The organism is Citrobacter sp. wls716, assembly GCF_005280975.1.
GTDB classification, from domain to species: domain Bacteria; phylum Pseudomonadota; class Gammaproteobacteria; order Enterobacterales; family Enterobacteriaceae; genus Citrobacter; species Citrobacter youngae.
The window spans coordinates 1-57,671 of sequence record NZ_SZWX01000018.1 but is presented as its reverse complement, the minus strand read 5'-3'; the positions used below and the strand labels follow the sequence as shown (position 1 = coordinate 57,671).

The 57,671-nt window shown below is 52.4% G+C and carries 52 protein-coding genes and 1 pseudogene (1 of these 53 running past the window's edge); 30 read left to right on the top strand and 23 right to left on the bottom strand.

The genetic code is table 11. The annotated features are described in order from the left end of the window. Positions 1-1,541, top strand: the 3' portion of a protein-coding gene (locus FDX24_RS02395; RefSeq protein WP_040233921.1) for an aspartate:alanine antiporter. Its footprint begins 145 nt before the window's first position; only the last 1,541 of its 1,686 coding nucleotides appear in the window; its start codon lies beyond the left edge, outside the window; the stop codon is at positions 1,539-1,541. A gap of 266 nt (positions 1,542-1,807) precedes the next feature. After that, positions 1,808-2,605, top strand: coding sequence for an SDR family NAD(P)-dependent oxidoreductase (locus FDX24_RS02390; RefSeq protein ID WP_137363770.1), 798 nt, complete (start codon positions 1,808-1,810; stop codon positions 2,603-2,605). 13 nt (positions 2,606-2,618) lie between these two features. Here FDX24_RS02390 and FDX24_RS02385 read toward each other — a convergent pair whose 3' ends face one another. Beyond that, the gene (locus tag FDX24_RS02385) at positions 2,619-3,533 is read right to left on the bottom strand and encodes a DMT family transporter (protein ID WP_137363769.1); all 915 of its coding nucleotides are present in this window, start codon (positions 3,531-3,533) and stop codon (positions 2,619-2,621) included. Positions 3,534-3,635: 102 nt separating this feature from the next. Here FDX24_RS02385 and FDX24_RS02380 point away from each other — a divergent pair, with 102 nt between their 5' ends. Continuing rightward, positions 3,636-4,550, top strand: coding sequence for a LysR family transcriptional regulator (locus FDX24_RS02380; protein WP_137363768.1), 915 nt, complete (start codon positions 3,636-3,638; stop codon positions 4,548-4,550). Positions 4,551-4,555: 5 nt separating this feature from the next. On the opposite strand, the gene FDX24_RS02375 is transcribed toward FDX24_RS02380, so the two are convergent. Next, positions 4,556-5,104 carry a TetR/AcrR family transcriptional regulator gene (locus FDX24_RS02375; RefSeq protein WP_137363767.1) on the bottom strand — a complete coding sequence of 183 codons (549 nt, stop codon included), beginning with the start codon at positions 5,102-5,104 and terminating at the stop codon, positions 4,556-4,558. An 85-nt stretch (positions 5,105-5,189) separates the two neighbouring features. Here FDX24_RS02375 and FDX24_RS02370 point away from each other — a divergent pair, with 85 nt between their 5' ends. The 3 genes from FDX24_RS02370 to FDX24_RS02360 all read left to right on the top strand — a co-directional run bounded on the left by FDX24_RS02370 (position 5,190) and on the right by FDX24_RS02360 (position 7,602). Further along, on the top strand, positions 5,190-6,398 hold the full coding sequence (locus tag FDX24_RS02370; protein ID WP_048212164.1) for an MFS transporter: 1,209 nt from the start codon (positions 5,190-5,192) through the stop codon (positions 6,396-6,398). Further along, complete coding sequence (locus FDX24_RS02365) at positions 6,398-7,213, top strand: Cof-type HAD-IIB family hydrolase (protein WP_048212165.1); 816 nt, start codon at positions 6,398-6,400, stop codon at positions 7,211-7,213. Before FDX24_RS02370 ends, FDX24_RS02365 begins: the two co-directional genes overlap by 1 nt. A 107-nt stretch (positions 7,214-7,320) precedes the next feature. Further along, complete coding sequence (locus FDX24_RS02360) at positions 7,321-7,602, top strand: hypothetical protein (protein ID WP_048212166.1); 282 nt, start codon at positions 7,321-7,323, stop codon at positions 7,600-7,602. Positions 7,603-7,628: 26 nt separating this feature from the next. Here FDX24_RS02360 and FDX24_RS02355 read toward each other — a convergent pair whose 3' ends face one another. Beyond that, positions 7,629-8,861 carry an MFS transporter gene (locus FDX24_RS02355; protein WP_048212167.1) on the bottom strand — a complete coding sequence of 411 codons (1,233 nt, stop codon included), beginning with the start codon at positions 8,859-8,861 and terminating at the stop codon, positions 7,629-7,631. 296 nt (positions 8,862-9,157) lie between these two features. Between FDX24_RS02355 and ybjG the strand changes: the two genes are divergently transcribed. Both ybjG and deoR read left to right on the top strand, forming a co-directional pair. Continuing rightward, positions 9,158-9,766 carry an undecaprenyl-diphosphate phosphatase gene (gene ybjG, locus FDX24_RS02350; RefSeq protein ID WP_048212168.1) on the top strand — a complete coding sequence of 203 codons (609 nt, stop codon included), beginning with the start codon at positions 9,158-9,160 and terminating at the stop codon, positions 9,764-9,766. Between the two features lie 64 nt (positions 9,767-9,830). Next, positions 9,831-10,589 carry a DNA-binding transcriptional repressor DeoR gene (gene deoR, locus FDX24_RS02345; RefSeq protein WP_048212169.1) on the top strand — a complete coding sequence of 253 codons (759 nt, stop codon included), beginning with the start codon at positions 9,831-9,833 and terminating at the stop codon, positions 10,587-10,589. A 48-nt stretch (positions 10,590-10,637) separates the two neighbouring features. On the opposite strand, the gene dacC is transcribed toward deoR, so the two are convergent. Continuing rightward, entirely contained in the window at positions 10,638-11,840 is a 1,203-nt protein-coding gene (gene dacC / locus FDX24_RS02340) for a serine-type D-Ala-D-Ala carboxypeptidase (RefSeq protein WP_048212608.1), read from the bottom strand. A 327-nt stretch (positions 11,841-12,167) separates the two neighbouring features. On the opposite strand from dacC, the gene FDX24_RS02335 reads away from it, so the two are divergent. Next, positions 12,168-12,794, top strand: a complete 627-nt coding sequence (locus FDX24_RS02335; protein ID WP_137363766.1) for a glutathione S-transferase family protein — start codon at positions 12,168-12,170, stop codon at positions 12,792-12,794. 5 nt (positions 12,795-12,799) lie between these two features. Here the strand turns inward: FDX24_RS02335 and FDX24_RS02330 are convergent, their stop codons facing one another. Next, positions 12,800-13,897 (bottom strand): PQQ-dependent sugar dehydrogenase, encoded by a 1,098-nt coding sequence (locus FDX24_RS02330; protein WP_116361023.1) that lies wholly within the window; start codon positions 13,895-13,897, stop codon positions 12,800-12,802. A 102-nt stretch (positions 13,898-13,999) separates the two neighbouring features. Continuing rightward, positions 14,000-14,383 (bottom strand): biofilm formation regulator BssR, encoded by a 384-nt coding sequence (gene bssR / locus FDX24_RS02325; protein ID WP_048212172.1) that lies wholly within the window; start codon positions 14,381-14,383, stop codon positions 14,000-14,002. Between the two features lie 229 nt (positions 14,384-14,612). On the opposite strand from bssR, the gene rimO reads away from it, so the two are divergent. Continuing rightward, positions 14,613-15,938, top strand: a complete 1,326-nt coding sequence (gene rimO, locus FDX24_RS02320) for a 30S ribosomal protein S12 methylthiotransferase RimO (protein WP_137363765.1) — start codon at positions 14,613-14,615, stop codon at positions 15,936-15,938. Between the two features lie 91 nt (positions 15,939-16,029). Here rimO and gsiD read toward each other — a convergent pair whose 3' ends face one another. The 6 genes from gsiD to FDX24_RS02290 form a co-directional block, all read right to left on the bottom strand. Next, positions 16,030-16,941: a glutathione ABC transporter permease GsiD gene (gene gsiD / locus FDX24_RS02315; RefSeq protein ID WP_048212174.1), complete on the bottom strand. Its 912-nt coding sequence runs from the start codon at positions 16,939-16,941 to the stop codon at positions 16,030-16,032. A gap of 2 nt (positions 16,942-16,943) precedes the next feature. Continuing rightward, the gene (gsiC, locus tag FDX24_RS02310; protein ID WP_048212175.1) at positions 16,944-17,864 is read right to left on the bottom strand and encodes a glutathione ABC transporter permease GsiC; all 921 of its coding nucleotides are present in this window, start codon (positions 17,862-17,864) and stop codon (positions 16,944-16,946) included. Positions 17,865-17,910: 46 nt separating this feature from the next. Continuing rightward, positions 17,911-19,449, bottom strand: coding sequence for a glutathione ABC transporter substrate-binding protein GsiB (gsiB, locus tag FDX24_RS02305; protein ID WP_048212176.1), 1,539 nt, complete (start codon positions 19,447-19,449; stop codon positions 17,911-17,913). 28 nt (positions 19,450-19,477) lie between these two features. Continuing rightward, positions 19,478-21,349, bottom strand: coding sequence for a glutathione ABC transporter ATP-binding protein GsiA (gene gsiA, locus FDX24_RS02300; protein WP_137363764.1), 1,872 nt, complete (start codon positions 21,347-21,349; stop codon positions 19,478-19,480). Further along, the gene (iaaA, locus tag FDX24_RS02295) at positions 21,336-22,301 is read right to left on the bottom strand and encodes a beta-aspartyl-peptidase (protein ID WP_061067598.1); all 966 of its coding nucleotides are present in this window, start codon (positions 22,299-22,301) and stop codon (positions 21,336-21,338) included. The genes gsiA and iaaA overlap by 14 nt, the downstream gene beginning before the upstream one ends. Before the next feature lie 192 nt (positions 22,302-22,493). Then, positions 22,494-23,282 (bottom strand): aminoglycoside adenylyltransferase family protein, encoded by a 789-nt coding sequence (locus FDX24_RS02290; protein ID WP_101741845.1) that lies wholly within the window; start codon positions 23,280-23,282, stop codon positions 22,494-22,496. A gap of 175 nt (positions 23,283-23,457) precedes the next feature. Between FDX24_RS02290 and moeA the strand changes: the two genes are divergently transcribed. Both moeA and moeB read left to right on the top strand, forming a co-directional pair. Then, on the top strand, positions 23,458-24,693 hold the full coding sequence (gene moeA, locus FDX24_RS02285; RefSeq protein ID WP_061067596.1) for a molybdopterin molybdotransferase MoeA: 1,236 nt from the start codon (positions 23,458-23,460) through the stop codon (positions 24,691-24,693). Continuing rightward, positions 24,693-25,442: a molybdopterin-synthase adenylyltransferase MoeB gene (gene moeB, locus FDX24_RS02280; protein WP_061067595.1), complete on the top strand. Its 750-nt coding sequence runs from the start codon at positions 24,693-24,695 to the stop codon at positions 25,440-25,442. The genes moeA and moeB overlap by 1 nt, the downstream gene beginning before the upstream one ends. Positions 25,443-25,527: 85 nt before the next feature. Here moeB and fsa read toward each other — a convergent pair whose 3' ends face one another. Then, positions 25,528-26,190: a fructose-6-phosphate aldolase gene (gene fsa / locus FDX24_RS02275; RefSeq protein ID WP_048212182.1), complete on the bottom strand. Its 663-nt coding sequence runs from the start codon at positions 26,188-26,190 to the stop codon at positions 25,528-25,530. A gap of 132 nt (positions 26,191-26,322) precedes the next feature. Here fsa and FDX24_RS02270 point away from each other — a divergent pair, with 132 nt between their 5' ends. The 4 genes from FDX24_RS02270 (at position 26,323) to FDX24_RS02255 (ending at position 32,056) form a co-directional block, all read left to right on the top strand. Further along, a complete protein-coding gene (locus FDX24_RS02270; RefSeq protein WP_137363763.1) occupies positions 26,323-27,222 on the top strand; it encodes a glycyl-radical enzyme activating protein in 900 nt (299 codons plus the stop codon). Positions 27,223-27,227: 5 nt separating this feature from the next. After that, positions 27,228-29,660: a glycyl radical protein gene (locus FDX24_RS02265; RefSeq protein WP_137363762.1), complete on the top strand. Its 2,433-nt coding sequence runs from the start codon at positions 27,228-27,230 to the stop codon at positions 29,658-29,660. 169 nt (positions 29,661-29,829) lie between these two features. Further along, the gene (locus tag FDX24_RS02260) at positions 29,830-30,645 is read left to right on the top strand and encodes a Cof-type HAD-IIB family hydrolase (protein ID WP_048212185.1); all 816 of its coding nucleotides are present in this window, start codon (positions 29,830-29,832) and stop codon (positions 30,643-30,645) included. A gap of 148 nt (positions 30,646-30,793) precedes the next feature. Beyond that, positions 30,794-32,056 carry a DUF1479 domain-containing protein gene (locus tag FDX24_RS02255; protein ID WP_137363761.1) on the top strand — a complete coding sequence of 421 codons (1,263 nt, stop codon included), beginning with the start codon at positions 30,794-30,796 and terminating at the stop codon, positions 32,054-32,056. A gap of 69 nt (positions 32,057-32,125) precedes the next feature. Here the strand turns inward: FDX24_RS02255 and FDX24_RS02250 are convergent, their stop codons facing one another. Then, positions 32,126-32,980, bottom strand: a complete 855-nt coding sequence (locus FDX24_RS02250) for a hypothetical protein (RefSeq protein WP_252362801.1) — start codon at positions 32,978-32,980, stop codon at positions 32,126-32,128. A gap of 101 nt (positions 32,981-33,081) precedes the next feature. Beyond that, complete coding sequence (locus FDX24_RS02245) at positions 33,082-34,674, bottom strand: ABC-F family ATPase (protein ID WP_008784214.1); 1,593 nt, start codon at positions 34,672-34,674, stop codon at positions 33,082-33,084. A gap of 233 nt (positions 34,675-34,907) precedes the next feature. Here FDX24_RS02245 and ldtB point away from each other — a divergent pair, with 233 nt between their 5' ends. Next, positions 34,908-35,828: a L,D-transpeptidase gene (gene ldtB, locus FDX24_RS02240; protein ID WP_003035268.1), complete on the top strand. Its 921-nt coding sequence runs from the start codon at positions 34,908-34,910 to the stop codon at positions 35,826-35,828. A gap of 94 nt (positions 35,829-35,922) precedes the next feature. On the opposite strand, the gene FDX24_RS02235 is transcribed toward ldtB, so the two are convergent. Next, entirely contained in the window at positions 35,923-37,032 is a 1,110-nt protein-coding gene (locus FDX24_RS02235) for an anion transporter (protein WP_048212188.1), read from the bottom strand. Continuing rightward, positions 37,029-37,502, bottom strand: coding sequence for a manganese-binding transcriptional regulator MntR (gene mntR, locus FDX24_RS02230; RefSeq protein ID WP_003831586.1), 474 nt, complete (start codon positions 37,500-37,502; stop codon positions 37,029-37,031). Before mntR ends, FDX24_RS02235 begins: the two co-directional genes overlap by 4 nt. A gap of 186 nt (positions 37,503-37,688) precedes the next feature. Between mntR and mntS the strand changes: the two genes are divergently transcribed. Both mntS and FDX24_RS02220 read left to right on the top strand, forming a co-directional pair. Continuing rightward, entirely contained in the window at positions 37,689-37,817 is a 129-nt protein-coding gene (gene mntS, locus FDX24_RS02225) for a manganase accumulation protein MntS (protein ID WP_061067589.1), read from the top strand. Positions 37,818-38,092: 275 nt separating this feature from the next. Next, positions 38,093-39,679 (top strand): phosphoethanolamine transferase, encoded by a 1,587-nt coding sequence (locus tag FDX24_RS02220; RefSeq protein ID WP_061067588.1) that lies wholly within the window; start codon positions 38,093-38,095, stop codon positions 39,677-39,679. Positions 39,680-39,744: 65 nt separating this feature from the next. Here FDX24_RS02220 and ompX read toward each other — a convergent pair whose 3' ends face one another. Continuing rightward, entirely contained in the window at positions 39,745-40,260 is a 516-nt protein-coding gene (gene ompX / locus FDX24_RS02215; RefSeq protein ID WP_048212190.1) for an outer membrane protein OmpX, read from the bottom strand. 411 nt (positions 40,261-40,671) lie between these two features. Between ompX and rhtA the strand changes: the two genes are divergently transcribed. From rhtA to ybiO, 6 genes are all read left to right on the top strand, one after another. After that, on the top strand, positions 40,672-41,559 hold the full coding sequence (gene rhtA / locus FDX24_RS02210) for a threonine/homoserine exporter RhtA (protein WP_048212191.1): 888 nt from the start codon (positions 40,672-40,674) through the stop codon (positions 41,557-41,559). Positions 41,560-41,862: 303 nt separating this feature from the next. Beyond that, positions 41,863-42,366, top strand: coding sequence for a DNA starvation/stationary phase protection protein Dps (dps, locus tag FDX24_RS02205; protein ID WP_005123679.1), 504 nt, complete (start codon positions 41,863-41,865; stop codon positions 42,364-42,366). A gap of 364 nt (positions 42,367-42,730) precedes the next feature. Next, positions 42,731-43,477: a glutamine ABC transporter substrate-binding protein GlnH gene (glnH, locus tag FDX24_RS02200; protein ID WP_048212192.1), complete on the top strand. Its 747-nt coding sequence runs from the start codon at positions 42,731-42,733 to the stop codon at positions 43,475-43,477. 133 nt (positions 43,478-43,610) lie between these two features. Then, a complete protein-coding gene (gene glnP / locus FDX24_RS02195; RefSeq protein ID WP_005123684.1) occupies positions 43,611-44,270 on the top strand; it encodes a glutamine ABC transporter permease GlnP in 660 nt (219 codons plus the stop codon). Next, positions 44,267-44,989, top strand: coding sequence for a glutamine ABC transporter ATP-binding protein GlnQ (gene glnQ, locus FDX24_RS02190; RefSeq protein ID WP_042309588.1), 723 nt, complete (start codon positions 44,267-44,269; stop codon positions 44,987-44,989). Before glnP ends, glnQ begins: the two co-directional genes overlap by 4 nt. Before the next feature lie 118 nt (positions 44,990-45,107). Further along, entirely contained in the window at positions 45,108-47,345 is a 2,238-nt protein-coding gene (gene ybiO / locus FDX24_RS02185) for a mechanosensitive channel protein (protein ID WP_048212193.1), read from the top strand. On the opposite strand, the gene rlmF is transcribed toward ybiO, so the two are convergent. After that, positions 47,342-48,268, bottom strand: coding sequence for a 23S rRNA (adenine(1618)-N(6))-methyltransferase RlmF (gene rlmF / locus FDX24_RS02180; protein ID WP_137363760.1), 927 nt, complete (start codon positions 48,266-48,268; stop codon positions 47,342-47,344). The genes ybiO and rlmF overlap by 4 nt on opposite strands. 200 nt (positions 48,269-48,468) lie before the next feature. On the opposite strand from rlmF, the gene mcbA reads away from it, so the two are divergent. From mcbA to ybiJ, 5 genes are all read left to right on the top strand, one after another. Beyond that, a complete protein-coding gene (gene mcbA, locus FDX24_RS02175) occupies positions 48,469-48,729 on the top strand; it encodes a DUF1471 family periplasmic protein McbA (protein ID WP_048212195.1) in 261 nt (86 codons plus the stop codon). Between the two features lie 291 nt (positions 48,730-49,020). Continuing rightward, positions 49,021-51,306, top strand: coding sequence for a catecholate siderophore receptor Fiu (locus tag FDX24_RS02170; protein WP_137363759.1), 2,286 nt, complete (start codon positions 49,021-49,023; stop codon positions 51,304-51,306). Between the two features lie 43 nt (positions 51,307-51,349). Further along, on the top strand, positions 51,350-52,027 hold the full coding sequence (ybiX, locus tag FDX24_RS02165; protein WP_137363758.1) for a PKHD-type hydroxylase YbiX: 678 nt from the start codon (positions 51,350-51,352) through the stop codon (positions 52,025-52,027). Positions 52,028-52,102: 75 nt separating this feature from the next. Beyond that, entirely contained in the window at positions 52,103-52,369 is a 267-nt protein-coding gene (locus FDX24_RS02160; RefSeq protein ID WP_048212198.1) for a DksA/TraR family C4-type zinc finger protein, read from the top strand. Between the two features lie 301 nt (positions 52,370-52,670). Beyond that, positions 52,671-52,931, top strand: a complete 261-nt coding sequence (ybiJ, locus tag FDX24_RS02155; RefSeq protein WP_048212199.1) for a DUF1471 family protein YbiJ — start codon at positions 52,671-52,673, stop codon at positions 52,929-52,931. 97 nt (positions 52,932-53,028) lie between these two features. Here the strand turns inward: ybiJ and FDX24_RS02150 are convergent, their stop codons facing one another. From FDX24_RS02150 to FDX24_RS23785, 4 genes and pseudogenes are all read right to left on the bottom strand, one after another. Next, positions 53,029-54,114 (bottom strand): malate/lactate/ureidoglycolate dehydrogenase, encoded by a 1,086-nt coding sequence (locus FDX24_RS02150; protein WP_061067581.1) that lies wholly within the window; start codon positions 54,112-54,114, stop codon positions 53,029-53,031. 171 nt (positions 54,115-54,285) lie between these two features. After that, positions 54,286-55,254: a DNA-binding protein YbiB gene (ybiB, locus tag FDX24_RS02145; RefSeq protein ID WP_048212201.1), complete on the bottom strand. Its 969-nt coding sequence runs from the start codon at positions 55,252-55,254 to the stop codon at positions 54,286-54,288. A 29-nt stretch (positions 55,255-55,283) separates the two neighbouring features. Continuing rightward, on the bottom strand, positions 55,284-57,434 hold the full coding sequence (dinG, locus tag FDX24_RS02140) for an ATP-dependent DNA helicase DinG (RefSeq protein WP_048212202.1): 2,151 nt from the start codon (positions 57,432-57,434) through the stop codon (positions 55,284-55,286). Positions 57,435-57,530: 96 nt separating this feature from the next. Then, positions 57,531-57,671, bottom strand: a pseudogene (locus FDX24_RS23785) (ATP-dependent RNA helicase RhlE); the annotation flags it as partial.

Sequence of the window (57,671 nt, the reverse complement as noted above, 5' to 3'; positions counted from 1 at the left end):
TATTAGGTCAGCAGCACTTTAGTATTAACACTGACGCATTAAATCTTGGCTTTATGCTGTTTATTTTTTGTGTCGGGGTGGAAGCCGGTCCCAACTTTTTTTCGATTTTTTTTCGGGATGGGAAAAATTACCTGATGCTTGCACTGGTGATGGTCGGTAGCGCGCTGCTGATCGCCCTGGGACTGGGTAAGCTATTTGGCTGGGATATTGGCCTGACGGCAGGCATGTTGGCTGGTTCAATGACGTCTACGCCCGTTCTGGTCGGCGCGGGCGATACGTTGCGCCATTCAGGGATGGAAGGTACACAGCTATCCACCGCCCTTGATAACCTGAGTCTGGGTTACGCCCTCACCTATTTAATTGGGTTGGTCAGTCTGATTGTGGGTGCGCGCTATCTGCCAAAACTGCAGCATCAGGATCTGCAAACCAGCGCCCAACAAATTGCGCGTGAGCGCGGGCTGGACACTGACGCCAACCGTAAGGTTTATCTACCGGTGATCCGCGCCTACCGTGTCGGTCCAGAGCTGGTTGCATGGGCTGACGGGAAAAATCTGCGCGAGCTGGGCATCTACCGCCAGACCGGTTGTTATATTGAACGTATCCGCCGCAACGGTATTCTGGCCAACCCGGACGGTGATGCAGTGCTGCAAATGGGCGATGAAATTGCCTTAGTGGGCTATCCGGATGCACATGCTCGCCTCGACCCCAGCTTCCGTAACGGTAAAGAGGTGTTCGATCGCGATCTGCTCGATATGCGTATCGTCACCGAAGAGATTGTGGTGAAAAACCACAATGCCGTAGGTCGTCGTCTGGCCCAGTTGAAGCTGACTGACCATGGCTGCTTCCTGAACCGCGTGATCCGCAGCCAGATCGAAATGCCCATTGACGACAACGTCGTACTTAATAAAGGCGATGTATTACAGGTCAGTGGCGATGCGCGCCGTGTGAAAACCATTGCCGATCGTATCGGCTTTATTTCCATTCACAGCCAGGTCACCGATCTGCTTGCTTTCTGCGCATTCTTTATCATCGGCCTGATGATCGGGATGATCACTTTCCAGTTCAGTAATTTCAGCTTTGGCATTGGAAATGCGGCTGGACTGTTGTTCGCCGGGATCATGCTGGGCTTCCTGCGTGCTAACCATCCAACGTTTGGCTACATTCCTCAAGGTGCGCTGAACATGGTCAAAGAGTTTGGCCTGATGGTCTTTATGGCTGGTGTCGGTTTAAGCGCAGGTAGCGGCATTGGTAATGGCCTCGGCGCAGTGGGTGGCCAGATGCTGATTTCGGGTCTGATTGTCAGCCTGGTTCCAGTGATCATCTGTTTCTTGTTTGGAGCTTATGTATTGCGCATGAACCGGGCCCTGCTGTTTGGGGCGATGATGGGGGCGCGTACCTGTGCGCCAGCAATGGAAATCATCAGCGATACCGCGCGCAGCAACATTCCTGCTTTAGGCTATGCGGGCACATATGCGATTGCTAACGTTCTGTTGACGCTGGCGGGGACACTCATCGTCATCATCTGGCCTGGCATCGGTTAGAGCTGTTTTTTGCTTTTAATGAAAATTTTTTGCAGGTAAGCAGAACTTTTCTTAAAGGCGTCAGTCATAACTATTGCCACTGCTTTTCTTTGATGTCCCCAATTTGTGGAGCCCATCAACCCCGCCGTTTTGGTTCAAGGTTGATGGGTTTTTTGTTGCCTGGATTTTAACTCCCTCCCTCCTCCCCCGAAATTCCTCCCCAAATTTGCAGCATGCCGGTTATGGCACATACTTTTACTCGGTGCTAAATGGTGATGGGGGTTGCTATGTTACTCGCAGGCAAAGTCGCGGTGATCTTCGGCGGCAGCGGGGCTATTGGTAGTGCGGTTGCGCAGACCATGGCGCGCGAAGGTGCCCATGTGTACCTGGGCGCACGCCGTCAGGAAAAGCTTGATTGGGCAGCCAGTCGCCTGCGAATGGCGGGTGGCACTGTCGATACGTTTATCACCGATGTGCTCGACGAGCACGACACCTCAACACAAGTTACCCGCCTGGTACAGCGAATCGGTGGAATTGATGTGGTGGTTAACGCGACCGGCTTTATGCATGAACAGGGCAAGCGCATCGAGGCATTAGCCCTCTCTGAGTTTATGAGCGGTATCACTCCTTTCCTCTCGGCACAGTTCAATATCGCAAAATCCGTAACGCCGCACATGGGCGGCAATCGAGCGGGCGTCATTCTCACCGTTGTCGCGCCCGCGGCCCCGATGGCAATGCCTGGGCATTTGGGGCACATCGTCGGCTGTGCGGGAACAGAGGCTTTTATTAAAGCGCTAGCCAGCGAACTGGGGCCGGCAAATGTTCGAGTCGTCGGCGTGCGCTCACATGCGATTGTGGACGCGGTAGCGACCGGTTCCTATACCGGGGAGATTTTCACCGCTAAAGCGCAATCAATGGGTTTAACCGTCGATCAATGGTTAGCGGGCGCGGCGCAAGGCACCATGCTCGGACGCCTGCCTACGCTTGCACAAATCGCTGAGGTTACAGCCTTTCTGGCTTCAGACCATGCCGGAGCAATGACCGCTACGGTGGTAAATATTACCGGGGGCGCAACCGTAAGCTAATTTACCCGCTCTTTCACGCCGTGCGCTGCTGCGAGCCTTTTTTTGCACTCGTGCGGGAACACAATACTATGCCGCACATAATAACCAACGCGCTCACCAGATGATATGAATGCAGAGTGACGTGCATAAACATCACGCTAAATAATCCGCCACTCAGTGGAATCAAGTGTGAATAGATCTCTCCGCGCGTTGCGCCAATGGCGCTAATCCCTTTGTTCCATAACAGATATGACAGCCAGGAAGGAAAAATAACAAGGTATGCCAGCCCAGTAATAACGCCTGTATTTGCATAGCTATTCCAGCCCGGCATACCATTGCGTATCAACGCCAGAGCCAGTACCGGAATAAGTACAATCGCACCTAACAACGCGCTCACGGCAACAAATGCGTTTCCCTTCACCTCACACGGTTTAACGCGTAGAAAGGCACAATAAACAGCCCAACTCAGCGCTGACCCCATGGTCCAGACATCGCCCCGATTGAGATGTTCCAATACCTGTGCGTGCATCAACCCGCCTTGCGACACCAGCCAGATAACACCAACGGTACTCAGGAGCACACCTGCTATATTTCGCGCAGAGATCCGCTCTTTAAAAAAGAACTTATTGATTAACAGAACGAGTGCCGGTGTGGTGGACATATAAATCGCGGCATTGAGCGAGGTTGTATATTGCAGGCCGATATATAACGTTAAGGGGAAAAGAACCTGACCACAAAGCGCGAGGAAGACGATAGTACCAAAGGATTTTCTCATCGCTGGCCACTGCATGGCGATCTGTCGGAAATAAAGCGCCATCAATAGCAATGCGGTAAATACCCAGCGTGCTGCTGATAAAACGATGGGATTAACTTCGGCAACCAAGATATGGCCGACCACATAGTTCCCGCCCCAAAAACAGGCAGCCAGACTGAGTAAAAGATAGGGCATATTTGCGCCTTATTGTCAGTTGTACGGTATGACCACAAGGCTACGGCGGCGTGAGAATGAATGCTAATATAACGTTTTCATCCATGTGCATAGATTAAAACTATGAAATTCACGCTAAGGCAACTTGAGTTTTACATCGCACTTGCAGAAACATTACAAATTTCCAAAGCTGCTGCGCGCTGCCATATTTCTCAGTCATCAATGACCATTGCCATGCGGAATCTGGAAGAATCATTAGACGTGCAGCTATTTGTACGTTACCCCAAAGGCGTGAAGCTCACCGCCGAGGGCGAGCGCTTTCTGGCACATGCCTGCAACATCATCAACAGTAGCCACTCGGCTGTTGACGCCCTGCATGACAGGAGTGAAATTCTCACCGGCACGGTGCGCATAGGCATTGCCGAAACGCTCTCAGCCTATCTCATCCCGGATATACTCAACGATCTTGAACGACGTTTCCCTTTGCTGGAGATCGTATTTTATGAAGCTACTGCACCGGAACTGGTACAGGCGCTACGGGAACAAAAGGTCGATTTTTGCCTGCTTCTGACCTCAAATATCAGCCATGATAACGACCTTGAGATCGAAACATTCATTCGTTCACAGCGCCGCCTGTGGACGTCTATTGGGCATCCGCTACAGAGCCGGGCATCGATCCGTTTAATAGACGTCGAAAAGCTACCATTTTTACTGCTGGAAACCGATAAGTACCCTGACGTAATCATCAATTACTGGCAGCAGCGTGGCTATACGCCCAATATCAGTTTTCGCAGCAACTCTTTTGAAGCAATAAGAAGCCTGGTTGCAAAAGGCAGAGGAATAACCATTTTATCCGACCTGGTGTATCGCCCGTGGTCACTGGATGGTCTGCGCGTCATGCACAGAACGATTGATGATTTTATTACTTATATGGATGTCGGGACGGTAAAAAAAACCGCCCGGCCGTTGACGCCAGAGGCGATGAAAGTCATTGATTTTTTACGTCAGGCCGTTACCCGCCTCGACAAACCATTTTGATGATTTCATCTCTGATGTAATCCGGCAATGCGCTCCACCATCACCAGAATATCTTCCCGCGAGAGCGGTTTTTTGTCTGTGACAAAATGCAGCGTCATCCCTTCAATAAATGCATCCAGCGCTCGTGCGGTTACCGGCTCGAACCACTGCTCCAGCGTTTGTTGGCTGCGTAGCATCCAGTTTTGCATCACTGTTTTTAGCGCCGGTTTACGGCTGGCGAAGGCATATAACTGATACATAAGCTCCATGTTGTCAGGCGTTGTGACCTGAGAGCTATAGATCATATCGGTAATCGCATGGCAGGCCTGTGGCGCATTTTCAACACCGGCAAAAAATGCCTGATATTGCACAGACATGGTGTCAGCAAAACGCTCGAATGCCTCCATTAAAAGCTCATCTATTCCCGAAAAGTAATAGGTCATTGAGCCCAGCGGCACCTCGGCAATCATGGCGATTTTCCGGTGTGTAACCCCATGAATACCATGGATTATAACCGCATCCAGCGTGGACTGGACTATTTTATCCCGTCGTTGTGGGTCGTTCGCGCGTCGCACTGCCTTACCTCTTCTTGCATTTGTGTACAAATGTACACAACCTTGCTAATGTTGTCTTCTTCCCTCTTTTCTTTGGCTCGAATTCATGACTGGCATCTCATCACGCAAAGCCTTAAGACGTCGCACCTGGGCGCTGTTCACGTTCTTCTTTTTACCAGGATTATTAATGGCCTCCTGGGCAACGCGTACCCCTGCCATCAGAGATATTCTCTCCATCTCTACCGCCGAAATGGGTGCGGTGCTGTTTGGACTCTCAATTGGTTCGATGAGTGGCATTCTTTGTTCGGCCTGGCTGGTGAAACGATTTGGCACACGCAACGTCATCCGCGCCACCATGTCATGCGCGGTTCTGGGAATGACAATTCTCAGCCTCGCATTATGGTTGCATTCCGCCTGGCTGTTTGCGTTTGGTCTGTGCGTGTTTGGCGCCAGTTTTGGCGCGGCAGAAGTGGCTATCAACGTCGAAGGTGCAGCGGTTGAGCGTGAAATGAACAAAACTGTTCTGCCGATGATGCATGGTTTCTACAGCCTTGGAACGCTGGCTGGCGCAGGTGTTGGCATGGTACTTACCGCCGTCAGCGTCCCCGCGACAGCACATATTCTGCTGGCGGCGATGGTGGCTATTACCCCTATTTTTATCGCTATTAAGGCTATCCCCGACGGCACAGGTAAGAATGCTACTGACGGTTCGCACGCCGTTGAAAAAGGGTTGCCATTCTATCGCGATATGCAGTTGCTGCTGATTGGCGTCGTGGTGCTCGCAATGGCATTTGCCGAAGGTTCCGCCAACGACTGGCTTCCATTACTGATGGTTGATGGACATGGATTTAGCCCGACATCCGGATCGCTGATTTATGCCGGCTTTACGCTCGGTATGACCGTCGGGCGCTTCACCGGTGGCTGGTTCATCGACCGCTACAGCCGTGTGGCAGTAGTACGCGCCAGTGCACTGATGGGCGCGCTCGGTATCAGCCTGATCATTTTTGTCGACAGCTCATGGGTGGCAGGTGTCTCGGTGATCCTTTGGGGGCTAGGGGCTTCTCTCGGCTTCCCGCTGACCATTTCAGCCGCCAGCGATACCGGCCCTGATGCGCCAACCCGCGTGAGCGTTGTTGCGACTACTGGCTATCTGGCATTCCTGGTCGGTCCGCCGCTGCTGGGCTATTTGGGTGAACACTATGGCCTGCGCAGCGCCATGTTGGTTGTGCTGGCGCTGGTGCTTGTCGCAGCCATCGTAGCGAAGGCTGTGGCTAAACCGGATGTCAAAAATACCACTGTGATGGAGAACGGCTAATGGGTATCAAGTTAATTGCAGTAGACATGGACGGTACGTTTTTAAGTGACCAAAAGACCTATAACCGCGAGCGGTTTATGGCGCAGTACCGTCAAATGAAAGCACAAGGGATCCGCTTTGTAGTCGCCAGCGGCAATCAGTATTACCAGTTGATCTCTTTTTTTCCCGAACTGGCCAATGAAATCTCATTTGTGGCGGAAAACGGTGGCTGGGTGGTCAGCGAAGGGGAAGATATTTTTAACGGTGAACTGGCAAAAGACGATTTCCAGACCATCGTAGAATATCTGCTGACCCGTGCAGACGTTGATATTATCGCCTGTGGTAAAAACAGCGCCTACACCCTGAAGCAGTACAGCGATGAGCATAAATCCATCTCTGCCATGTATTATCACCGTCTTGAATTTGTCGATAACTTCGACAATATCAACGATGTATTCTTCAAATTTGGCCTGAATATCTCCGACGATCGCATTCCCCAGGTGCAGGCCGATCTTCATGAGGCGATTGGCGACATTATGGTACCGGTGCATACCGGATACGGCAGTATCGATTTAATTATTCCGGGTGTTCATAAAGCCAACGGCCTACGCCTGCTGCAACAACGCTGGAATATTACCAACGATGAGGTTGTCGTGTTTGGCGATGGCGGAAATGATATCGAGATGCTGCGCCAGGCAGGATTTAGTTTTGCAATGGCCAACGCCCATGAGCCGGTTATCCAGGCGGCGAAATATCGCGCGGGTTCGAATAACGAAGAGGGCGTGCTGGATATTATCGACCGCGTGTTAAACAATGAAGCACCGTTTACACATTAACGCCTCAGCACAGACGGCAACAAAATGATGGCATGATCTATTCATAATCCGCCTCAAATTAACCCACTGGATTATTACTTCCAGTGAATATTTCAGGTGAGCAGATTATGAAGAAAAGTGTACTGATGGCAACAGTGTTGCTGGGATTTGCAGGAACAGCATTTGCACAGAATGTTACCGTTGATGTGCCAAGCGGATACAAAGTAGTGGTTGTTCCTTCTTCCGTCAATGTTCCGCAGGCGGTCAGTGTCGCTACTGCCCCGCAAACGGTTTATGTTGCTCCGGCAGCCACTCCAGCCCCTGTTTACCGCGCACATCCGTATGCGCGTCATGTTGCCAGCGTAGGTGAAGGGATGGTCATTGAGCATCAGATTGATGACCATCACTAATGATTGCAAAGCCCGGAAACCGGGCTTTAACCTTCCCGGGAATTCCCTACCCGCTTATCTTTCAGAAAGATAACCATCAGAATCAGCCACAGCACACCGCTGGCCAGATTAAACAGACTGAACAAGCCGTTGCCTCCCAGCAGATAAGCATGTTTACTCAGCTCAATACCAACGGTAAATATCAGCATTTGCAGCATACCCATTGCTGCTGAAACTGTCCCTTTGCTCATTTCACTGGCAAACAGCGTCAGGCGCACCAACCCGGCATTCGCCACGCCAATGCCAAATGCATAAAGACTTAAACCTGCCGTCATCCACAGATACGCATGAGAAGAAACAACCGTGGCCGCGGCGGCAATGATCAATCCCACGGAGATTGGCCAGCCCCCCATGATGATCAGCGAGCGCACCGTGCGGCGGGATGTCAGACGCGCCAGCACCAGGTTACCTGCAATCAGTGCACCAAAAATCGGCACCTGCAGCAGGCCATATTCGTAGCTGCTGAGATGTTCGCCACTGATAATAATGATCGGGGACTGCGCAATCCACGCCAGCAATGGCAGACTGACAAAGCCCAATGCCAGTGCGCCTGCGACAAAACGCACATTCTTTAGCACCAGCTTATAATCTTTGCCCAACTCTTTGATAGAAAGCTTCTCGCCCAGACGGGTAGCCGTTTCCGGCATCGCGCGCTGCAGGCCAAAAAAGGCAATTGCAGCCAGCGCGGCAAACAGGACAAACATGCCTTCCCACGGAAGGACATGTACCCAGGCGGCCCCAACCAACGGCCCCAAAAGCGGTGCAATCAATGCTACGTTTGCCATTAGCGCAGTGATTTTAATGCACACCGCTTCTTCAAAGGACTCCTGAATTGCGGCGTAACCTACCGCGCCAATAAAGCACAGGCTAATCCCCTGTAAAAAACGCAGGAAAGTAAATTGCTCAATATTTTGTGCAAACAGCGTTGCGAGGCAGGTCACAATGAACCAAACCACCCCGGTTAACATCACCGGACGACGACCAACACGGTCCGACAGCGGCCCTAACAACCACTGTAAAAACATGCCGCCTGCCAGATAAGCGGTCATGGACGTTGGAACCCAATCTAAACCGGCCTGATATTGCTCCACCACCGCCAACATTCCGGGTTGGATCATATCGTTACCGATATATGTAGAGAATTCGTAAAGCACCAGACAGAGAGGGAAAAGTAATGCCTGACGCCCCAAGCGGGCGCCTGAAGATAAACGGTTCTGCATGCAATCTCTTAACAAATGAAAAAACGCGCAAAGTGTAATAAATGCGCCTTACTGGTGATAGTGAATTATGTGATTTGAAAGCAAAATGCGCACATTTTTACACTCAATTACACGATAGCTTTTTGTTTTAAGGTTAATTTAAGTTGAGACCGCTATCATGCTCAATAAGCCTCATTAATTGTCTTAAAAAGAGTCAGTTAACAGACAAATAGGACAAGACCGCTTTTTATCGCCTGAAAGCAATTTTATGATCCCCAATATGGGCCTTTTTAACGATTACATTGAGTCTGGATGTTATGCTGGAAAATCTGAACAACTCGCTTTTTTACCTGATCAACGCCACGCCGGACTCTGCGCAATGGACGATCTCGCTCGCCATTTTTATTGCCAAAGATCTGATTAGCATCGTACCGCTACTGGCGATCATTCTCTGGCTTTGGGGGCCGCAAAACCGCGTGACCATCCAGCGCCAGTTGGTCATAAAAATGGCGATTGCGCTGGCAGTCGGCTTGACCATTTCATGGATCATGGGACATTTATTCCCTCACGACCGGCCATTCGTCAATCATATCGGCTACAACTTCCTGCACCATGCTGCAGATGACTCCTTCCCGAGCGACCACGGTACGGTTATCTTTACCTTCGCGTTGGCCTTCCTGTTCTGGCACCGCCTGTGGTCCGGAGCACTGTTGATGGTCGTCGCCGTGGCGATTGCCTGGTCGCGTGTTTACCTCGGCGTACACTGGCCGCTGGATATGCTGGGGGGGTTACTGGCAGGTCTGATCGGCTGCCTGAGCGCCCAGATGATCTGGCAACGATTCGGCACAACCCTGTACCACGGTTTGCAGACCTGCTATCGCACCTGTTTTGCCCTGCCTATTCGTAAAGGCTGGGTACGTGACTAACCCACGGTAAAGAGAGTAGTATTAAGCGCGAAACTGAGCACGTATTCTACTCTCCAGGGGAACTATGGAAACTCGACGCGACGAGCGTATTGGTCAATTACTGCAGGCGCTAAAACGCAGCGATAAATTACACCTTAAAGAAGCCGCGACACTGCTGGGTGTATCAGAAATGACCATTCGTCGCGATCTGAATAATAACACGGCCCCGGTCGTACTGCTTGGGGGCTATATTGTTCTGGAACCCCGTAGCGCCAGCCACTATTTAATCAGCGATCAAAAATCCCGCCTGGTTGATGAAAAACGCCGGGCTGCGCAACAGGCAGCCAGCCTCGTCCAGGCGCATCAGACCGTTTTCTTCGACTGCGGAACAACAACGCCGTGGATCATTGAAGCGATCGATAATGAATTACCGTTCACCGCAATCTGCTATTCACTGAATACGTTTCTGGTGTTACAGGAGAAACCACAGTGCCGCGTCATTTTATGTGGCGGCGAATTCCATGCCAGTAATGCTATTTTCAAGCCACTCGATTTCCAGGAAACCCTGAATAACGTCTGCCCGGATATCGCTTTTTATTCCGCAGCCGGCGTGCATATCGATAAAGGCGCAACCTGTTTTAACCTTGAGGAATTACCGGTTAAACACTGGGCGATGTCGATGGCGCAGTACCATGTTCTGGTGGTCGATCACAGCAAGTTTGGGAAAGTGCGTCCCGCGAGGATGGGCGAATTAAAACGCTTTGATACCATCATCAGCGATAACCGCCCGGATGATGCGTTTGTCGAGTATGCCAAAGCGCAGCATATCAAATTGATGTACTAAATTTGTGCCGGATGACGGTGCTTTCATATCGTCATCCGGCATCAGCGATTAAGAGAACCAGCCACCAAACCACTGGTGGAATTTCATCATAACGAAGTCCCACATCCGGCTAAAGAATCCCCCCTCGTCCACCGCTTCCATCACCATCAACGGACGCTGTTCAATAGATTTTCCGTTCAACTGGAAGTCGATTGTCCCCACAACCTGGCCCTTCTTCAGTGGCGCGGTCAGTTGTGGCTCTGTCAGGGTAAAGCTCGCCTTCAGGTTTTTCAGCTGACCGCGCGGAATGGTCACAGACCCACCTTCCCCAGCGCCCAGATTGACTTCACTCTTATCTCCAAACCAGACTCGTTGGGTAACAAAGGTGGCGTCCGGTTTAATCGGCGTAACGGTTTCAAAGAAGCGGAAACCCCATGTCAGCAACTTTTCGGATTCATTAAAGCGAATACGATCGGTTTTTGCCCCCAGCACCACGGAGATCAAACGCATATCGCCCTGTGTCGCGGATGCAACCAGGTTATAACCGGCTCCCGCCGTGGTGCCCGTTTTCATACCATCCACATTCAGGTTGGTACTCCACAGCAGGCGGTTACGGTTAGGCTGGCGAATTTTATTAAAGGTAAACTCTTTCTCTTTATGGATGGCGTACTCTTCCGGCACATCGTGGATTAACGCTTTACCCAACAATGCCATATCACGCGCGGTACTGAACTGCCCTGCTGCATCCAGACCATGTACTGTCTGGAAAGTCGTGTTGGTCAATCCCAGTTTTTGCGCATAGCCGTTCATCAAACCGATAAACGATTCCTGGCTGCCGGCAACATAATCAGCGAGCGCAATACAGGCGTCATTACCAGACTGAATGATCACGCCTTTGTTCAGATCGGACACCGCAACCTGATCGCCAGGCTTGAGGAACATCACCGAAGAGCCGCGCAGGGCCGGATTCCCGGTCGCCCAGGCATCTTTCCCGACGGTAACCATGTCATTCAGATTAATTTTCCCGGCTTTTAGCGCCTGACCGACCACATAGCTGGTCATAATCTTGGTCAGACTGGCGGGATCCAGTTTCTCATCGGCATTACCTTCCGCCAGCACTTTGCCGCTGGCGTAATCCATTAAGATCCACGCACGTGCGTCAACGCTCGGCGGGGCCGTTGGTTGTTCCGCCGCCTGTACGGTCGGCGCCAAAAGGATTAAGAGTGCTGAACCTGCAGCAAGGCTGCGTAGGGAAGAGAAGTATTGCGTCATAAATGCCACCCGAGTATCCATTCCAAAAAACCACGTCATACCACACCGTGTTTACACAAAACCGGCCAAGTTGCCTCAGCCAACCATACAGAAAAGTTCTGATGGATGACGTGTAAAATAAGTGCGGTGAGTAATAACGCACTAACGAGCTTAAAGAAACCGTAAGTTGGTAAAGTTTTTAAAGTTTATGCAATAACGCCGCGCTGCGCTGCTCTCATCACGATTTTTTTGCGCCTTGTTGCGTAAATATTAGGTTTACCCCACCATGTGAGCGAGTCAGATAGAGAATGCAGCTATAAAGCTGCTCAATTAATTTGCGGGGTTACTATGATTACACTGTGGGGTCGCAATAATTCGACCAACGTAAAAAAAGTATTGTGGACACTCGAAGAACTGGAACTGCCGTATAGCCAAATTCTGGCTGGGGGACAGCATGGCGTAAATCATGACGCAGACTATCTGGCGATGAACCCTAACGGACTGGTTCCACTGCTACGCGATGACGAAACAGACGTATTGCTGTGGGAATCCAATACCATTGTCCGCTACCTGGCGGCCCAGTACGGGCAAAAACGACTGTGGGTTGACGCTCCGGCGAAACGTGCCGAGGGTGAAAAATGGATGGACTGGGCTAACCAGACGCTGAGCCCTGCACATCGGGTTATCTTATTTGGTCTGGTCAGAACCCCTGCCGATCAACGCGATCAGGCAGCCATCGAGGCCGGTGCGAAGGTCTGCGATAACCTGTTTGCCACTCTCGACAACGCGCTGGCCGACCGGGCGTGGTTTTCTGGCGCTGAATTTGGCACTGCGGACATCGCCGTCGCACCGTTCATCTATAACCTGTTTAATGTCGGCCTGAGCTGGACGCCGCGCCCTCACCTGGAACGTTGGTATCAACAGCTCACCGAGCGCCCGGCATTCCAGAAAGTCGTGATGATCCCGGTCAGCTAATCCTGTCAGGGACTCACTTTCAGCAATTCCCCGTCGGACTCGTCGGTTAATACATACAAATAACCGTCTGGTCCGACGCGCACATCGCGGATTCGCTGCCCTCTGTCATGCAAAATACGTCCGTCTTCCGTCACTGTATTACCTTTCACGCTTAACACAATCACCCCCTGTTCTTTCAGCGCACCAATAAACAGTTTGTGTCTCCACTGTGGGAACGTATCGTGATTATAAAAGGCCATCCCACTGACAGCAGGTGATTTTTCCCAGTAAAAGATAGGCTGCTCGGTGCCCGCCACAATTGAGCCTTTTGCTTCGGGGATGTTGAAACCACTGTAGTTAACACCCCATGTCGCGATTGGCCATCCATAGTTTTTACCTTTCCCGGGGATATTGATCTCATCTCCGCCACGCGGGCCATGCTCATTGAGCCACAACGCATCGCTCCAGGGATTCATCGCCATCCCCTGCGGATTGCGGATGCCATACGACCATATTTCAGCCCGCGCGCCAGTCTGGTTCACAAACGGGTTATCCGGTGGAATTTTGCCCTCGTCTGTTAGTCGAACCACTTTGCCCTGTAATTTGTCCAGTTCCTGAGCGGTTATGCGCTGGTTATTCTCGCCAAGGCCTATAAACAAATAACCTTTGCCATCAAATACCATACGCCCGCCAAAATGATTCCCGGTTGATAACTTAGGCATTTGGCGGAACACCGTCCGGAAGCCCTGCAGGTGTTTACGATCGTCACTTAACAGCCCGTAGCCTACTGCTGTTCCGGCTTTCCCTTCACTGTCAGCTTCCGCGAAGCTTAGCCACACCCGCCGGGATTGGGCAAAATCCGGTGCCAACGCCACATCAAGCAGTCCCCCCTGACCATTCGCCCAGACTTTGGGTACGCCGGTCAGCGGGTCGGAAAGCCCCTTATCGGGTTGCCAGAGCCTAAGTTGCCCTCCTCTGAGCGTAATCAGCATACTGCGATTATCGGGTAAAAAGGCCAGCGACCACGGGTGGTCGAGTTTGGTTTGCAGGATCTCCACCTTGACGGCAGCGGCATAGGGGGAAAGCAACGCCAGTGAGGCAACACAGAGAAAGAGTCGACGCATAGCACCTCCTTAATGGCTCTGCTTAAAGCGTAGCCAGCAAGGGGAATTATCCCGCCACTTTTACATAATCTTAACGAAAAGGGGGAGCGCCCTCCCCCTGGTTCAGATGTGTTCCAGCGTTGAATAAGCTTGCAAACTCTGGATACTCAGCGTCAGCGTTGTCAGGCAGTTTTCCAGTTTCTCTGCATTAACGGCAATAAAGTTCGGACAATCATGATGTCCACTCATCAGACAAACAGCGGTGGCGGCTAACGCCCCTTCAGCACGACGAAGGGCATTCCACTCTTCCTGATCAAGATGCATACCGTGGAGCTGTGATTGATCGTGCAATTCGCGATTCAGTTCAAAAAAGTTATCACGCAGACGATCGCTCTCGCTGACTGACATATAGCCTTTCGCTTTTCTCAACTGCAGATAAGCGGCAAGTTCGATACGGGCGTTTATCAATTTGTTGAGAAGATCGGTTCTCAGTCTGTCAACAACCATACCTTGTTCCTCCTCTTTCCAACTATGGTGCAACTTAATAGTATGGTTATTTTTTGAACAAAGTCGTGTCCAGGATCAATCCATCACTTAAAATTAACATAATTTACAAATAATCTTTAATTCCGCGCCCGGCAGGCCGCTGATGATTTGAGATTGCGATACAATTTTTGTTCAGAACTCTGTAGAATCCCTGCCCTGAATATTCCAATAACTGAACACTTTTTACGCTATGAGCAATGTAACCCACCAGCCGAAAATCGGCTTTGTCTCCCTCGGCTGCCCGAAAAACCTTGTCGATTCTGAGCGCATCCTGACCGAACTTCGTACCGAAGGCTATGATGTCGTACCAAGCTACGACGACGCGGATATGGTCATCGTTAACACCTGCGGCTTTATCGACAGCGCAGTTCAGGAGTCACTGGAAGCCATTGGTGAAGCGCTGAACGAAAACGGCAAGGTGATCGTCACTGGCTGTCTGGGCGCGAAAGTCGATCAGATCCGTGAGGTCCACCCGAAGGTACTGGAAATTACCGGACCGCACAGCTACGAACAGGTTCTGGAGCACGTTCACCACTATGTTCCCAAACCAAAGCATAATCCTTTCCTGAGCCTGGTTCCTGAACAGGGCGTCAAGCTAACGCCGCGCCATTATGCCTATCTGAAGATTTCTGAAGGCTGTAACCACCGCTGTACGTTCTGCATTATTCCGTCGATGCGTGGCGATCTGGTGAGCCGTCCGATTGGCGATGTTCTCAGCGAGGCTAAACGTCTGGTCGATGCGGGCGTGAAAGAGATTCTGGTGATCTCCCAGGATACTTCTGCTTACGGTGTGGATGTGAAGCATCGTACCGGTTTCCATAACGGCGAGCCCGTTAAAACCAGCATGGTTGACCTGTGCGAACAGTTGTCAAAACTGGGGATCTGGACCCGTCTGCATTACGTCTACCCGTACCCGCACGTTGATGATGTGATCCCGCTGATGGCGGAAGGGAAAGTCCTGCCTTATCTGGACATCCCGTTACAGCATGCAAGCCCGCGAATTCTTAAACTGATGAAACGCCCAGGCTCTGTGGACCGACAGCTGGCACGTATTAAACAGTGGCGTGAAATCTGCCCTGAACTGACCCTGCGTTCAACGTTTATTGTTGGCTTCCCGGGCGAAACCGAAGAAGACTTCCAGATGCTGCTCGATTTCCTGAAAGAAGCGCGTCTGGACCGCGTCGGCTGCTTTAAATACAGCCCGGTAGAAGGTGCAGGAGCCAACGATCTGCCAGATCAAATCCCGGAAGAGGTAAAAGAAGAACGCTGGAACCGCTTTATGCAGCTGCAGCAGCAGATCTCTGCTGAACGTTTGCAGGAGAAAGTGGGCCGCGAAATTCTGGTCATCGTGGACGAAGTTGACGAAGAAGGCGCGATTGGTCGAAGTATGGCTGATGCCCCTGAAATCGACGGTGCGGTGTACCTGAATGGCGAAACCAACGTGAAGCCTGGCGATATCCTCCGCGTGAAAGTCGAAAACGCAGATGAATACGATCTGTGGGGCACTCGCGTTTAATAAGCGTAACTCAACCGTAGGCCGGATAAGGCGTTACGCCGCATCCGGCAACGCCTGATGACGACGCCAGCGCGTCTTATCAGGCCTTGTATTATCCTTTGATCTTCGGATCCAGCGCGTCGCGCAACCCATCCCCCAGCAGGTTAAACGCCAGCACGGTCAGGAATATCGCCACCGCCGGGAAAATCGCCACGTGCGGCGCGATCACCATATCAGCCCGCGCTTCATTGAGCATGGCCCCCCATTCTGGCGTCGGCGGCTGTGCCCCTAAACCGAGGAAGGACAGGCTCGCGGCAGAGATAATCGACGTGCCGATTCGCATGGTAAAAAAGACCACGATCGATGAAACCGTCCCCGGCAGGATATGGTTAAAAATGATGGTCGCGTCACTGGCACCAATGCTGCGTGCTGACTCAATAAATGTTTGTTGCTTGAGAACCAACGTATTGCCACGAACCAGTCGCGCAAAAGCCGGAATGGAAAACACCGCAACCGCAATAATCACGTTCGCAATGCCGCTGCCCAGCACGGCGACCACTGCTATTGCCAGCAAAATCCCTGGAAAGGCAAACAGCACATCACAGATACGCATAATCAGCCGATCCCACCAGCCTTCGTAATATCCAGCCAGCAGACCCAGTACCGTGCCAATCGCCGCGCCAATAAAGACGGCAAAGACCCCGGCCGCCAGAGAAATTTGTGCGCCAACCAGTACGCGGCTAAAAATATCCCGCCCAAGCGAGTCAACGCCAAACCAGTGCAGCATCGAGGGACCATCATTCAGTCGGTCATAATCGAAGTAGTTCTCGGCATCAAATGGCGTCAACCAGCGAGCAAAAATCGCCACCGCGATCAGGACCAGGACAAATACACCCGCAATCATCGCCATGCGCTGGCGGCGAAAACGACGCCAGAACTCATGCCACGGCGTGCGTATCTGCTCTGGCTTAACAAGGGGCATTGCATTCAAAATCGCCTGTCGGCGCCAGTTAAAAAATCGCATCCTTACTTGTACCTGATAGCCGGGTTAATGGCGGCGTAAAGCACATCCACCACTAAGTTGATAAGAATAAACTCCAGAGAAAACAACAGCACCTCGGCCTGGATCACCGGGTAGTCGCGCATTTCAACTGAGTCGACCAACAATCGCCCAAGACCAGGCCAGTTGAACACCTTCTCAACCACAATAGAACCGCCCAACAAAAAGCCAAACTGCAACCCCATCATGGTGACCACCGGGATCATCGCATTACGCAAGCCATGTTTTAATACCACCCAGGTTTCACTCACCCCTTTGGCCCGCGCGGTACGCATATAGTCTTCACTGAGCACATCGACGAACGATGCGCGAGTAAACCGGGCTAACACCGCGGCCACCGCCGCACCCAGCGTAATTGACGGAAGGATATAGTGCAGCCAGGTGTCAGCGCCAACGGTGGGCAACCAGCCAAGCTCAACGGAGAATATCTGCATGAGCAGCATGCCAAGCGCAAAGGCCGGGAAAGAGATCCCGGTTACTGCCAGCGTCATACTCAACCTGTCAGGCCAGCGGTTGCGCCAAACGGCGGCAATGATCCCCGCCGTCATACCAAACAAAACCGCCCACGCCATACTGGCGATCGTCAGCCATAGCGACGGCATAAAACGACTGGCTATCTCTTCTGAAACCGGACGACGAGAAACCATCGAGGTCCCGAAGTCACCTTGCAACACGTTGGTCATGTAATGCCAGAACTGAATATGCAGCGGCTGGTCCAGACCCAACTGCGTACGCACCAGTTCAATCACCTCGGCGTCGGCTTCCGGTCCGGCAATCAGCCGCGCCGGATCGCCGGGTAGCAGGTGAACAAATAAAAATACCAGCACCGCCACAATTAACAGCGTCGGAATCAACCCCAGCAGGCGTTTGAAAACATAGTTGAGCATCAGACTCCCTTCGCCGGCCCCGTCCATGCAGGGCCGAATGAATAGCTTATTTCAAATCCGCGTCATCAAAACTAAACCCGGTGTCGGGCATGATCCAGAATCCGGTCAAATTCGTACTGTGCGCCGAGATCAGTTTCTCCACCACCAGCGGGATCCACGGCGACTCTTTCCAGATGATATCCTGCGCGTCCTTGTACAGCTTCGCTTTCTGCGCCGGATCGTTGGTTTGCAAGGCCGCCGCTAAATCACTGTCCACCTGCTTATTGCTGTAGAACGCGGTATTAAACAAGGTTGGCGGCCAGTTCTGTGACGCAAACAGCGGCGACAACGCCCAGTCCGCTTCGCCTGTAGACGCCGACCAGCCGGTGTAGAACATCCGTACCCCGCTTTCTTTCTGCGCCTTACCCTCGACTTCCGCCGCCCGCTGCCCGGCATCCATCGCCGTCACCTGAGCCTTCACGCCCACCTGCGCCAGTTGCTGCTGGGTAAATTGCAGCACTTTCTGCGCGGTGCTGTGGTTATGGGATGACCACAGCGTGGTGGTAAAGCCGTTGGGATAACCCGCTTCTTTCAGCAATTGGCGTGCTTTTGCCGGATCGTAAGGCCACGGCGTGTAGCTTTGCGCATAGGCTATTGATGGCGGAAGAACGCCTGTTGCCGGCGTGGCGTAACCGGCAAAAGCCACTTTCACCAGCGCCTGACGGTTGATGGCATAATTCAACGCCTCGCGCACCTTCGGATTATCGAACGGTTTTTGCGTGACGTTCATGCTGATATAACGCTGCATAATAGACGGGCTGGCGACCAGTTCCAGGTTTTTATTCTTCGCCAGTAACGCCGCCTGCTCGTACGGAATAGGGAAAGCAAACTGCGCTTCCCCGGTTTGCAGCATTGCCGCACGCGTGTTGTTGTCCGTTACCGGACGCCAGGTAATCGTATCCAGCTTTGGCAACCCTTGCTGCCAGTAACCCGCGAACTTCTTAACCTTCACAAAATCCGTCTGATTCCAGGTATCAAGCTGATATGGCCCGGTGCCGACAGGATGGAAACCAATCTCCTTGCCATATTTCTCCAGCGCGGCGGGAGAAATCATCGCCGTAGCCGGATGCGCCAGAATATTGATAAAGGCAGAGAATGGCTGCTTCAGCGTAATCTTCACTGTAGCAGGATCAACCACCTCGGTTTTATCGATATTCTTATACAGGTTATAGCGTTTAAGGTGATTTTCCGGATTACTGGCGCGATCAAGGTTGGCTTTTACCGCAGCCGCATTGAAGTCAGTCCCATCCTGAAACTTCACGCCCTGTCGCAGTTTAACGGTGTACGTCAGGCCATCATCAGAAACGGTATAGCTTTCCGCCAACACATTTTTCAGCTTCATCTCTTTATCAAGGCCGAACAGCCCCTGATAAAACGACTTCGCTACCGCCTGCGACAACGTGTCGTTCGCGTCATAGGGGTCGAGCGTGGTGAAATTAGACCCTACAGCAACCACCACATCTTTGGCGGCCCAGCCAGGCGATGCGGCCAGCGCAGAGGCCACTCCCACAGCAACCAGCCATTTCCGAGCAACAATTTTTGTCATGTTATTCTCCTTAAACCCTGCCTGCCTGTCATAAACGCGAAAGCGCACTTTCCGCTGGCACGCGCGCAACGTAATGCCCCGGTTCCACTAACTGTAGTGAAACCGGGGGGATCTCTTCACCGCGTTTGCGGATATTACTGGGGATATCATCCGACAACAGCACGCGCTGTGGTCTTTGATGCGATGGATCGGCAACCGGGACTGCCGCCATAAGTTTTCGCGTGTAGGGATGCTGTGGATTTTCAAACACCGCCCGTCGGGTGCCGATCTCAACAATCTGCCCCAGGTACATCACCGCCACGCGGTGACTAATACGCTCCACCACCGCCATATCGTGGGAAATAAACAGGTACGCAATACCCATTTCCCGCTGTAGGTCGAGCAACAGATTAATAATTTGCCCGCGAATCGAGACATCCAGTGCCGAGACGGACTCATCGGCAATAATCACTTTAGGATTGAGCGCCAACGCCCGGGCTATACAGATACGCTGACGCTGACCACCGGAAAATTCGTGCGGATAGCGCCAGGCGTGCTCAGGTAGCAACCCGACACGCTCGAGCAACCATGCGACCCGTTTTGTCGCCGCATCGCCTTGCAACAAACCGTGCACCCGCAGTGGCTCTAAGATGGAATATCCCACCGTCTGTCGGGGGTCGAGCGACGCATAAGGGTCCTGGAAGATAAGCTGGATATCCCGACGCAGCGGCTGCAACTTGCTGGCGGCCAGGGTATCAATGCGTTGTCCCTTGAAGAAAATCTCCCCGCGCTGGGACTCCACCAGACGCAACAATGCCCGCCCGGTCGTTGATTTACCACACCCCGACTCGCCTACCAGTGAAAGCGTTTCGCCGGGCCAGAGATCAAAACTGACGTTTTCCACCGCATGCACCTCGCGGGTCACGCGATTAAGGATGCCGCTACGCAGGGGAAAACGTGTCACCAGGTTGCGAACCCGCAGAATCGGCTCTCCCTCAACTACCGTGTCCTGCTCGGTTTGAGGTTCAACATGATGAGGATCGTGCAGAGAAATAAGCGGGAAGCGTCGCGGAAGGTCATGCCCGCGCATCTCCCCAAGTTGCGGCACTGCTGCCAACAGCGCTTGAGTGTAAGGATGCTGCGGAGCATGAAAAATCTGCTCAACGCTGCCCGTTTCGACCGCCTCACCCTGGTACATCACCAGCACCCGGTCAGCGATATCTGCCACCACGCCCATATCGTGGGTGATAAAAATAACGCCCATCGACATCTCTTGCTGCAGCACTTTTATCAGTTGCAGGATCTGTGCCTGAATCGTGACGTCCAGCGCGGTGGTCGGCTCATCGGCAATCAACACCGCAGGGCGACACGACAGCGCCATGGCGATCATCACCCGCTGGCGCATACCGCCGGAAAGCTGGTGTGGATAACGCGATAAAATCGCCTTCGCCTCGGGGATACGCACCTGGTCGAGCATTCGCTTCGCTTCTACCATCGCCTCTTCGTGACTGGCACCCTGGTGCAAGCGGATAGACTCGGCAATTTGCTCGCCGACGGTAAACACCGGGTTAAGCGATGTCATAGGCTCCTGGAAGATCATCGCGATATCCGCGCCACGCACATGGCGCATCTGGGCCGCGCTCTGCTCGCCGAGTTCAATCACCTGCCGATTACGCCGCCGTAGCAGCATCGCATCACAGCTTACCTCGCCGCCCGCCTGTTCAATCAGACGCATCAGCGACAAGGCCGTTACCGATTTTCCGGAACCGGACTCGCCAACAATCGCCAGCGTTTCGCCACGCTTCAGGCGAAATGACAGATTGCGCACAGCGCTAACGCGTTGCTGCTCCTGTTCAAAGGCAATATTCAGGTTGCTGACGGACAGCACATCACGGGCATCAAGCTCATCACTGTGTGGCAACGGTATCTCCTTTTTCCCGATAAATACCAGTGGTGGGCGTGTCGCCTGCGTATCCCCAGGCGCGGTACATGCCTTCGCTGTTAAACGGCAAAGCCACATTCCCTTCATGATCGATAGCAATTAATCCACCGCTGCCGCCCAGCGCCGGTAATTTTTCCATCACCACGCGTTCACACGCCTCTGATAAACTCAGGCCGCCATAATCCATCAATGCCGCAATGTCATAGGCCGCCAGCGCGCGAATAAAAACTTCACCTGTTCCGGTGCAGGAGACGGCCACACTTGCGTTATTGGCATAACAGCCTGCGCCGACCAGCGGACTATCCCCCACCCGACCCGGTAATTTGTTGGTCATCCCGCCAGTCGATGTTGCTGCCGCCAGATTGCCAAACATATCCAGCGCAACCGCACCCACGGTACCCATTTTATTGTTTTCATCCAGCGGGGTCGCACTGTGATCCAGCACCGTTTCACCCGCTGCTTGCGCCGCCAGCAGCTGTGCATAGCGTTCTGGCGTCGAGAAAATATCCGCCGAAACGCGCTCCATACCCTGGGCAATGGCAAAATTTTCTGCCCCTTCACCAATCATCATGACGTGGGGGCTGTGTTCCATCACCAGGCGCGCCGCGAGGATCGGGTTGCGCAGATGACTGACTCCGGCGACAGCACCCGCTTGCAGGGTATTACCATCCATGACGCAGGCATCCAGTTCATGGGTTTCATCACGGGTATACACAGCACCAATTCCGGCGTTAAACAGAGGGCACTCTTCCAGTAGGCGCACAGCCTCAGTGACAACATCCAGTGCGCTTCGGCCCGCTTCTAGCATACGTTGACCGGTTTCAACGATATCTGACAGCGCCTGTATATAACGCAACTCCTGCTCCTGGCTTAGCTCTGCGCGGGTTATTGCCCCAGCGCCGCCGTGAATTGCAATGACTGCTTTGCCCATTTTTTTCATCCATTAAGGTGGCAGGTAACGGGGTTATAAATATCAGAATTTCTGTGAGTTATTGATTCGATTTTTGAATATAGAAAGATGCAGACGTCATGTAAAGGTAAAGGCCCGCCCCTCACACTTCTTCGCATCAGGTCATGCAGCAGTGTTCAACAAACAGGAGATTCCTCGACGTTATTGAATAAATTAATTCAACCGATCGGTAATCTGTTTTTTTGCATAAAACACAAAGCGTTCAACAGACGGCATACATGCGGCCCAGTTCTCTTTGGTTAACCCCAGATATTCCGCACGCGCAGCCTGCAACGTGGCGGCATGTTCAGTGGGCAATTGCGGTATCAGCCAGGACGCAGCCTCATCTTTAGCGACAATATTGCCCGTAACCACGCTATACCAGATGCGTGCCAGAGCAAGGATAATATTCCGCTCGTCCCCTTCTAAATCGGCCGGTTTCTGCCACATATCAAGGATATGTCGAAATGTTTGTACGATATCGCTAAAAGGGATGACGTTGAATAATCTCTCAGCGGGTTCACCGAACAACGGTACGCTGGCACGCCGGGCCTGGGTCAGCAGAATGGAAAGGTCGGGATCCACCTGCGCCGGTTCATACACACCAGCGCAGATATCTTCACGCAACCATTCACCAAACTGCATCTCTCTCGCCGGTGGAAATCGCCACGGTACAATCTGCGAGAACAGTACAACGGTCACTTCCAGCGCACGATACCGCACGCAGACGCCGGGAGGCGCAGAAATAGCCAGCAAATCCTGCATCAATTTTTTTCTTTGCTGCATATCCAGCGGTTGCCTGATGGTAACCAGTAAATCGATGTCGCTTTGGGGTTTTAATCCCCCTTCAACAGCAGATCCATACAAATGAATGGCAACGAGATTCCCCTCAAAAATCTGGCGGATGAGCGCACTGGCGGCATCCACCTGGCGTCGAATGGCGTCCGGGATATTATGAGTCATTTAGCCCCCAGGGGAAAAAGCAGAAACATTGAGTTTATACGGCATTTTTCCTGTCGCGCTATCCTCTGGCAGAAAACCGTTATCAGATCCGATCCTAAGCCTGAGGTGGCATACTGTCCGCGTCCATTTTCTGACATAATAACCGGATTCGATTTTGCCCCGCAGGAGTCTTCACATGGAATTTACCGCCGGACTGATGCCGCTTGAAACGGCTCTCTCTCAGATGCTTTCGCGTATTACCCCACTCACCGCCGTCGAAACGCTGCCCCTGGTTCAATGCTTTGGTCGTATTCTGGCGACCGACATCGTCTCCCCGATTGATGTCCCTGGATTCGATAACTCTGCAATGGATGGTTATGCGGTGCGTTTGGCCGATCTGCAATCCGGCCAGCCGCTCTCCGTTGCAGGTAAAGCCTTTGCCGGTCAGCCTTTCCATGGCGAGTGGCCTGCGGGAACCTGCATCCGTATTATGACCGGTGCCCCGGTTCCTGTCGGTTGCGAAGCGGTAGTGATGCAGGAGCAAACGGAACAAACTGACGACGGTGTGCGTTTTACCGCCGACGTCCGCAGCGGACAAAATATTCGTCTGCGCGGTGAAGATATTGCCAACGGCGCGGTGGTATTTCCCGCCGGGACTCGCCTGACCACCGCCGAGCTTCCCGTGCTGGCTTCGCTCGGTATTGCCGATGTCCCCGTCGTGCGCAAAGTCCGCGTGGCGTTGTTCTCCACCGGTGATGAACTGCAACTGCCGGGTCAGCCGCTGGGCGACGGACAGATTTATGATACTAACCGTCTGACCGTACATCTGATGCTGCAGCAGTTGGGCTGCGAGGTGATCAACTTAGGGATTATTCGTGACGATCCCAACGCGCTGCGCGCCGCGTTTATCGAAGCCGACAGCCAGGCCGATGTCGTTATCAGTTCCGGTGGTGTTTCTGTTGGCGAAGCGGATTACACCAAAACCATTCTGGAAGAACTGGGAGAAATTGCCTTCTGGAAATTGGCCATCAAACCCGGTAAACCGTTCGCCTTTGGCAAACTGAGCAACAGCTGGTTTTGCGGCCTGCCGGGTAACCCGGTGTCAGCGGCCCTCACCTTTTATCAACTGGTCCAACCACTACTGGCGAAACTCAGCGGTAACACCGCCTGCGGACTGCCGCCACGCCAGCGCGTGCGCAGCGCATCACGTCTGAAGAAAACGCCTGGCCGTCTGGATTTTCAGCGCGGTGTATTACAGCGTACCGCAGAAGGCGAACTGGAAGTCACCACTACCGGACATCAGGGCTCGCATATTTTTAGCTCCTTTAGCCTGGGCAACTGTTTTATCGTGCTGGAACGCGACCGTGGTAACGTCGAAGCCGGAGAATGGGTTGAGGTCGAGCCGTTTAACGCACTGTTTGGAGGCCTGTAATGGCAGAACTCAGCGACCAGGAGATGATGCGCTATAACCGGCAAATCATTCTGCGCGGCTTCGATTTCGAAGGTCAGGAAGCGCTCAAGGAGGCGCGGGTACTGGTCGTTGGTCTGGGAGGGCTGGGATGCGCGGCAACTCAGTATCTGGCGGGCGCGGGCATCGGACATTTAACCCTGCTCGACTTTGACACGGTCTCCGTGTCGAACCTCCAGCGCCAGACGCTGCACAGCGATGCGACCGTTGGACAGCCGAAAGTGCTCTCCGCCCGCGACGCCCTGGCGCGGATTAATCCCTACATTGCCATTACGCCAGTGAATGCGCTGCTGGACGAGAGCGAGATTCACTCGCTTATCGCCGAACACGATTTGGTGCTGGACTGTACGGATAACGTCAGCATCCGCAATCAGCTGAATGCAGGATGCTTTGCCGCCGGGGTTCCGCTGGTTTCCGGTGCGGCAATTCGCATGGAAGGGCAAATTACCGTCTTTACGTATCAGGAAGGCGAGCCCTGCTACCGTTGCCTGAGCCGTCTGTTCGGTGAAAACGCCCTGACCTGCGTCGAGGCAGGCGTGATGGCCCCGCTAATCGGCGTGATCGGATCGTTACAGGCGATGGAAGCCATTAAGCTGCTGGCAAGCTACGGTAAACCGGCGTCTGGAAAAATCGTCATGTACGACGCCATGACCTGCCAGTTTCGCGAAATGAAGCTGATGCGTAATCCGGGGTGCGAGGTTTGTAGTCGGTAAAAAAGTCGGGTGGCGCTAACGCTTACCCGACCTACAACGGCTCGAACGTAGGCCGGGTAAGCGTTAGCGCCACCCGGCAACAGCATCAGATCGACGTGCGACCAAATGCGCTCTGCCAGTCGTGCTCAAACTTCGCCACGGCAGCATCAACGGCTGGAGAGCTAATCATCTGCTGAGCGACATCCAGCGGCAGCGTGATGGACTCACAGCCGACCAGCAGGCAATCCAGCGCCTGACGCGGCGTTTTGAAACTGGCTGCCAGCACTTTGGCGTGCGGGGCATGCATTTTCAATAAGGCCTGCAGATCGGTCACCGTCTGAATGCCGTCGCCCCCCTGAGCGTCCACGCGGTTAACGTATGGCGCAACATATTCGGCGCCAGCCAGCGCAGCTAAAAGCCCCTGAGCAGCACCGTAAACCGCGGTCCCCAGCGTCGGGATGCCCTCTTCTTTCAGCAATTTAATTGCTGCCAGACCCTCTGCCGTGACCGGCACTTTCACGACGATATCCGCGATGATTGCCCGCAGTTTACGCGCATCGCTGACCATCCCTTCGGCGGTGGTCGCCATTACCTGTGCAAACAGGCGGCCTTGCCCACCCATCGCGTCCTGCAATTGCGGCAGTAACACGTCCAGCGTCTGCTTACCTGCCGCCACAATGCTTGGGTTAGTGGTCACCCCTGCCAACGGAAAAACACGCGCCAGCGCTTTTACCGCGGCAACATCAGACGTATCTAAATAGAGTTCCATCACCTTTCCTCAAACGAATAATTAGCATGAATAAAAGGTAGCACGGCGAAACCTCGCGGTTAGTTGACGCACGTCAATATAACTTTCATTCGAAAGTAATTTAATCTTTATACGAAAGAAAAGAGGCCGCTTATGATTTTCAATATCCAGCGCTATTCCACGCATGATGGTCCAGGTATCCGCACCGTGGTGTTCCTTAAGGGATGCTCACTGGGTTGTCGGTGGTGCCAGAATCCGGAAAGCCGCGCCCGGACGCGGGATCTGCTCTATGACGCACGTCTGTGCCTTGATGGTTGCGATCTTTGTGCTCAGGCGGCACCGGAGGTGATTGAGCGGGCACTGAGCGGGTTGCTGATTCATCGCGAAAAACTGACCGATGATGCTCTGACGGCGCTGACCCACTGCTGCCCTACCCAGGCGCTGACCGTCTGTGGAGAGGTAAAAAGCGTGGACGAAATCATGGCGACCGTATTGCGGGATAAACCGTTTTACGACCGCAGCGGAGGGGGACTCACGCTTTCCGGCGGCGAACCGTTTATGCAGCCAGAGCTGGCGGCTGAATTGTTCCAGGCCAGCCACGAAGCAGGAATTCATACGGCAGTAGAAACCTGTTTGCATGTTCCCTGGAAGTATATTGAGCCGTCATTACCCTACGTTGATCTGTTCCTGGCCGATTTAAAGCATGTCGCCGACGCGCCGTTTAAACAGTGGACCGATGGCAGCGCCTCTCGCGTGCTGGAAAACCTGAAAAAACTGGCCGCCGCCGGTAAAAAAATAATTATCCGCGTCCCGCTGATTCAGGGATTCAACGCTGACGAAGCAGCTATTCAGGCCATTACCGATTTTGCCGCCGACGAACTCCACGTCGGAGAGATCCATTTTTTGCCCTACCACACGCTGGGCATCAACAAGTACAACTTACTCAATCAACCCTACAACGCCCCGGATAAACCGCTTGATGCGCCTGCGCTGCTCGAATTTGCCCAGCAGTACGCCAGCCTTAAAGGTTTAACCGCGACCCTACGAGGATAATCGCCATGACTACTCTGAAACTGGACACACTCAGCGATCGTATCAAAGCGCATAAAACGGCCCTGATCCACATCGTGAAACCGCCGGTTTGTACCGAGCGCGCGCAGCACTATACCGAGATGTACCAACAGCATCTGGATAAACCCATCCCGGTACGCCGTGCGCTGGCACTGGCTCATCACCTGGCGGAACGCACTATCTGGATCAAGCATGACGAGTTGATCATCGGTAACCAGGCAAGCGAAGTACGCGCCGCGCCAATCTTCCCGGAATACACCGTCTCCTGGATTGAAAAAGAGATCGATGATCTCGCCGACAGGCCCGGTGCAGGCTTCGCGGTTAGCGAAGAGAACAAGCGCGTATTGCATGAGGTGTGCCCATGGTGGCGCGGTCAGACCGTACAGGACCGCTGCTACGGCATGTTTACCGACGAACAAAAAGGGCTGCTGGAAACCGGCATTATCAAAGCTGAAGGTAATATGACCTCCGGCGACGCACACCTGGCGGTGAACTTCCCGCTGCTGCTGGAAAAAGGTCTCGACGGCCTGCGCCACAAAGTCGATGAACGTCGTTCCCGCATTAATCTGACTTGTCTGGAAGACCTCCATGGCGATCAGTTCCTGAAAGCGATTGATATCGTGCTGGAGGCCGTCAGCCTGCACATTGAGCGCTTTGCCGCGCTGGCGCGTAAAATGGCGTCCACAGAAACGCGCGCCAGCCGCCGTGATGAACTGCTGACCATGGCGGAAAACTGCGATGTCATCGCCCATGAGCCGCCAAAAACGTTCTGGCAGGCGCTGCAGTTGTGCTACTTCATCCAGTTGATCCTGCAAATTGAATCGAACGGTCACTCCGTATCGTTTGGCCGCATGGATCAGTACCTCTATCCGTTCTACCGTCGTGACGTAGAACTAAACCAGAGTCTCGATCGTGAGCACGCCATTGAGCTGTTGCACAGCTGCTGGCTGAAATTGCTGGAAGTAAACAAAATTCGCTCTGGCTCCCACTCGAAAGCCTCAGCAGGCAGCCCGCTGTATCAGAACGTGACCATCGGTGGCCAGAACCTGGTCAACGGTCAGGCGATAGATGCCGTCAACCCGCTCTCCTATGCCATTCTGGAATCCTGTGGCCGACTGCGCTCTACCCAGCCGAACCTCAGCGTGCGTTATCATGCGGGGATGAGTAATGACTTCCTGGATGCCTGCGTGCAGGTGATCCGCTGCGGCTTCGGGATGCCAGCCTTTAACAACGATGAAATCGTCATTCCGGAATTCATTAAGCTGGGCATTGAACCGCAGGACGCCTATGACTACGCAGCTATTGGTTGCATCGAAACCGCTGTTGGCGGGAAATGGGGCTACCGTTGCACCGGCATGAGCTTTATTAACTTTGCCCGCGTGATGCTGGCGGCGCTGGAAGGCGGACGCGATGCCACCAGCGGCAAAGTATTCCTGCCGCAGGAAAAAGCGCTTTCAGTCGGCAACTTTAATAATTTCGATGAAGTGATGGAGGCCTGGGATACGCAGATCCGCTACTACACGCGCAAATCCATCGAAATAGAGTATGTCGTCGACACCATGCTGGAAGAAAACGTACACGATATTCTGTGCTCTGCGCTGGTAGATGATTGTATTGAGCGCGCGAAGAGCATTAAGCAAGGCGGCGCGAAGTATGACTGGGTATCCGGTCTGCAGGTGGGTATCGCCAACCTCGGCAACAGCCTGGCAGCAGTGAAGAAACTGGTCTTTGAACAGGGGACTATCGGCCAACAACAACTGGCCGCCGCGCTGGCTGATGATTTTGATGGTCTGACCCACGAGCAGTTGCGTCAACGCCTGATCAACGGCGCGCCAAAGTACGGCAACGATGACGATAGCGTTGATACGCTGCTGGCTCGCGCTTATCAGACCTATATCAACGAGCTGAAACAGTATCACAACCCGCGTTACGGCCGTGGTCCGGTTGGCGGCAACTACTATGCCGGCACCTCGTCTATCTCCGCAAACGTACCATTCGGCGCGGCAACCATGGCAACGCCGGATGGCCGTAAAGCGCATACTCCGCTGGCAGAAGGCGCCAGCCCGGCCTCCGGTACGGACCATCTCGGTCCAACGGCGGTAATTGGCTCTGTAGGTAAACTGCCTACCGGCTCAATCCTCGGCGGCGTACTGTTAAACCAGAAGCTGAACCCGGCTACGCTGGAAAATGAGTCTGATAAACAGAAGCTGATGATTCTGCTGCGTACCTTCTTTGAAGAGCACAAAGGCTGGCATATTCAGTACAACATCGTTTCTCGTGAAACGCTGCTGGAAGCCAAAAAACACCCGGATCAGTACCGTGACCTGGTGGTGCGTGTCGCGGGTTATTCCGCCTTCTTCACCGCGCTGTCTCCGGATGCGCAGGACGATATCATCGCGCGCACTGAACATATGCTGTAACCCCCTCCCGCCCGGTGGCACTGTGCTTACCGGGCCTACATACTCTCCCTTTAGCCGGGTAAGGCGAAGCTGCCACCCGGCCTTTTACTTTCATTCGAAATTAAATTTGTGCTACAGGTCACATTATTATTAGAATGTTTCTGGTTGCAGTTATAAGCCAGGAGCATATATGACCATCAACGTTATCGTCACCGATATGGACGGAACGTTTCTCGACGACGCCAAGCAATACGATCGCGAACGCTTTATGGCGCAGTACCAGGAACTGAAAAAAAGAGACATTGAATTTGTCGTGGCCAGCGGCAATCAGTACTACCAGCTTATCTCCTTCTTCCCCGAGCTGAAAAATGAGATCTCCTTTGTTGCCGAAAATGGAGCATTGGTATTCGAACATGGTAAGCAACTGTTTCACGGCGAGCTGACCCGCCACGAATCCCGCATTGTCATTGGCGAACTGCTCAAAGATAAGCAGCTCAACTTTGTGGCCTGTGGACTGCAAAGCGCCTACGTGAGCGAAAATGCCCCAGAGTCCTTTGTCGCATTGATGGCAAAACACTACCATCGCCTGAAACCCGTAAAGGATTACCAGGATATCGACGATGTGCTGTTCAAGTTCTCGCTGAATTTACCTGACCAACAGATCCCATTAGTTATCGATCACCTTCATTCTGCTCTCGACGGCATTATGAAGCCCGTCACCAGCGGCTTTGGGTTTATCGACCTGATCATTCCCGGCTTACATAAAGCCAACGGGATCAGCCGTCTGTTAAAACGCTGGAACCTGTCACCACAAAACGTGGTCGCCATTGGCGACAGCGGCAACGACGCGGAAATGTTGAAAATGGCGCACTACTCTTTCGCCATGGCTAATGCAGCCGAGAACATCAAATTTATTGCCCGCTATCAGACCGACGATAATAACCATCAAGGCGCGCTGAACGTAATTCAGGCGGTGCTGGATAACACTTCGCCTTTTAACGCCTGATCCTGCCAACCGGAGTACCTGCTCCGGTTCTCACCGTTTTTGCATTCCGTGCACACCATCAAGTTTTTAAACTTGCATTAACTTATTTTTAACTTATATTGCACTTGTAAGTTATATAAGTTTCAAATGAAAGTTATGCGAGGTGGTTATGGCTTTTACTTTTACCAGCGACACATTGCCCGCCGATCACAAAGCGGCAATCCGTCAGATGAAACAGCAACTGCGGGTACAGCTTGGGGATGCTCAGTTGATCTTCAATCAACTGAGCGATGCCATTGCCACCCGCGTGGCGGAAATCAACGCCCTCAAAGCGCAAGGCTCCCCGGTATGGCCTGTGTTGTCCTATGCGGATATTAAAGCGGGTCGCGTGAGTGCAGAGCAGCGTGAAGAAATTAAGCGTCGCGGATGCGCAGTCATTAAGGGGCATTTCCCCCGCGAACAGGCGCTGGCATGGGATCAGTCGATGCTCGATTACCTGGATCGCAACCATTTTGATGACGTCTACAAAGGACCGGGCGATAACTTCTTCGGCACCCTGAGCGCATCGCGACCTGAAATCTACCCCATTTACTGGTCCCAGGCGCAGATGCAGGCCCGCCAGAGTGAAGAAATGGCCAATGCACAGTCGTTCCTCAATCGTCTTTGGACATTTTCAAGCGAAGGTAAACAATGGTTTAACCCGGATGTCAGCGTTATCTACCCTGACCGTATACGCCGCCGTCCGCCGGGAACCACATCCAAAGGGTTGGGCGCGCATACGGATTCCGGCGCGCTGGAACGCTGGCTGCTGCCTGCGTATCAGCGGGTATTTGCTCATGTTTTCAATGGCAAGCTGGAAGATTACGATCCGTGGCAGGCTGCGCATCGCACCGAAGTAGAAGAGTACACGGTGGATAACACCACCAAATGCTCAGTGTTCCGTACCTTCCAGGGCTGGACTGCGCTGTCCGATATGCTGCCAGGTCAGGGATTGTTGCACGTGGTCCCTATTCCTGAAGCGATGGCGTATGTGCTGTTACGCCCATTGCTTGACGATGTGCCGGAAGATGAACTGTGCGGCGTCGCGCCCGGCAGAGTCCTGCCAATTTCCGCGCAATGGCATCCGCTGCTGATTGAAGCGCTAACCAGCATTCCACAGCTGGAAGCCGGAGACTCAGTGTGGTGGCATTGTGATGTCATTCACGCCGTCGCGTCGGTAGAAAATCAACAGGGTTGGGGCAACGTGATGTACATCCCTGCCGCACCGATGTGCGAAAAGAATCTGGCCTACGCTCACAAAGTGAAAGCCGCGCTGGAAAAAGGCGCGTCGCCGGGTGATTTCCCGCGCGAGGATTATGAAACGAACTGGGAAGGACGCTTCACGCTGGAGGATTTGAATATCCACGGTAAACGTGCGCTGGGGATGGAATAATCCTTCCCCTTTCATCGCTTTTAAAATAGTCCGGTTTTCTTCATTATATGATAAAAACCGGGTATTTTTTTATTCTACTGAAATTGCTGCCAGTTTCCATTTATCCTGTTCTTTGAGCATAGTAACGTTAATCTCGCCAGACTCTCCGTTTTTAAACTCTACGCTTCCAGACAAAGAACCAACATCATTTACCACATTGAAACTATCGAAACTGTATTCACTAATATCATCAAAATGAACAGACTCGGTTACAAGCTTAAAATCCTCGCTGTTCATTTTTCTTTGCAAAGAAGAAGAGCTTGCCTGATAAGCCTGAATATATTTTCCATCACGGAGCAAATCTATCTCTGTTCGCGCAGCATCCTTCAAATCACCCATCGTGGAAAAAAGGAAAGTGCCAAGGCCGATAAAAATAATCAGTGCGGCAATCACCGCTCCCGCAATAACAATTTTCCTTTTCTTCTTGTCTGCTAACAGACCACGAACCTGCCATCCCGCATCACGAACAATATCAAAAATAGGATCGGTAATTTCCGTTGATACAAATTTATAGCCATCAATTTTACCGAAGCTACCATCTTCTTTTTTACCCCAGGATCCCCCAGCAGAAAACTCAAGGCGTTTCCCGATCTGGACAGATTTGCTTAATCTGAACCCACCCAAATCTGCATCCCACTCCACATCGGTCGTTTTTTCACGATAAGTAATTTGCTTTTTGCTTTCATTGAAAAACAGTCTTAACTCATATTGTTTTTGCAATCCGTATTGACTGAAATAATCTATCCACTCAGCATCTTCGATATTCCAGGATGCAACAATATCATCACCATCTTCACGTAAAATGAAAGGATGTTCGTTGCTGTTGTTTAAATTTAGTAAGTTTAATTTAAGATTGGCTAAAGAGAGTGGTTCCATCTGACTCATTTTCTTTCCTTGCGTAGGTCGTTATGGAAAGTATCTTAGCCACAATTGTGGCTAAGATTAATCAGTAGAACTTTTTTTCAGAAAAGTGCGGGGAGAGAGACTTATTCGACGCCTTTACTCCGCAGGTAATCTTCGTAGTTGCCGGTGAAGTCGATCACGCGTTCCGGCGTAATTTCAATCACGCGGGTTGCCAGGGAACTGACGAACTCACGGTCGTGAGAAACAAAGATCAGCGTGCCCTGGTACATTTCCAGCGCCATGTTCAGCGACTCGATAGATTCCATATCCAGGTGGTTGGTTGGTTCATCCATCACCAGAATATTCGGTTTCTGCATCATCAGCTTACCGAACAGCATGCGTCCTTTTTCACCACCGGAGAGCACTTTTGCAGGTTTCTTGATATCGTCCTGGCTGAACAGCAGACGACCGAGGAAGCTGCGCACAACCTGCTCATCGTCGCCTTCTTGTTTCCACTGGCTCATCCATTCGAAAACGGTCAGATCGTTTTCAAACTCGTATTCATGATCCTGCGCGTAGTAACCAACCTGGGCGTTTTCAGACCACTTAACGGTACCGTTGTCCGGCTGCAAATCGCCAACCAACGTTTTCAGCATGGTGGATTTACCCACGCCGTTGGCACCAATGATGGCAACCTTCTCCCCCACTTCCAGCAGCAGGTTGAAGTTTTTAAACAGCGGGCCTTCATCAAAACCTTTCGCCAGCGCTTCCACTTCCAGCGCGTTACGGAACAGTTTCTTATCCTGCTCGAAACGGATGAACGGGTTCTGACGGCTGGAGGCTTTCACTTCATCGAGCTTGATCTTATCAATCTGACGCGCACGAGAGGTCGCCTGACGAGATTTAGATGCGTTGGCGCTAAAGCGGCTGACGAAGGATTGCAGATCGGCAATCTGTGCTTTCTTCTTGGCGTTATCGGCCAGCAGACGTTCACGCGCCTGGGTTGCCGCCGTCATGTATTCGTCGTAGTTACCCGGATAAACACGCAGTTCGCCATAGTCCAGATCCGCCATGTGTGTACAGACCATGTTCAGGAAGTGACGGTCGTGCGAAATGATGATCATGGTGCTGTCACGCTCGTTCAGCGTCTGCTCCAGCCAGCGAATGGTGTCGATATCCAGGTTGTTGGTTGGTTCGTCGAGCAGCAGAATGTCCGGGTTAGAGAACAGCGCCTGTGCCAGAAGCACACGCAGTTTCCAGCCGGGCGCGACTTCGCTCATCGGGCCGTAATGCTGTTCTACCGGAATACCGACGCCCAGCAGCAGTTCACCCGCACGCGCTTCCGCAGAGTAACCGTCCATTTCGCCGTACTGAACTTCAAGGTCAGCCACTTTATAGCCGTCTTCTTCGCTCATCTCGGCCAGAGCGTAGATACGGTCGCGCTCCTGCTTCACTTCCCACAGTTCAGCGTGCCCCATAATTACTGTGTCGAGAACAGTGAACTCTTCAAAGGCGAATTGATCCTGACGCAGCTTACCGATGCGCTCATTCGGATCGAGGGAAACGTTGCCCAGCGTCGGTTCGAGGTCGCCGCCGAGAATTTTCATAAAGGTGGATTTACCGCTACCGTTCGCGCCAATCAGGCCGTAACGATTGCCGCCGCCAAATTTGACGGAAATATTTTCAAACAGCGGCTTACTGCCGAACTGCATAGTGACGTTGCTGGAAACTAACACTGGCGTATCCTGAAAGAGAAAGAAATATGTGACAAACCGCTTATTATGCCATAACTCTGCAATAAGATCGCGCCGTTCATGCAGCACAGATAAAGTGAAAGCAAAAGGAAAAAAATGTGATTTAGTACACATCCGAATTCCTTGTTGCTCAGAATGCACATATAATGCCTGCCCAACACTACATAAATCTCAACCCACTAGCCTGCCTGGCACTGAATCTCGCATACATGAACATGAATATGAAATTAACAACGCTTTTCGCGGCGGCACTCGCAATAGTTGGTTTTTGTAACACCGCTTCTGCCGTCACGTACCCGCTGCCTACCGATGGCAGCCGTTTGATTGGCCAGAACCAGGTCATCACGATTCCTGAAGGCAACACCCAACCGCTGGAATATTTTGCGGCGGAGTATCAGATGGGTCTGTCTAACATGCTGGAAGCTAACCCGGGCGTGGATACCTTCCTGCCGAAAGGCGGCACCGTGCTGAACATTCCTCAGCAGCTGATCCTGCCGGATACCGTGCATGAAGGTATTGTGATTAACAGCGCCGAAATGCGTCTGTACTACTACCCGAAAGGTACTAACACCGTCATCGTTCTGCCTATCGGTATCGGCCAGTTAGGTAAAGACACCCCTATCAACTGGACCACCAAAGTTGAACGTAAGAAAGCGGGTCCAACCTGGACGCCAACCGCGAAAATGCATGCGGAATACCGCGCTGCGGGCGAACCGCTGCCAGCAGTTGTTCCGGCAGGTCCGGATAACCCGATGGGTCTGTACGCGCTGTATATCGGTCGCCTGTACGCCATCCACGGCACCAATGCTAACTTCGGCGTCGGCTTACGCGTCAGCCACGGCTGCGTGCGTCTGCGTAACGATGACATCAAGTTCCTGTTTGAAAATGTGCCGGTCGGTACTCGCGTCCAGTTTATCGATGAGCCGGTAAAAGCCACTACCGAACCAGACGGCAGCCGTTACATCGAGGTACATAACCCGCTGTCTACGACTGAAGCACAGTTTGAAGGCGGGGAAATCGTACCAATTACGCTGAATAAGAGCATTACCAGCATCACCGGTCAGTCTGACGTCGATCAGGCCGTCGTTGAGCAGGCGGTACAGAACCGTTCTGGTATGCCGGTTCGTCTGAACTAATCGGCTATACATGCCCGATGGCGCTACGCTTATCGGGCCTACCAGCACTGTAGGCCGGATTAGGCGCCAGCCGCCATCCGGCACACCACATCAATTACATCATCAACAGCAAGCCATATCCCACCAACGCCGCCCATATCAGCATCGGCACCGAATACAGATGAAAACGCCACCAGATGCGTCGGTCATTTGCCATGCGTAAAGCAATCAGATTCGCCAGCGACCCCGGCAACAGGCCAAACCCTCCGATATTAACTGCCCAGGCCAACAATAGCGTCGGCGGAACATAGTTGAGCAACAAAATCGTGCTGGGAACGTTACTGATAAACTGCGACAAGCCGATTGCCGTCAACCACAGCCCCGGTGCTGAAAGCGTGCCAATCTGACTGGTTATTCCGTGTAACACCGGCAACTGCGTGAGCAAATGCACATCAATAAACATCGCCATAAACACTAACAGCAACGTCCAGTCAACGCTGAGGATCACACGGCGAGCCAGTACCATGAACCCCGCGGCGACGATCGCCAGGCCCCACAGCTCTTGTTTTAACTCCAGTGCCGTCAGGAAGATGATATACAACGCCAGACAGCTCCACACCAGACGCGGTTGCCAGTCAGGCGCGGACGTACCGGTGTGATAATGCAATGCTTTATTCGGGAAACTGAACCAGCACAGCACCACCAGCGTCAGCATCATAGTCCCGGCAAGCGGCGCCATTTGCGAGGTAAACGCGGCAAATGACAAGCCAGAACGCCCCCACATCAGAATGTTTTGCGGGTTACCTATTGGCGTGAGCAACGATCCGGCGTTAACCGCCAGCGCCTCAAAGATAATCAGGCGATTCACCGGAATAGCGCACAATTTTTTCAGGGTGATCGTCAGCGGAACAACAATAAACAGCGCCACATCATTGGTCAGAAACGTCGACAGCAGCGCCGCCGCCAGCACCATAAATATCGCCAGTTGGCGTTCTGTGTTGAAGCGGCGAGTCATCTTGCGCCCTAACACATCAAAATAGCCGCTGAGCTCCACGCCTTTGGTCAGTAACATCAGGCCGCTAAGCGTAATAATCGTGTGCCAGTCAATGGCCCCCGGCCACAGCCGGGGCGCAAATGGCGTGAAAAGGCTCAGTGCAACCCCAACAATGATTAACAGCTGGAAAAAGCGATCGCGCTGCAAGGCTCGTAATAAAGGGAAACTCATTCAGAGCCCGTTCCTTGCTGTTGCGTAAACCGGCTAAAAGCCTCCAGTGTTTCCTTACTGACGTGATGCTCCATTCCTTCCGCATCGCGACGGGCAATTTCCGGGCTGATACCTAACATCAACAGGAAATTCTCCACAATCTGATGACGCTCCCGACTCTCCTGAGCTAATCGCTCACCTTCTGCGGTTAAAAACACGCCCCGCCAGGGGATCATTTCAATCAACCCAACGGAGGCAAGGCGCTTAAGCATTTTGGCAACTGTCGGCTGGGAAACCCCAAGCCGCGCGGCCATATCTACCTGGCGTGCTTCACCCACCTCGATAATGAGATCGGAAATCAGCTCTACGTAGTCATCAATCAGCTCACGGCGATGAGCCTCCCGGACCTGACGAAATCCTTCAACGTGTTCTTCGACATTCACCAATTGCGTCACTTTTTTTGTTGTTGGCATACCTGCGCGACGACTCATTCTGCTTCCTCGTTACTGTGACGCGTTAACGGCATCTGATTAGAGAACGCTCATTGTAAACCAGAGTTGCGTGGGCACAAAAAATTAACGTTTTAGCAATAGCTATATAATATAGCCTGTGCTATATCTGTATATAATAAAGACATCCCTCAAGGACTGATGGGATCGTGAAGTCAGGAGGTTTATATGAATGAATTTAAGAGGTGTATACGCGTGTTTAGCCACTCTCCCTTTAAAGTACGGTTGATGCTGATCTCTATGCTGTGTGACATGATTAACGGCAAACCAGAGCAGGATAAATCCTCAGCAAAATAATGCGGCGTCGCGGTACGCCGCTTCATTTCTTTGCCGTAACCTGATTACGGTGATAGGTTTCGTCCGAATAACCCTTCTTTTTGTCTGTTTTGCAGTTGCCCTCTCAAAACAATTTCTTTGTAGTAGTTGACCTTCTCTTGCACACACTCTATCTTTTCGCAGCCCTGCATATATTGCGGCTCGCGGATGCGGACCCATTCCCTCTTCTCGCTCTCTCAGGCAGGCATGACCCTTTGCGCCAGGGGTAGCACATGGCGTTTTTGCAACAGTGGCATATGAATTTAACCCTCAAAGATTCAATCATTGCTCGCAGCCGGGCGATTAGTCCGTGGACTGGCTTTTACTTTTTACAGTCTTTGCTGATCAACCTCGCGCTGGGCTACCCACTAAGCCTTCTTTATAGCGTTGCCTTTACCTGTGTATTGATGCTGTTGTGGCGTACTGCGCCGCGCGCGCAAAAAGCACTGATTGGCGTCTGTTCGTTGATTGCGGCAATGTATTTTCCGTTTGGCCAGGCTTACGGCTCGCCAAACTTTAATACGTTGTTAGCGCTGCACTCGACCAACATGGAAGAGTCGACCGAAATCCTGACCATCTTCCCCTGGTACAACTACCTGGTTGGCGTGTTTATTTTTGCGCTCGGCGTTATCGCCGTACGGCGTAAAAAAGACGAGCAGAAACGTCGCTGGAACAAGTACGACAGCCTGTGCTTGCTGTTCAGCATCGTTGCATTCTTTGTTACTCCGGTACAAAACCTGGCATGGGGCGGCGTTTTCAAGTTAAAAGATACCGGTTACCCGGTTTTCCGCTTTGCCAAGGACGTTATCGTCAATAACAACGAAGTGCTTGATGAGCAAGAGCGTATGGCGAAGCTGTCGAGCGTCAAAGACAGCTGGACAGTCACCGCCGTGAAGCCGAAGTATCACACCTATGTTGTGGTGATCGGTGAAAGCGCCCGTCGTGATGCGTTAGGCGCGTTTGGCGGTCACTGGGATAACACGCCGTTTTCCAGCACCGTTAATGGCTACATTTTTGCTGATTACATTGCCGCCAGTGGTTCTACGCAAAAATCGCTCGGCTTAACGCTAAACCGGGTCGTCGATAATAAGCCTCAGTTCCAGGATAACTTTGTCACGCTGGCCAACCGCGCTGGGTTCCAGACGTGGTGGTTTTCCAATCAGGGGCAGATCGGTGAATACGATACGGCAATCGCCAGCATTGCGAAGCGAGCAGATGAAGTTCAGTTCCTGAAAAACGGTGATTTCGAAGCGGACAAAAACACCCGTGACGAAGCGCTGTTGAAAATGACCGCCCAGGTGCTGGCCACCGAACGCACCCAGCCGCAACTGATTGTGCTGCATTTAATGGGTTCTCACCCGCAGGCCTGCGACCGTACACAAGGAAAATATGAGACTTTCGTCCAGTCCAAGGAGACCTCCTGTTACCTGTACACCATGACGCAGACGGATGACCTGCTGCGCCAGCTTTACGAGCAGTTGCGTAACAGCGGCAGTAGCTTCTCGATGGTCTATTTCTCCGATCATGGCCTCGCCTTTAAAGAGCGCGGAAAAGAGGTGCAGTACCTGGCGCATGACGACCAGTTCCAACAGAACTTCCAGGTGCCCTTTATGGTACTGTCCAGCGATGATAAAGCGCATCGGGTGATTAAGGCCCGTCGATCCGCCAATGATTTCCTGAGTTTTTTCTCACAGTGGACGGGGATCAGCGCGAAGGAAATTATCAACAGCTACCGCTTTATCTCTGAGAAAAAAGCCGGGCCAGTGTATATCACCAACTTTAAATTGCAGAAGGTGGACTACAACCATTTGGGCACTGATATCTTCGAGACCAAATCTCGTTAACAGCTCATAATTGCAGGCAAAAAAAATCCGCCCCTGGAGGCGGATTTTTTATATCACCGAAGTGATTAGAAGCGGTAACCAACACCCGCGATCCAGGTACCTACGTCAACGCTACGAATACGGCTCTGCTCGTAAGAGAAGTCCAGAGCAACGTTTTCGATCGGGTTGAACTGCACACCGGCACCGTAAGAGAAACCGTAGTCGCTGGTGTCGTGTTTGTCAGCAGGCGTTGCTGCATCCTGGAATTTACCGTAGCCAACACCTACAACACCGTAGACGCTTGCCCAGTCATTCAGACGGTACGCCGGACCTGCAGTGATGCCGTAGTATTGGGTTTTGTTGTAATCGCCAAACGAGTCGGTACGATCTTTTTCAGTGTAAGTGAAGGAACCGATCACGCCCAGCGGGCTGTTGTCCTGCTCGTAACGATACTTCAGGTTGAAACCGTTCATTTTGTTCGCTGCGCCCTGAGCATCGCTCTGAGCGTAACCACCAGTAACGGTAGAAGTAGCAGCTACAGCGGTACCTGCGGAGAAAGCCAGAACAGCGGCCAGTGCTGAAAGACATGCAATTTTTTTCATAACCACCTCAAATGTGCTTCAAGTAAATCTTAAGTTTTAAATATACCAAAAACTGATGGGAAACTCTTTGCGATTCGCGATGTCTAACGAAGCTTTTCATGTAACAGAACGTTTCATAAACCCGCTATCTCTTTCAATTAACATCACTTTTCTAATGATTTATGCCATTATTGCGCGCACAACACGGCACATTCATCCAGATGATTCCTAATCGCGCAGATTATTAATCCATCGTTTTCATGCCATTGTACGGATCTCAGTAATTTTTTTTTCAACGAATACTCAACCAGCCGAGCGTATTTCCATTACACTCGCTGTTTTACTTTTCTATACACAAACTCACGCGCATCGCAGCAAATCTGCGGCGTCCCGCGGGGCAAGGTGTGTAACCATCATTTGACAGGAGAAAGGATGCCGGGGTCGTCACGTAAAGCGCCAGTCTGGTTGCCTATTTTGGTTTTGCTGATAGCTATGTCCTCGATTCAAAGCGGTGCATCGCTGGCGAAATCGCTGTTCCCTCTCGTCGGTGCGCCAGGCGTTACCGCCCTGCGCCTCGCACTGGGAACGCTCATCCTTATCGCCTTCTTTAAACCCTGGCGTTTACGTTTTGCCAAAGAGCAACGTCTTCCCCTGCTGTTTTATGGTTTGTCTCTGGGTGGGATGAACTATCTCTTTTACCTGTCAATTCAGACTGTACCGCTGGGTATTGCCGTAGCGCTGGAATTTACCGGGCCGCTCGCGGTAGCGTTGTTTTCCTCCCGCCGCCCGGTGGATTTTATCTGGGTTGCGCTGGCCGTGCTCGGACTGTGGTTCCTGCTACCGTTAGGTCAGGATGTTTCTCACGTTGATTTAACCGGTGCCGCGCTGGCATTAGGTGCTGGCGCCTGTTGGGCTATCTATATTCTTACCGGGCAACGCGCAGGCGAAGAGCATGGCCCGGCAACGGTCGCAGTTGGCTCATTAATCGCAGCGCTGGTTTTCGTGCCGATTGGCGTCATTCAGGCAGGCGATGCGCTGTGGCACTGGTCTATTCTCCCGTTGGGCTTAGCGGTAGCAGTCCTCTCTACTGCGCTCCCCTATTCGCTGGAAATGATCGCATTAACGCGACTGCCTACACGTACCTTTGGGACACTGATGAGCATGGAGCCTGCACTGGCTGCAGTGTCTGGAATGATTTTCCTCGGGGAAACGCTGACGTTTATCCAGACGCTGGCTCTGGGAGCGATTATTGCTGCGTCCATGGGCTCTACGCTCACCATCCGTAAGGACCCGCAAATTAAGCAAATTGACGTGAATTAACCTGCCAATATTCTGCATGGTTTGCATAATCATGCAGAATATCTTGTTATCTATCCCCACTATTATTATCGCCCTCTACCTCCCCGTTGAAGCACGCTATTTATGCTGAGGCATAGCATTAACACAATAATAACAATACGCTGTACTAAAATAACTTATTAAATTGATTTATATCGATATTTTATATTTTCATTCGCCTCGCTATTAAAGTGATAGGCAACACCAGAAAAATAAAACTGAAATTAGCGCTATACTTATCCTCGTTGAAGATTTGGGACGTAAACATCAAGAGGATATGAGATTATGAGTACTGCAAAACTGGTAAAAACAAAAGCATCAGCCCTCCTTTATACCCGTAACGATGTAACCGACAGCGATAAAAAAGCGACCGTTGAACTGCTGAATCAGCAGGTGATCCAATTCATTGACCTGTCATTGATCACCAAACAGGCACACTGGAATATGCGCGGCGCAAACTTCATTGCCGTACATGAAATGCTGGATGGTTTCCGGACAGCACTGACCGATCACCTCGATACCATGGCTGAGCGTGCCGTACAGTTAGGCGGTGTGGCACTGGGGACAACGCAGGTTATTAACAGCAAAACGCCACTGAAAAGCTACCCGCTGGATATCCATAACGTACAGGACCACTTAAAAGAGCTGGCCGAACGTTATGCCGTGGTTGCTAACAGCGTACGTAAAGCGATAAGTGAAGCAAAAGATGAGGATACAGCAGATATCTTCACTGCGGCCTCCCGTGACCTCGACAAATTCTTGTGGTTTATCGAAGCGAACATCGAATAACAGACATATAAGAAATACCTATATTACCCTCGCATTTGCGGGGGTTTTGCACTTCTATGGTGCACAACATTGATCATTCGTCACTCCAAAGTAAATTATTTGTAATAATCACCTCACACAATCGTTAACGAAAGATTGTTTTATCAACAATTTTTACGCTAAATAGTCATACCGTTTGCACCGCGCCCGTCATGCACCAAATGAGTGCCCTGAAACGGTGCAAACAGCCCGCTTTGCCCTACTTATTGTGCAACAAAATGAGACGCCCTCTTGTTAAAACAATGAGTTGCAAAATTGGCACGATTCTTTCATTAAGCCATATGTTCTCGCAGGGGATCGCCCCGTGGATATAAAAGGAAATCCTATGAAGTCTGTATTAAAAGTTTCACTGGCTGCACTTACCCTGGCTTTTGCGGTGTCCTCCCATGCCGCAGATAAGAAACTGGTTGTCGCAACCGACACCGCCTTTGTTCCCTTTGAATTCAAACAGGGTGACAAATACGTTGGTTTTGATGTGGATCTGTGGGCTGCCGTCGCCAAAGAACTAAAGCTGGATTATGAACTGAAACCAATGGATTTCAGCGGCATCATCCCGGCTCTGCAAACCAAAAACGTCGATTTGGCGCTGGCAGGTATCACTATTACCGAAGAGCGTAAAAAAGCCATCGACTTCTCTGACGGCTACTACAAAAGCGGCCTGTTAGTGATGGTCAAAGCGAACAATAACGATGTGAAAAGCGTAAAAGATCTGGACGGTAAAGTCGTCGCAGTGAAGGGCGGCACCGGTTCCGTTGATTACGCAAAAGCGAACATCAAAACTAAAGACCTGCGTCAGTTCCCGAACATTGATAACGCGTATATGGAACTGGGTACCAACCGCGCAGACGCCGTACTGCACGATACACCAAACATTCTGTATTTCATCAAGACTGCGGGCAACGGTCAGTTCAAAGCTGTAGGTGATTCCCTGGAAGCCCAGCAGTACGGTATCGCCTTCCCGAAAGGCAGCGATGAACTGCGTGAGAAAGTGAACGGCGCGCTGAAAACGCTGAAAGAGAACGGTACTTACAACGAAATCTACAAAAAATGGTTCGGTACTGAACCTAAATAATAATCTACAGCACAGGCCCGGTAGCGTGATGCTTGCCGGGTCTACGCCAGCATTTTTGAGACCTGTAGGCCGGATAAGTACATCCGGTAAAACGGGCAATTGACTCTTTTCACCACGGTAACAGGAACGACATATGCAGTTTGACTGGAGTGCCATCTGGCCCGCCATCCCGCTTTTGATAGAAGGCGCCAAAATGACCCTGTGGATTTCAATCCTCGGTCTGGCTGGCGGTCTGATTATCGGGCTTGCAGCAGGTTTTGCGCGTACTTTCGGCGGTTGGATAGCCAACCACGTAGCGCTGGTGTTTATCGAAGTCATCCGCGGTACGCCAATCGTTGTACAGGTGATGTTTATCTACTTCGCCCTGCCAATGGCGTTTAACGATTTGCGTATTGACCCCTTCAGCGCCGCTGTTGTCACCATCATGATTAACTCCGGCGCCTATATCGCAGAAATCACGCGTGGCGCGGTACTCTCAATCCACAAAGGATTCAGCGAGGCTGGCCTGGCGCTTGGACTTTCACGCACGGAGACCATCCGCCACGTAATTTTACCTCTCGCTCTGCGTCGTATGCTGCCACCGCTGGGCAACCAGTGGATCATCAGCATCAAAGATACCTCGCTGTTTATCGTCATTGGCGTCGCTGAACTGACGCGTCAGGGTCAGGAAATCATTGCTGGTAACTTCCGCGCCCTGGAAATCTGGAGCGCCGTTGCAGTGTTCTATCTGATCATTACGCTGGTGCTGAGCTTCATTCTGCGTCGTCTGGAAAGAAGGATGAAAATCCTGTGATTGAATTTAAAAACGTTTCTAAGCACTTTGGTCCAACCCAGGTGCTACACAACATCGATCTGAATATTAAACAAGGTGAAGTCGTGGTGATTATCGGGCCATCTGGCTCCGGTAAATCTACCCTGCTGCGCTGCATTAACAAGCTGGAAGAAATTACCTCCGGTGACCTGATTGTTGACGGCCTGAAAGTGAACGATCCGAAGGTAGACGAGCGGTTAATCCGCCAGGAAGCCGGGATGGTGTTTCAGCAATTCTACCTGTTCCCGCATCTGACGGCGCTGGAAAACGTCATGTTTGGGCCGCAGCGCGTACGCGGGGCAAATAAAGAACAGGCCGAGAAACTGGCGAAAGAACTGCTGGCGAAAGTGGGTCTGGCCGAGCGCGCCCATCACTACCCTTCTGAGCTGTCCGGCGGTCAACAACAGCGTGTGGCTATCGCCCGTGCGCTGGCGGTGAAGCCGAAAATGATGCTGTTTGATGAGCCAACCTCAGCGCTGGATCCGGAACTGCGCCACGAAGTTCTGAAAGTTATGCAGGATCTGGCGGAAGAAGGAATGACCATGGTGATTGTGACCCATGAAATCGGTTTTGCCGAAAAAGTGGCTTCACGCCTGATTTTTATCGATAAGGGACGTATTGCCGAGGACGGTAATCCGCAGGCCCTGATTGAAAATCCGCCCAGCCAACGCTTACAGGAATTCTTGCAGCACGTTTCCTGATAGCCCTGCCTCCCTTCGCCCGAAGGGAGGTTTTTCACCAGAATCCTCTCATTTCAATTCTCTCCCGCCCTGACATCTATACTTATCCTTTTGAATTTATTTTCTCATGGGAGGAGTGATGCGCGGGATCCTGTTCATCATTGTTTGTCTGTTGAGTCTTCCGACCCAGGCGGTGACGATTCCTGGCGTCACCACGCCAACGTCAACCAACGCGCAAACCACACCGGCGAAAGAGCCGGATATTGAACAGAAAAAGGCGGCTTACGGCGCCCTGGCCGATGTGCTGGAAAATGACGCCTCGCGTCAGGAGCTGATCGGCCAGTTACGCAAAGTGGCCACTGCCCCTCCTGCCGAGCCGGTGCCGACCATTGTCCCGCCCACGTTAACGGAAGAAAAAACGGTACTGGAAAACGTCACGGATGTCACCCGCCACTACGGTGAAGCCCTCTCCAGCCGCTTTGCCCAGCTTTATCGCAATATTACCGATGCCCCGCATAAGATCTTTAACCCGCAAACATTCACCAATGCCCTGACGCATTTTTTAATGCTGGCGGTGTCAGTGTTCGGTTTTTTCTGGCTGGTTCGCCTGTGCGCGCTGCCGCTGTATCGCAAAATGGGACAATGGGCACGACGCAAAAACCGTGAGCGCAGCAACTGGCTCCAGCTTCCGGCGATGATCGTTGGCGCATTCGTTATCGATTTGCTTCTACTGGCGCTCACCTTGTTTGTCGGGCAGATACTGAGCGACAAAATGAACGCCGGCAGTCGCACCATCGCCTTTCAGCAAAGCCTGTTTCTCAATGCCTTCGCCCTGATTGAATTCTTCAAGGCCATTTTGCGCCTGATATTTTGCCCGGCGGTGACCGAGCTGCGCCCGTTTAACATTCAGGATGCAGGCGCACGCTACTGGAATCGCCGTTTGAGTTCATTGAGCAGCCTGATTGGCTACGGGCTTATCGTTGCCGTACCCATTATTTCGAATCAGGTTAATGTGCAGGTCGGCGCGATGGCAAACGTCATCATCATGCTGTGCATCACGCTGTGGGCGCTGTACCTGATTTTCAGAAACAAGAATGAGATTACCCAGCACTTACAGAATCTTGCCGCACGCTCTTTAGCTTTCTTTAGCCTGTTTATCCGTGCTTTTGCGCTGATATGGCATTGGCTGGCCAGCGCCTACTTCATTGTGCTGTTTTTCTTCTCGCTGTTTGATCCAGGCAACAGCCTGAAATTCATGATGGGCGCCACGCTGCGCAGCCTGGTGATCATCGGGATAGCCGCCTTTGTATCCGGCATGTTATCCCGCTGGATTGCCAAAACCATTACCCTGTCGCCGCACACGCAGCGCAGCTATCCGGAATTACAAAAGCGGCTAAATGGCTGGCTGTCAACGGCGTTAAGCGTGGCCAGGATCCTGACAGTGTGCGTCGCGGTCATGCTGCTACTCAACGCCTGGGGACTGTTCGACTTCTGGAACTGGCTGCATTACGGCGCAGGCGAAAAAACGGTGGATATCCTGATCCGTATCGCGCTGATTTTATTCTTCTCCGCCATCGGCTGGACGATCCTCGCCAGCCTGATTGAAAATCGTCTGGCTTCCGATATTCATGGTCGCCCGTTACCCAGCGCGCGTACTCGCACCCTGCTGACGCTGTTTCGCAACGCACTGGCGGTGATCATCAGCACGATCACTATCATGATTGTGCTGTCCGAAATTGGCGTCAATATCGCCCCTTTACTGGCTGGTGCCGGGGCGCTGGGGCTGGCTATCTCTTTCGGCTCACAAACGCTGGTAAAAGATATTATTACCGGGATCTTTATTCAGTTCGAGAATGGCATGAACACCGGCGATCTGGTGACCATCGGTCCACTCACCGGTACGGTAGAACGGATGTCCATCCGCTCAGTGGGCGTGCGTCAGGACACCGGGGCGTACCATATCATCCCGTGGTCATCGATAACGACCTTCGCCAATTTTGTGCGTGGCATTGGATCGGTCGTCGCCAATTACGATGTAGACCGCCATGAGGATGCGGATAAAGCGAATCAGGCATTGAAAGACGCGGTTGCTGCGGTGATGGAAAAAGAAGATATCCGCGGGCTTATCATTGGCGAGCCGTCGTTTGCCGGGATTGTGGGGTTAACCAATACGGCCTTCACGCTGCGGGTTTCGTTTACCACCTTGCCGCTGAAGCAGTGGACGGTACGTTTTGCGCTCGACAGCCAGGTGAAAAAATACTTCGATCTGGCCAACGTACGCGCGCCGGTACAGACGTATCAGGTCTTGCCTGCACCGGTGCATGGCCCAACCCCTGCGGCAAGCGAACCGCTGCCGCCAGCCGAGCCCACGCTTTAGCGTTGACGCGCCATAAAACGACGACGCTGATCGTTATCCATAAAGGTCCAGGCAATAAAGCGACTCTGCTTTTGCCCCTGGGCCATCTCTTTTTTAACCACTTTCACCGCGCACGCATCCGTTAATGCGTGGTACAGCGGAGGCAAATTCTCGCCGCGCGAAACCAGCGTGGTGAACCACATTACCTGGCGACCAAAGGCCTGGCTTTCGGCGATCATTTTTTTGATGAACGCCACTTCCCCCCCTTCACACCACAGCTCCTGCTGCTGCCCGCCAAAGTTCAGCGCATCATCTTTGTCCTGGCCCAGATTGCGGCGTTTGCGCTCGCTTCCTGCGCGGGCTGAGGCCGCAGAATCATGGAATGGCGGGTTACACAATGTGGCTTCATACTGCTCATTTTTGTGAATGATACCGTTGAAGATTGCCGAAGCATCTTTCTGACGACGCAGACGAATAGCACGGGTTAACCCCGGATTGCCGTTTATGATCGCCTGAGCACTGGTAAACGCTTCGCTACTGCTCTCACTGCCCGTGAATCGCCAGCCGTATTCATGCACGCCGATCAGCGGATAAATACAGTTTGCCCCTACGCCTATATCCAGGATGCTCGCATTTGCAGGGATGGTTCCGGTGGTTTCACCCAACAGGTCGGCCAGATGGTGAATGTAGTCCGCACGACCCGGAACCGGTGGGCAAAGAAAACCTTCCGGGATATCCCAGTTTGCCACCGCATAATAATGCGCCAGCAGTGCTTTATTGAGCGCCTTAACTGCCTGCGGATTGGCGAAATCAACACTCTGCTCGCCGCCGGGCGTGAGGGTGAGAAATTGCGTCAGCTCGGGGGTAACCTGGCATAACGTCGCAAGATCATAACGGCCATTGTGGCGGTTGCGTGGATGTAATCCCGGTTTCTGGGGGGGCATAGCATTCTCCTTTTAACAGCGGCGTAAGATACCCGCATAACGCCACGGGGTAAACATACACAGCAGGGAAATTTCATTTTTTATACGAATTGCATCGTTCAAAAAATAGCCTGTTGTTGGTCGATTTTTTGCGGCAAATGCCCTGCAATGACGACCTAAACTTATCAGGCACGATCTGTTGTTTCTCAGAGGATATCATCATGAAGAAATGCCTCACATTCCTTGCCGCTACCATACTTACCGGCATGACATTTGCGACTTTTGCTGCCCAGCCCAATGCCAGTCCTGCCAACGGTCCACTACAAGCCTCCGGTACGATTTCCGTGAGCGGAGCATCAAGCCTGGATGACCTCGAAGGTAAGCTGGCAGAAAAAGCCAAAGAGCAAGGCGCGAAAGGTTTTGTGGTTAATTCCGCTGGCGGTAAAAATCAGATGTACGGTACAGCAACTATTTATAAGTAACTCTCACTCAGCTCAACTGCATTCGCCCTGAATGCAGTTTGCTGTCCTTTCTTTCTGAAATCCCCTGCATGAACTGTAACCGCCATGTTGGAATTTTGAATTCAATGTAAATAAATGTATTTATTTTTGAAGTAATGAATGCTAAAACGTCACACTTATTGATAATGCTTATCAAAATTATTATCAATTACGCATTTCATTCAGGCGAGGCCTGCAGGGTATAACGTCCACAGAGATGTCCCTTCGTTTGAGTGAAACCTTCTACTCAAAAATAATAAGTCATTCATTAACATGGATAAAAATCGCAACTTGCCGTCCAGTAGTTTTCATTCACTGACTTTTTTTGCCGGTCTGTGCATTGGCCTGTCTCCGGCAGCCCAGGCTGTAGCCGCAGGCGATCAGGATAAAAAACAAGAAGATACGTTGGTCGTTGAAGCGGCCAAACCTTCGCTGTACGCCCCAACACAGTCTGCCGACCCTAAATTCTCCCGCCCGGTGGCGGATACCACTCGCACCATGACGGTCATTTCTGAGCAGGTTATTAAGGATCAGGGAGCAACCAATCTTACTGATGCGTTGAAAAACGTGCCGGGTGTTGGCGCATTTTTTGCGGGTGAAAATGGTAACTCCACCACCGGCGATGCGGTGTATATGCGAGGTGCTGACACCTCAAACAGCATTTATATCGACGGTATTCGTGATATTGGTAGCGTCACGCGTGACACCTTCAATACGGAACAGGTTGAAGTGATTAAAGGCCCTTCCGGCACTGACTATGGTCGCAGTGCCCCCACTGGCTCTATCAATATGATCAGCAAACAGCCGCGTACCGACTCAGGAATCGATGCGTCGGCCAGCGTCGGTAGCGCCTGGTTCCGCCGTGGTACGCTGGACATTAACCAGGTTATCGGCGAGACCACCGCCGCACGTTTAAACCTGATGGGTGAAAAAACGCATGATGCCGGTCGCGATAATGTTAAGAATGAACGTTATGGTGTAGCCCCCTCTCTCGCTTTTGGCTTAGGCACCGAGAACCGACTGTATCTGAACTATCTGCACGTTACTCAACACAACACACCGGATGGCGGCATCCCTACCATCGGCCTGCCGGGATATTCCGCACCTTCTGCGGGGACTTCTGCACTGAATCATTCAGGAAAAGTGGATACACATAATTTCTACGGTACCAACTCGGATTACGACGATTCGACGACCGATACCGCGACGATGCGTTTTGAACATGACCTGAATGACAGCACCACTATTCGCAACACCACCCGCTGGTCGCGCATTAAACAGGATTATTTGATGACGGCGGTAATGGGCGGCGCGTCTAACATCACCCACCCCACCAGCAGCGTCGACACCTGGACCTGGTCACGCCTGGCAAATACCAAAGATGTCAGCAATAAAATCCTGACCAACCAGACCAACCTGACCTCAAAGTTTTACACGGGATCCATCGGTCACGACATCAGCACCGGCGTGGAGTTGACGCGCGAAACACAAACCAACTATGGCGTAGTCCCGATCACCCCGCCGCCGGTCAATATTTACTCACCGAACAGCAACGTGAACATTGGTGGATTATCCCGTAATGGCGCCAACGCCAACGGCCAGACCGATACCTTCGGTATTTACGCCTTCGATACTCTGCAAATTACGCGTGATATTGAATTGAACGGTGGTATTCGTCTGGATAATTATCGTACCGAGTATGACAGCGCCACCGCGTGCGGTGCTTCTGGCCGTGGTGCAGTTGCATGTCCGACAGGCGTCGCCAAAGGTTCTCCGGTTACGACCGTGGATACTGCCAAATCAGGCAATCTGGTGAACTGGAAAGCGGGCGCGCTGTATCACCTGACCGATAACGGCAATGTCTACATTAACTATGCCGTTTCTCAGCAACCGCCGGGCGGCAGTAACTTTGCCCTTGCACAGGGCGGAAGCGGTAACAGCGCCAACCGGACCGATTTTAAACCGCAGAAAGCGAAAACCAGCGAGATCGGCACCAAATGGGAGGTGCTGGATAAGCGCCTGCTGTTAACCGCCGCGATTTTCCGTACGGATATTGAAAATGAAGTAGAGCAGAACGACGACGGAACATATTCCCAGTACGGGGAGAAACGCGTTGAAGGCTACGAACTCTCTGTAGCTGGCAACATCACTCCCGCATGGCAGGTTATTGGGGGATACACCCAGCAACGCGCCACGATCCACAGCGGCAAAAACGTTGCTCAGGATGGTTCTTCTTCCCTGCCCTATACGCCGGAACATGCCTTCACGCTGTGGAGCCAGTATCAGGCTACCGATGATATTTCCGTTGGCGCGGGCGCACGTTACGTGGGCAGTATGCATCGCGGCTCGGACGGCGCCGTGGGTACGCCATCTTATACTGAAGGCTACTGGGTTGCGGATGCCAAGTTAGGCTATCGCGTAAACCGCAATCTCGATTTCCAGCTGAACGTCTATAACCTGTTCGACACCGATTATGTATCCTCCATTAACAAGAGTGGATACCGTTACCATCCGGGCGAGCCAAGAACCTTCCTGCTCACCGCCAATATGCATTTCTGATCCATCTCGTGGGGCGTAAGCCCCACTTTCAGGAGAAACACTGATGATGTACCACATTCCCGGCGTTCTGTCGGCGCAGGATGTCGCCTGGTTTCGCGAACAACTGGACGCTGCCGACTGGGTTGATGGCCGCGCAACCACCGGCACTCAGGGCGCGCAGGTAAAAAACAACCAGCAGGTAGATACGCAAAGCGAGCGTTACGGCATTTTGCAACAGGCGGTACAAACCGCGGTGAATAACAGCCCGCTTTTCTTCGCCGCAGCATTACCGAAAACGCTCTCCACACCGCTGTTTAATCGCTACCAGAACAACGAAACCTACGGTTTTCACGTTGATGGCGCGGTGCGTAGTCACCCGGAAAACGGCTGGATGCGCACAGACCTTTCCGCCACCTTATTCCTCAGTAATCCCGACGATTATGCGGGAGGAGAGCTGCTGGTCAATGACACCTACGGCCAGCATGCGGTGAAACTTCCGGCAGGCGATCTGGTGCTTTACCCTTCCAGCAGCCTACATTGCGTTACGCCGGTAACCCGTGGGGTTCGTGTGGCATCGTTTATGTGGATCCAGTCGATGATCCGTGATGACAAAAATCGCGCCATGCTTTTTGAACTGGATAAAAACATTCAGTCCCTGAAGGCACGTCATGGGGAAAATAGCGAGATCCTGTCATTACTCAATCTCTACCATAACCTGCTGCGCGAATGGTCTGAAATCTGATACCGCTGATGCGTGGTCGTTTTTCGCCCATCACATTCGCTATACTTATTCTGTAGACATCAACAGGAGGTACATATGGCATCCGGATGGGCAAATGACGACGCTGTTAACGAACAGATCAACAATACGATTGAAGATGCTGTTGCCCGTGCCCGCGGTGAGTTACCGACGGGGGAAAGTCTGCATGAATGTGAAGAATGTGGCAATCCTATCCCGCAGGCGCGCCGTGAAGCGGTACCTGGCGTGCGTTTGTGCATCTCCTGCCAACAGGATAAAGATTCACATAACTCTGCATTTTCAGGATATAATCGCAGAGGTTCGAAAGACAGCCAGCTACGTTGACTCATCTTTACCAAAAGTTTCAGCGCATACGATTTCCTTTACGAGCACGCTTTTTCACTCGCGGTGTAGCAAAATGTGCCGTTGTCACTTTCTCTGTAAAGCGCTATGACAAGAACTGTAAATCCCTCTTCTGAATTTATTAATATTCAATAAGTTATTTGTCATTCAATTTTTTTGATTGATGTCGTCAATTCTATTCGATTTTCTCTCACCGAAAAAAACGTGATACTTCTCACATCGACAGAACAACGTCTGCTGAACAGAACATCGACTAACCGAATAAACCTGCGAGAGAAAAATCATGAAAAACATTAAATTTGCTGTTGCTGCTATCGCCCTGTCTACCCTGTCATTTGGTGTTTTCGCTGCTGAGCCGGTTACCTCCACTCAGGCGCAAAGCATGAATAAAATGGGTGTGGTATCTGCTGATGGCGCCACCACGCTGGACGGCCTGGAAGCAAAACTGGCTGAAAAAGCAGCTGCTGCTGGTGCAAGTGGTTACAGCATCACCTCCGCTGTCGGCAACGACAAAATGAGCGGCACCGCGGTTATCTACAAATAACCAACAGAATTCCTGTACGACCCAATGCTCCAACCCTCATTGACCCTGTTTGTTACCCTTTGTTTGCCCGTCCGCCACTGGACGGGCTTTTTTTTATCTAACGTTCAAGCCGTTGGCGAAACGCCTGCAATACCGCATCCGGCATACCGATTTGCTGTGCCGCCTCACATATCGCTTGCCAACTTCCGGCATCAAGCGGGATACCCTGCGCCAGCCGCTCTTCACGGGTATTCACTTCCCACTCACCCGGTAACAGGATAGGCGTATCCTCAGCATGCGGTGACGCTTTGACCCATTCAGCAAATGCCGAAACCTGATTGTCACAGTCCGGGGCACCGAATAGTGTTGGGTTAATGATGATCGTGGTCATGCAGTTAATAATGGCGTCTGCGCTGTTCTGCAAACTGGCTTCGTGGGTCGTTTTACCGCCAGAAAGCGCACCGCCCATGATTTCACACATTGCCGCCAGCGCGTAGCCTTTATGCTGGGCAAAGGTGAGCAGCGAGCCCAATGGCGATTCCTGCATAACGGCAGGATCGGTAGTAGGAGCCCCCTGAGCATCAATCAGACAGCCCGGCGCAACCGGCTCACCTTTGTGCCACGCCACGCGCGTTTTGCCAAAAGCGATGGCGCTGGTCGCATAGTCCAGCAGCAACGGGAAATCATTTTTACGTGGAAACACAACGCAGAAAGGGTTGGTGCCAAAACGGCTATCACGACCATGGAACGGGGCAACCATCGGGATCCCCACCACATTCACAAAGTGTATAGAGACAAAGCCCGCCGCCGCACACTGCTCCGCCCAGTAGCCAATGCGCCCAATGTGGTGAGAATTATGCAGTGCTACCGCAGCAATTCCATACTGCTGTGCTTTCTCAATCCCCAGCGCGATAGCTTCATGCGCGGCTACCTGACCAAATGCGCAATCCCCATCCAGCGTAACCACTGCACCCGCATCTTTGACCACTTTGGCATGACGATTGATCTGCAGATGTCCCTGCGAGAATGAGCGAATGTAGCTTGGGATCATCCCGATACCGTGTGAATCATGCCCGGCGAGGTTTGAGGCTATCAGATGATCGGCCACCAACTGCGCCTCCTGCTCGTCACTCCCCATCTGTCGGAAAACGGCCTGAATAAACGCATGTAGCGTTGGCGCGTGAAAGCGATGTCCACTGTCCATTGTTATCTCCTGTTGTGTTGCGTGTTTGTTGTGTTTCTTATTTTTCAACAAACTATGCTGCGCTACGGTCGCCAGGAGGTCAATAATCGTGCAGAAATTTCACGTTGCAGAGGGTGCAGGACAGGAACGACTGACGGGCCAGATGACAGGCCCGTCGGGATGAAGAAAGGGTCAGAAGCTTTGATCGACGCGAGCAAGCCCGTCTGCCAGCGTGGCGGATTCACCGGTTGCTACCAGACAGCAGGCCATCTGAATTTTCAATGAGGCCGGTATCGGCTCGCTTCCGGCCAGACAGCGTTCTATCCAGCGGGCAGTGGTTTCCGGATCTTTTGCTACCGGCAGTGGGACTGGCTCGTCAGGCATCTCACTCTGGCGGTCCTGTAGCACGCGCACTCCCGTCGGGTCTATCAGGCTTATCTGCGGACAGCGCTGCGGGTTGGCGTACACCTCGCCTTCGGTACCGTGCATCAGCAGACCACGGCCGCCGATGTCGCCAAAAAATTTCGCCACTCGCGAGACATATTCAGGATGAGAAACACTGGCAAGACGCAGCGCGGCATCTTCTGCAAACGGCGTGGCCAACTTCGCCAGCGTATGTGCACTGTTGCGCACCCCCATTCTCCAGCGCATCGCCAGTTGCTTATCCAGAGGCGGACACAGCGCGCGCACCGGAATAAATACCGGTTCATGACCATCCAGTTTTGCCTGTGCCTGGCCGGCATGCAGCGTGGGCATGATCCCCATCAGCTCAAAAATAGTTTCTGTCAGCACGCGGGTAGGATCCTCGCTGACGCCGTGCACCACCACCGGGAAGCCCAGCTTATGCAATAAGATAGCCAGCAGCGGCGTCAGATTGGCCTGCTTGCGCGCGCCATTGTAGCTGGGAATGACAATGGGCATGGGTTTGGCAACCGGCGGCGTCAGGCGAATGGTGTGGTTTTGCATCGCTTCGTAAAAGCCCAGCATTTCCGCTTCGCCTTCGCCTTTAATGCGCAACGCAATCAGCACGCCGCCCATTTCAAGATCCGGTACATCGCCATTCAGCATATGGGTATACAGTCCGCGAGCAGTATCCTGGTCCAGGTCACGCGCGTGATTTTTACCTCGCCCAATCTCTTTGATGATTTTGCGGTAATCCATCGATAACTCCTTTCCTGTTGCTCGCATCGTTAACGCCGACGGCGGCGCGTGGGTTTCGCTTTTTCTTTTGGTTTTACTATAACGTCTGGCACAGCAGGCTGCTCTATCGGAAAAATGGGTAACGCATTCAGTAAACGCTTGCCATAGTTTTTGGTCAACAACCGCTTATCGTAGATCACAACTTCACCCCAGCAGCCATGGCTACGAATGAGTCGCCCCACCTGCTGGATCAAATTGAACGACGCTGCTGGTAAGCTTTGCACCTCAAAAGGGTAGCGGTTCAGGCTTTTCAGCCACTCGCCCTCAGTGACCACTACCGGACTATCGATGGGCGGAAACGCGATTTTGTGAATATGTACCTGGGTCAGCAATTCGCCTTTCAAATCAAGACCTTCGGCAAAAGATTGCAGTCCAACCAGTACACTGCGTTCACCGTTTTCCACCCGCTTTCGGTGTAACTCCACCAGACGATAGCGCGGCTGGTCGCCCTGTACCAGCAGCAGCAAGCGCAGATCGGTAACGTGCTCAAGAAAACGCTGCATCGCCCGTCCGCTGGCAAAAAGCACCAACATGCCCTGATGCTTTTTACTTTCCAGTTGCTCGCGGAAATAGGCGGCCATTTCCGCGATATGCTGCTCTTCGTTATCAATTAACGGTTCGTAGCGCATCTGCGGAATGACGATTTTGCCCTGTTCAACGTGGTTAAACGGTGAGTCCAGTGCAACAAAGCGATCTCCCGCTTTTTCTTTCAGACCGCTCATCTCCTGCAGACGCGAGAAGCTATTGAGAGAACGCAGCGTGGCAGAGGTGACAATAATATGCGGTACGCTACGCCACAGCAGTCTTTCGAGCTGATCGCTCACGCGGATCCCCACGCAGTGAAACCAGACGTGGATCTGTCCGTCACGCACCTCGCGCGTCGCCCATTTACTCACCGGCGCGCCTGACGACTGTGCCAGCGACGCCAGACGCCACAATTTGCTTTGCGCCTCGAACATGCCCAATGCCCGGTTCATCTGCAAAATAACCCGATGCAGACGCACAATATCGTGGGTACCGGTTTTTTCACTGAGATCGTTGAGGAACAGTTCTGCCAGGCCGCGCAGCATTTCCGTCAGTTTCGCCAGCCGCTGGCAGATCTCCATCACTTCACCAGGCAGTTCTCCCATTGCAAAGCGGTGTTCCGCTTCCTGGGTAGCGGGCATATAGAGATTGAGGATGTTATTAAGTGAAGCAATCAGTTCATACAGCTCTTCACAGTGACCGTTCAACCGCTCGGCATTCGCCAGCGGCGGCGTGGTTTTCGGGCGGAACTGCTCCATGCAGGTCGCCACTAATTTGCAGAACAGATCCAACTGAAGTCGATACCATGGGGCACTGATTTCTGCACTCATCTCCAGCGCATCGCGGGCGACGTCCGGCAAATGATGTCCTTCATCAAGGACTAACAGCAGGTTTTTCGGCTCCGGCAAAACGGCTTCGCTTTCCATTGCCGCCATCACCAGCGCGTGGTTGGCTACCACCACTTCGGCTTCCTGAATCTCGCGGCGGGCGACAAAAAAAGGGCATTCACGATAGTAGTGACAGTTGCGATTCAGACAGCTGGCTTTATCGGTGCTCAGACGCTGCCAGAGTCCGTCGTCAATAGCGATATCGGTGTGATCGCGCAGTCCGTCCCATTTATAGCTGTCGAGATCGCCTTTCAACCTGGCGCAGCGCTTTTGTTCTTCCTGATTATTTGGCGTCAGGTCATCGTCGAGAAAGGCCAGCAGATCCTGTTGATTGGGTTCGGTACTGGCCAGCGCGGCCAAATTGCGCGGGCAGACATAACGACCACGACCAAAAGCAGCGGTAAAACGCAGATCGGGGATGATTTTACGCAGCAACGGCAGGTCTTTGCTGTAGATCTGATCCTGCAACGCAACGTTAGCGGTACTGACCACCAGCGTTTTCTGTTCTTCACGCGCGATGGCAATACCGGGAATCAGATACGACAGGGTTTTCCCCACTCCTGTCGGCGCTTCAATCGCCAGATGCCGCCCTTCTTCACCTGCCAGCGTTTTCGCGACGTCAGCAATCATCTGTCGCTGCGGTGCTCGGGGAATAAAGTCAGGGATCTGTTCCTGAAGCGCCTTATACCAGGCGGCGATTTGCGCTTTTAACGCAGCCGTAAGTGCCATGAGAAAACCTGAAATACTGTATAAACAGCCACTATTGTGGCACTTTCTGGGACGTGTCGCAAAAAGAAAAGCCCGACCTTTCGGCCGGGCTCGCAATTACTGCGCTGAGGACGGTTTGCGCGGACGGCGCGGCGGACGAGGCTTATCGCCTGCCGGTTTGCCTTCGCCATTACGCGGCTTCGCTTTTGGCGCACCGCCATCCTGACGACGCGGCTGCTGGCCACGCCCTGCTCCGCC

Excerpts from the sequence above, each read along its gene's own strand:
- FDX24_RS02390 (WP_137363770.1), top strand. The coding sequence starts at position 1,808 with ATGTTACTCGCAGGCAAAGTCGCGGTGATCTTCGGCGGCAGCGGGGCT.
- FDX24_RS02385 (WP_137363769.1), bottom strand. The coding sequence starts at position 3,533 with ATGCCCTATCTTTTACTCAGTCTGGCTGCCTGTTTTTGGGGCGGGAAC.
- FDX24_RS02380 (WP_137363768.1), top strand. The coding sequence starts at position 3,636 with ATGAAATTCACGCTAAGGCAACTTGAGTTTTACATCGCACTTGCAGAA.
- FDX24_RS02370 (WP_048212164.1), top strand. The coding sequence starts at position 5,190 with ATGACTGGCATCTCATCACGCAAAGCCTTAAGACGTCGCACCTGGGCG.
- FDX24_RS02365 (WP_048212165.1), top strand. The coding sequence starts at position 6,398 with ATGGGTATCAAGTTAATTGCAGTAGACATGGACGGTACGTTTTTAAGT.
- FDX24_RS02360 (WP_048212166.1), top strand. The coding sequence starts at position 7,321 with ATGAAGAAAAGTGTACTGATGGCAACAGTGTTGCTGGGATTTGCAGGA.
- FDX24_RS02355 (WP_048212167.1), bottom strand. The coding sequence starts at position 8,861 with ATGCAGAACCGTTTATCTTCAGGCGCCCGCTTGGGGCGTCAGGCATTA.
- ybjG (WP_048212168.1), top strand. The coding sequence starts at position 9,158 with ATGCTGGAAAATCTGAACAACTCGCTTTTTTACCTGATCAACGCCACG.
- deoR (WP_048212169.1), top strand. The coding sequence starts at position 9,831 with ATGGAAACTCGACGCGACGAGCGTATTGGTCAATTACTGCAGGCGCTA.
- dacC (WP_048212608.1), bottom strand. The coding sequence starts at position 11,840 with ATGACGCAATACTTCTCTTCCCTACGCAGCCTTGCTGCAGGTTCAGCA.
- FDX24_RS02335 (WP_137363766.1), top strand. The coding sequence starts at position 12,168 with ATGATTACACTGTGGGGTCGCAATAATTCGACCAACGTAAAAAAAGTA.
- FDX24_RS02330 (WP_116361023.1), bottom strand. The coding sequence starts at position 13,897 with ATGCGTCGACTCTTTCTCTGTGTTGCCTCACTGGCGTTGCTTTCCCCC.
- bssR (WP_048212172.1), bottom strand. The coding sequence starts at position 14,383 with ATGGTTGTTGACAGACTGAGAACCGATCTTCTCAACAAATTGATAAAC.
- rimO (WP_137363765.1), top strand. The coding sequence starts at position 14,613 with ATGAGCAATGTAACCCACCAGCCGAAAATCGGCTTTGTCTCCCTCGGC.
- gsiD (WP_048212174.1), bottom strand. The coding sequence starts at position 16,941 with ATGCGATTTTTTAACTGGCGCCGACAGGCGATTTTGAATGCAATGCCC.
- gsiC (WP_048212175.1), bottom strand. The coding sequence starts at position 17,864 with ATGCTCAACTATGTTTTCAAACGCCTGCTGGGGTTGATTCCGACGCTG.
- gsiB (WP_048212176.1), bottom strand. The coding sequence starts at position 19,449 with ATGACAAAAATTGTTGCTCGGAAATGGCTGGTTGCTGTGGGAGTGGCC.
- iaaA (WP_061067598.1), bottom strand. The coding sequence starts at position 22,301 with ATGGGCAAAGCAGTCATTGCAATTCACGGCGGCGCTGGGGCAATAACC.
- FDX24_RS02290 (WP_101741845.1), bottom strand. The coding sequence starts at position 23,282 with ATGACTCATAATATCCCGGACGCCATTCGACGCCAGGTGGATGCCGCC.
- moeA (WP_061067596.1), top strand. The coding sequence starts at position 23,458 with ATGGAATTTACCGCCGGACTGATGCCGCTTGAAACGGCTCTCTCTCAG.
- moeB (WP_061067595.1), top strand. The coding sequence starts at position 24,693 with ATGGCAGAACTCAGCGACCAGGAGATGATGCGCTATAACCGGCAAATC.
- fsa (WP_048212182.1), bottom strand. The coding sequence starts at position 26,190 with ATGGAACTCTATTTAGATACGTCTGATGTTGCCGCGGTAAAAGCGCTG.
- FDX24_RS02270 (WP_137363763.1), top strand. The coding sequence starts at position 26,323 with ATGATTTTCAATATCCAGCGCTATTCCACGCATGATGGTCCAGGTATC.
- FDX24_RS02265 (WP_137363762.1), top strand. The coding sequence starts at position 27,228 with ATGACTACTCTGAAACTGGACACACTCAGCGATCGTATCAAAGCGCAT.
- FDX24_RS02260 (WP_048212185.1), top strand. The coding sequence starts at position 29,830 with ATGACCATCAACGTTATCGTCACCGATATGGACGGAACGTTTCTCGAC.
- FDX24_RS02255 (WP_137363761.1), top strand. The coding sequence starts at position 30,794 with ATGGCTTTTACTTTTACCAGCGACACATTGCCCGCCGATCACAAAGCG.
- FDX24_RS02250 (WP_252362801.1), bottom strand. The coding sequence starts at position 32,980 with ATGAGTCAGATGGAACCACTCTCTTTAGCCAATCTTAAATTAAACTTA.
- ldtB (WP_003035268.1), top strand. The coding sequence starts at position 34,908 with ATGAATATGAAATTAACAACGCTTTTCGCGGCGGCACTCGCAATAGTT.
- FDX24_RS02235 (WP_048212188.1), bottom strand. The coding sequence starts at position 37,032 with ATGAGTTTCCCTTTATTACGAGCCTTGCAGCGCGATCGCTTTTTCCAG.
- mntR (WP_003831586.1), bottom strand. The coding sequence starts at position 37,502 with ATGAGTCGTCGCGCAGGTATGCCAACAACAAAAAAAGTGACGCAATTG.
- mntS (WP_061067589.1), top strand. The coding sequence starts at position 37,689 with ATGAATGAATTTAAGAGGTGTATACGCGTGTTTAGCCACTCTCCCTTT.
- FDX24_RS02220 (WP_061067588.1), top strand. The coding sequence starts at position 38,093 with ATGAATTTAACCCTCAAAGATTCAATCATTGCTCGCAGCCGGGCGATT.
- ompX (WP_048212190.1), bottom strand. The coding sequence starts at position 40,260 with ATGAAAAAAATTGCATGTCTTTCAGCACTGGCCGCTGTTCTGGCTTTC.
- rhtA (WP_048212191.1), top strand. The coding sequence starts at position 40,672 with ATGCCGGGGTCGTCACGTAAAGCGCCAGTCTGGTTGCCTATTTTGGTT.
- dps (WP_005123679.1), top strand. The coding sequence starts at position 41,863 with ATGAGTACTGCAAAACTGGTAAAAACAAAAGCATCAGCCCTCCTTTAT.
- glnH (WP_048212192.1), top strand. The coding sequence starts at position 42,731 with ATGAAGTCTGTATTAAAAGTTTCACTGGCTGCACTTACCCTGGCTTTT.
- glnP (WP_005123684.1), top strand. The coding sequence starts at position 43,611 with ATGCAGTTTGACTGGAGTGCCATCTGGCCCGCCATCCCGCTTTTGATA.
- ybiO (WP_048212193.1), top strand. The coding sequence starts at position 45,108 with ATGCGCGGGATCCTGTTCATCATTGTTTGTCTGTTGAGTCTTCCGACC.
- rlmF (WP_137363760.1), bottom strand. The coding sequence starts at position 48,268 with ATGCCCCCCCAGAAACCGGGATTACATCCACGCAACCGCCACAATGGC.
- mcbA (WP_048212195.1), top strand. The coding sequence starts at position 48,469 with ATGAAGAAATGCCTCACATTCCTTGCCGCTACCATACTTACCGGCATG.
- FDX24_RS02170 (WP_137363759.1), top strand. The coding sequence starts at position 49,021 with ATGGATAAAAATCGCAACTTGCCGTCCAGTAGTTTTCATTCACTGACT.
- ybiX (WP_137363758.1), top strand. The coding sequence starts at position 51,350 with ATGATGTACCACATTCCCGGCGTTCTGTCGGCGCAGGATGTCGCCTGG.
- FDX24_RS02160 (WP_048212198.1), top strand. The coding sequence starts at position 52,103 with ATGGCATCCGGATGGGCAAATGACGACGCTGTTAACGAACAGATCAAC.
- ybiJ (WP_048212199.1), top strand. The coding sequence starts at position 52,671 with ATGAAAAACATTAAATTTGCTGTTGCTGCTATCGCCCTGTCTACCCTG.
- FDX24_RS02150 (WP_061067581.1), bottom strand. The coding sequence starts at position 54,114 with ATGGACAGTGGACATCGCTTTCACGCGCCAACGCTACATGCGTTTATT.
- ybiB (WP_048212201.1), bottom strand. The coding sequence starts at position 55,254 with ATGGATTACCGCAAAATCATCAAAGAGATTGGGCGAGGTAAAAATCAC.
- dinG (WP_048212202.1), bottom strand. The coding sequence starts at position 57,434 with ATGGCACTTACGGCTGCGTTAAAAGCGCAAATCGCCGCCTGGTATAAG.